This window comes from Chryseobacterium sp. c4a, assembly GCF_009900745.1.
In the GTDB taxonomy this organism is placed as follows: domain Bacteria; phylum Bacteroidota; class Bacteroidia; order Flavobacteriales; family Weeksellaceae; genus Chryseobacterium.
Genome location: NZ_WXVU01000021.1, coordinates 1 through 57,671, shown reverse-complemented (window position 1 = coordinate 57,671; position 57,671 = coordinate 1). Strand labels below are relative to the sequence as shown.

General features: G+C 35.6%; 51 protein-coding genes (1 of these 51 running past the window's edge). 14 read left to right on the top strand and 37 right to left on the bottom strand.

The window, feature by feature from the left end; genetic code table 11:
- From GTR01_RS21595 to GTR01_RS21570, 6 genes are all read right to left on the bottom strand, one after another.
- Positions 1-742 carry the 5' portion of a phospholipase effector Tle1 domain-containing protein gene (locus tag GTR01_RS21595; RefSeq protein WP_160139795.1) on the bottom strand. Its footprint begins 1,070 nt before the window's first position, so the window shows 742 of its 1,812 coding nt (coding positions 1-742); its start codon is at positions 740-742; its stop codon lies beyond the left edge, outside the window.
- Positions 743-753: 11 nt separating this feature from the next.
- Positions 754-1,836 carry a DUF2931 family protein gene (locus tag GTR01_RS21590; RefSeq protein WP_160139794.1) on the bottom strand — a complete coding sequence of 361 codons (1,083 nt, stop codon included), beginning with the start codon at positions 1,834-1,836 and terminating at the stop codon, positions 754-756.
- A gap of 56 nt (positions 1,837-1,892) precedes the next feature.
- Complete coding sequence (locus GTR01_RS21585; protein ID WP_160139793.1) at positions 1,893-3,752, bottom strand: type VI secretion system Vgr family protein; 1,860 nt, start codon at positions 3,750-3,752, stop codon at positions 1,893-1,895.
- A gap of 247 nt (positions 3,753-3,999) precedes the next feature.
- On the bottom strand, positions 4,000-4,407 hold the full coding sequence (gene tssD / locus GTR01_RS21580) for a type VI secretion system tube protein TssD (protein WP_160139792.1): 408 nt from the start codon (positions 4,405-4,407) through the stop codon (positions 4,000-4,002).
- Positions 4,408-4,607: 200 nt separating this feature from the next.
- Positions 4,608-5,303, bottom strand: a complete 696-nt coding sequence (locus tag GTR01_RS21575; protein WP_160139791.1) for a VIT family protein — start codon at positions 5,301-5,303, stop codon at positions 4,608-4,610.
- A 179-nt stretch (positions 5,304-5,482) separates the two neighbouring features.
- Positions 5,483-6,229: a polysaccharide deacetylase family protein gene (locus tag GTR01_RS21570; RefSeq protein WP_160139790.1), complete on the bottom strand. Its 747-nt coding sequence runs from the start codon at positions 6,227-6,229 to the stop codon at positions 5,483-5,485.
- A gap of 225 nt (positions 6,230-6,454) precedes the next feature.
- Here GTR01_RS21570 and lgt point away from each other — a divergent pair, with 225 nt between their 5' ends.
- Entirely contained in the window at positions 6,455-7,291 is an 837-nt protein-coding gene (gene lgt, locus GTR01_RS21565) for a prolipoprotein diacylglyceryl transferase (protein ID WP_160139789.1), read from the top strand.
- Between the two features lie 72 nt (positions 7,292-7,363).
- On the opposite strand, the gene GTR01_RS21560 is transcribed toward lgt, so the two are convergent.
- Complete coding sequence (locus GTR01_RS21560; protein ID WP_160139788.1) at positions 7,364-8,119, bottom strand: SDR family oxidoreductase; 756 nt, start codon at positions 8,117-8,119, stop codon at positions 7,364-7,366.
- Between the two features lie 711 nt (positions 8,120-8,830).
- Between GTR01_RS21560 and GTR01_RS21555 the strand changes: the two genes are divergently transcribed.
- Positions 8,831-9,259, top strand: coding sequence for a cold shock domain-containing protein (locus GTR01_RS21555; RefSeq protein ID WP_047096384.1), 429 nt, complete (start codon positions 8,831-8,833; stop codon positions 9,257-9,259).
- A 190-nt stretch (positions 9,260-9,449) separates the two neighbouring features.
- Here GTR01_RS21555 and GTR01_RS21550 read toward each other — a convergent pair whose 3' ends face one another.
- The 9 genes from GTR01_RS21550 to queG form a co-directional block, all read right to left on the bottom strand.
- A complete protein-coding gene (locus GTR01_RS21550; RefSeq protein ID WP_160139787.1) occupies positions 9,450-10,892 on the bottom strand; it encodes an efflux transporter outer membrane subunit in 1,443 nt (480 codons plus the stop codon).
- On the bottom strand, positions 10,873-13,995 hold the full coding sequence (locus tag GTR01_RS21545; RefSeq protein WP_160139786.1) for an efflux RND transporter permease subunit: 3,123 nt from the start codon (positions 13,993-13,995) through the stop codon (positions 10,873-10,875). The genes GTR01_RS21550 and GTR01_RS21545 overlap by 20 nt, the downstream gene beginning before the upstream one ends.
- Before the next feature lie 28 nt (positions 13,996-14,023).
- On the bottom strand, positions 14,024-15,112 hold the full coding sequence (locus tag GTR01_RS21540) for an efflux RND transporter periplasmic adaptor subunit (protein WP_160139785.1): 1,089 nt from the start codon (positions 15,110-15,112) through the stop codon (positions 14,024-14,026).
- Between the two features lie 59 nt (positions 15,113-15,171).
- Entirely contained in the window at positions 15,172-15,504 is a 333-nt protein-coding gene (locus tag GTR01_RS21535) for a hypothetical protein (RefSeq protein ID WP_160139784.1), read from the bottom strand.
- A gap of 251 nt (positions 15,505-15,755) precedes the next feature.
- Positions 15,756-16,682, bottom strand: coding sequence for a hypothetical protein (locus GTR01_RS21530; RefSeq protein ID WP_160139783.1), 927 nt, complete (start codon positions 16,680-16,682; stop codon positions 15,756-15,758).
- 98 nt (positions 16,683-16,780) lie between these two features.
- Positions 16,781-17,233, bottom strand: a complete 453-nt coding sequence (locus tag GTR01_RS21525) for an SRPBCC family protein (RefSeq protein ID WP_160139782.1) — start codon at positions 17,231-17,233, stop codon at positions 16,781-16,783.
- Positions 17,234-17,245: 12 nt separating this feature from the next.
- Complete coding sequence (locus tag GTR01_RS21520) at positions 17,246-17,893, bottom strand: murein L,D-transpeptidase catalytic domain-containing protein (protein WP_160139781.1); 648 nt, start codon at positions 17,891-17,893, stop codon at positions 17,246-17,248.
- Positions 17,894-17,895: 2 nt separating this feature from the next.
- Positions 17,896-18,579: a TIGR02117 family protein gene (locus GTR01_RS21515; protein WP_160139780.1), complete on the bottom strand. Its 684-nt coding sequence runs from the start codon at positions 18,577-18,579 to the stop codon at positions 17,896-17,898.
- A 361-nt stretch (positions 18,580-18,940) separates the two neighbouring features.
- Positions 18,941-19,879: a tRNA epoxyqueuosine(34) reductase QueG gene (gene queG, locus GTR01_RS21510; protein ID WP_160139843.1), complete on the bottom strand. Its 939-nt coding sequence runs from the start codon at positions 19,877-19,879 to the stop codon at positions 18,941-18,943.
- 172 nt (positions 19,880-20,051) lie between these two features.
- Between queG and GTR01_RS21505 the strand changes: the two genes are divergently transcribed.
- Entirely contained in the window at positions 20,052-20,351 is a 300-nt protein-coding gene (locus GTR01_RS21505; protein ID WP_160139779.1) for a rhodanese-like domain-containing protein, read from the top strand.
- Between the two features lie 26 nt (positions 20,352-20,377).
- On the top strand, positions 20,378-20,995 hold the full coding sequence (locus tag GTR01_RS21500) for a hypothetical protein (RefSeq protein WP_160139778.1): 618 nt from the start codon (positions 20,378-20,380) through the stop codon (positions 20,993-20,995).
- Between the two features lie 410 nt (positions 20,996-21,405).
- On the opposite strand, the gene GTR01_RS21495 is transcribed toward GTR01_RS21500, so the two are convergent.
- The 9 genes from GTR01_RS21495 to GTR01_RS21455 all read right to left on the bottom strand — a co-directional run bounded on the left by GTR01_RS21495 (position 21,406) and on the right by GTR01_RS21455 (position 30,056).
- On the bottom strand, positions 21,406-22,176 hold the full coding sequence (locus GTR01_RS21495) for an alpha/beta fold hydrolase (protein WP_228452311.1): 771 nt from the start codon (positions 22,174-22,176) through the stop codon (positions 21,406-21,408).
- Between the two features lie 32 nt (positions 22,177-22,208).
- Positions 22,209-23,153 carry an NAD(P)H-dependent flavin oxidoreductase gene (locus GTR01_RS21490; RefSeq protein WP_160139777.1) on the bottom strand — a complete coding sequence of 315 codons (945 nt, stop codon included), beginning with the start codon at positions 23,151-23,153 and terminating at the stop codon, positions 22,209-22,211.
- Between the two features lie 425 nt (positions 23,154-23,578).
- The gene (locus GTR01_RS21485; protein ID WP_160139776.1) at positions 23,579-24,946 is read right to left on the bottom strand and encodes a peptidylprolyl isomerase; all 1,368 of its coding nucleotides are present in this window, start codon (positions 24,944-24,946) and stop codon (positions 23,579-23,581) included.
- An 86-nt stretch (positions 24,947-25,032) separates the two neighbouring features.
- Positions 25,033-25,956, bottom strand: coding sequence for a PfkB family carbohydrate kinase (locus tag GTR01_RS21480; protein ID WP_160139775.1), 924 nt, complete (start codon positions 25,954-25,956; stop codon positions 25,033-25,035).
- A gap of 27 nt (positions 25,957-25,983) precedes the next feature.
- Positions 25,984-26,541 carry a gliding motility lipoprotein GldD gene (gene gldD / locus GTR01_RS21475; RefSeq protein WP_160139774.1) on the bottom strand — a complete coding sequence of 186 codons (558 nt, stop codon included), beginning with the start codon at positions 26,539-26,541 and terminating at the stop codon, positions 25,984-25,986.
- Positions 26,542-26,585: 44 nt separating this feature from the next.
- Positions 26,586-27,620 carry an A/G-specific adenine glycosylase gene (gene mutY / locus GTR01_RS21470; protein ID WP_160139773.1) on the bottom strand — a complete coding sequence of 345 codons (1,035 nt, stop codon included), beginning with the start codon at positions 27,618-27,620 and terminating at the stop codon, positions 26,586-26,588.
- 74 nt (positions 27,621-27,694) lie between these two features.
- Positions 27,695-28,150: a hypothetical protein gene (locus GTR01_RS21465; protein ID WP_228452310.1), complete on the bottom strand. Its 456-nt coding sequence runs from the start codon at positions 28,148-28,150 to the stop codon at positions 27,695-27,697.
- A gap of 77 nt (positions 28,151-28,227) precedes the next feature.
- Positions 28,228-29,589: a DUF5458 family protein gene (locus GTR01_RS21460; protein WP_160139771.1), complete on the bottom strand. Its 1,362-nt coding sequence runs from the start codon at positions 29,587-29,589 to the stop codon at positions 28,228-28,230.
- Positions 29,590-29,609: 20 nt separating this feature from the next.
- The gene (locus tag GTR01_RS21455) at positions 29,610-30,056 is read right to left on the bottom strand and encodes a type VI secretion system contractile sheath small subunit (RefSeq protein WP_185155156.1); all 447 of its coding nucleotides are present in this window, start codon (positions 30,054-30,056) and stop codon (positions 29,610-29,612) included.
- A 346-nt stretch (positions 30,057-30,402) separates the two neighbouring features.
- Here GTR01_RS21455 and GTR01_RS21450 point away from each other — a divergent pair, with 346 nt between their 5' ends.
- The gene (locus tag GTR01_RS21450; protein WP_160139770.1) at positions 30,403-31,449 is read left to right on the top strand and encodes a hypothetical protein; all 1,047 of its coding nucleotides are present in this window, start codon (positions 30,403-30,405) and stop codon (positions 31,447-31,449) included.
- A gap of 65 nt (positions 31,450-31,514) precedes the next feature.
- On the opposite strand, the gene GTR01_RS21445 is transcribed toward GTR01_RS21450, so the two are convergent.
- The 4 genes from GTR01_RS21445 to GTR01_RS21430 all read right to left on the bottom strand — a co-directional run bounded on the left by GTR01_RS21445 (position 31,515) and on the right by GTR01_RS21430 (position 41,094).
- Positions 31,515-33,611, bottom strand: a complete 2,097-nt coding sequence (locus GTR01_RS21445; RefSeq protein ID WP_160139769.1) for a M13 family metallopeptidase — start codon at positions 33,609-33,611, stop codon at positions 31,515-31,517.
- A 461-nt stretch (positions 33,612-34,072) separates the two neighbouring features.
- Positions 34,073-36,130, bottom strand: a complete 2,058-nt coding sequence (locus GTR01_RS21440) for a M13 family metallopeptidase (RefSeq protein WP_160139768.1) — start codon at positions 36,128-36,130, stop codon at positions 34,073-34,075.
- A gap of 226 nt (positions 36,131-36,356) precedes the next feature.
- Positions 36,357-39,755 carry a polysaccharide deacetylase family protein gene (locus tag GTR01_RS21435; RefSeq protein WP_160139767.1) on the bottom strand — a complete coding sequence of 1,133 codons (3,399 nt, stop codon included), beginning with the start codon at positions 39,753-39,755 and terminating at the stop codon, positions 36,357-36,359.
- Between the two features lie 88 nt (positions 39,756-39,843).
- Positions 39,844-41,094: a CinA family nicotinamide mononucleotide deamidase-related protein gene (locus GTR01_RS21430; protein WP_160139766.1), complete on the bottom strand. Its 1,251-nt coding sequence runs from the start codon at positions 41,092-41,094 to the stop codon at positions 39,844-39,846.
- A 104-nt stretch (positions 41,095-41,198) separates the two neighbouring features.
- On the opposite strand from GTR01_RS21430, the gene GTR01_RS21425 reads away from it, so the two are divergent.
- The gene (locus GTR01_RS21425) at positions 41,199-41,672 is read left to right on the top strand and encodes a hypothetical protein (RefSeq protein ID WP_160139765.1); all 474 of its coding nucleotides are present in this window, start codon (positions 41,199-41,201) and stop codon (positions 41,670-41,672) included.
- A 52-nt stretch (positions 41,673-41,724) separates the two neighbouring features.
- Here GTR01_RS21425 and GTR01_RS21420 read toward each other — a convergent pair whose 3' ends face one another.
- The 4 genes from GTR01_RS21420 to GTR01_RS21405 form a co-directional block, all read right to left on the bottom strand.
- Complete coding sequence (locus tag GTR01_RS21420) at positions 41,725-42,270, bottom strand: lipocalin family protein (RefSeq protein WP_160139764.1); 546 nt, start codon at positions 42,268-42,270, stop codon at positions 41,725-41,727.
- Positions 42,271-42,344: 74 nt separating this feature from the next.
- Positions 42,345-43,079 (bottom strand): LytR/AlgR family response regulator transcription factor, encoded by a 735-nt coding sequence (locus tag GTR01_RS21415; RefSeq protein ID WP_160139763.1) that lies wholly within the window; start codon positions 43,077-43,079, stop codon positions 42,345-42,347.
- 46 nt (positions 43,080-43,125) lie between these two features.
- On the bottom strand, positions 43,126-43,851 hold the full coding sequence (locus GTR01_RS21410; RefSeq protein ID WP_160139762.1) for a hypothetical protein: 726 nt from the start codon (positions 43,849-43,851) through the stop codon (positions 43,126-43,128).
- 10 nt (positions 43,852-43,861) lie between these two features.
- Entirely contained in the window at positions 43,862-45,643 is a 1,782-nt protein-coding gene (locus GTR01_RS21405; protein ID WP_228452309.1) for a histidine kinase, read from the bottom strand.
- A 478-nt stretch (positions 45,644-46,121) separates the two neighbouring features.
- Here GTR01_RS21405 and GTR01_RS21400 point away from each other — a divergent pair, with 478 nt between their 5' ends.
- Positions 46,122-46,796, top strand: coding sequence for an SIMPL domain-containing protein (locus GTR01_RS21400; protein WP_160139761.1), 675 nt, complete (start codon positions 46,122-46,124; stop codon positions 46,794-46,796).
- Positions 46,797-47,067: 271 nt separating this feature from the next.
- Complete coding sequence (locus GTR01_RS21395) at positions 47,068-48,666, top strand: DUF4139 domain-containing protein (protein ID WP_160139760.1); 1,599 nt, start codon at positions 47,068-47,070, stop codon at positions 48,664-48,666.
- A gap of 85 nt (positions 48,667-48,751) precedes the next feature.
- On the opposite strand, the gene GTR01_RS21390 is transcribed toward GTR01_RS21395, so the two are convergent.
- Entirely contained in the window at positions 48,752-49,957 is a 1,206-nt protein-coding gene (locus GTR01_RS21390) for an NAD(P)/FAD-dependent oxidoreductase (RefSeq protein WP_160139759.1), read from the bottom strand.
- 115 nt (positions 49,958-50,072) lie between these two features.
- On the opposite strand from GTR01_RS21390, the gene GTR01_RS21385 reads away from it, so the two are divergent.
- Both GTR01_RS21385 and GTR01_RS21380 read left to right on the top strand, forming a co-directional pair.
- The gene (locus GTR01_RS21385) at positions 50,073-50,453 is read left to right on the top strand and encodes an STAS/SEC14 domain-containing protein (RefSeq protein ID WP_160139758.1); all 381 of its coding nucleotides are present in this window, start codon (positions 50,073-50,075) and stop codon (positions 50,451-50,453) included.
- Between the two features lie 177 nt (positions 50,454-50,630).
- On the top strand, positions 50,631-50,975 hold the full coding sequence (locus tag GTR01_RS21380) for a mannan-binding lectin (RefSeq protein ID WP_160139757.1): 345 nt from the start codon (positions 50,631-50,633) through the stop codon (positions 50,973-50,975).
- Positions 50,976-51,094: 119 nt separating this feature from the next.
- Here the strand turns inward: GTR01_RS21380 and GTR01_RS21375 are convergent, their stop codons facing one another.
- Positions 51,095-52,294, bottom strand: a complete 1,200-nt coding sequence (locus tag GTR01_RS21375; RefSeq protein ID WP_185155155.1) for an MFS transporter — start codon at positions 52,292-52,294, stop codon at positions 51,095-51,097.
- Between the two features lie 177 nt (positions 52,295-52,471).
- Between GTR01_RS21375 and GTR01_RS21370 the strand changes: the two genes are divergently transcribed.
- Positions 52,472-53,377 carry an AraC family transcriptional regulator gene (locus GTR01_RS21370; RefSeq protein WP_160139756.1) on the top strand — a complete coding sequence of 302 codons (906 nt, stop codon included), beginning with the start codon at positions 52,472-52,474 and terminating at the stop codon, positions 53,375-53,377.
- Between the two features lie 57 nt (positions 53,378-53,434).
- Here GTR01_RS21370 and lipA read toward each other — a convergent pair whose 3' ends face one another.
- Positions 53,435-54,301 carry a lipoyl synthase gene (gene lipA, locus GTR01_RS21365; protein ID WP_160139755.1) on the bottom strand — a complete coding sequence of 289 codons (867 nt, stop codon included), beginning with the start codon at positions 54,299-54,301 and terminating at the stop codon, positions 53,435-53,437.
- 107 nt (positions 54,302-54,408) lie between these two features.
- Between lipA and GTR01_RS21360 the strand changes: the two genes are divergently transcribed.
- Entirely contained in the window at positions 54,409-55,038 is a 630-nt protein-coding gene (locus GTR01_RS21360) for a hypothetical protein (protein ID WP_160139754.1), read from the top strand.
- 260 nt (positions 55,039-55,298) lie between these two features.
- Here GTR01_RS21360 and GTR01_RS21355 read toward each other — a convergent pair whose 3' ends face one another.
- Positions 55,299-55,859: an RNA polymerase sigma factor gene (locus GTR01_RS21355; protein ID WP_160139753.1), complete on the bottom strand. Its 561-nt coding sequence runs from the start codon at positions 55,857-55,859 to the stop codon at positions 55,299-55,301.
- Between the two features lie 208 nt (positions 55,860-56,067).
- On the opposite strand from GTR01_RS21355, the gene tyrS reads away from it, so the two are divergent.
- Positions 56,068-57,363 carry a tyrosine--tRNA ligase gene (tyrS, locus tag GTR01_RS21350; RefSeq protein ID WP_160139752.1) on the top strand — a complete coding sequence of 432 codons (1,296 nt, stop codon included), beginning with the start codon at positions 56,068-56,070 and terminating at the stop codon, positions 57,361-57,363.
- Between the two features lie 103 nt (positions 57,364-57,466).
- Positions 57,467-57,671 (top strand): helix-turn-helix domain-containing protein (locus GTR01_RS21345; RefSeq protein WP_160138977.1); only part of this gene is annotated, 205 nt, incomplete at its 3' end.

The window sequence follows — 57,671 nt, the reverse complement described above, 5'->3', positions numbered from 1 at the left end:
AAGTATCTTCATATTCAGCAACCAAGGCATCGTTACCGTAAGACCCGCTTTCTTTATATCCAACTACTTTTCTTGATTTTTTGATCTCAACATCTTCAGTTCTTTTATTACCATTGATCTCATAGGCAAAGTTTCTTGCAGCGGCAGCACCACGGCTGAAACCAAATGTATCTATGGTAATCCTAATCATTTTTTTCTTCGAACTGCCATCAGGAAGAAGACTTTGAATTCTGGTGGCAACCATTTCACAGCCTCTTCTTACTTTACCTCTCACTCCGCTTTTTCCAGATCCGTATTGAAACCCATCATCTACATCCCTGCTGTTATCCATAGTACCTATTCCTTCTATGTAGACACCATATTTATTTTTTTCGCTGCTTTTATACATACGGGCTACATTGGTATTGTCATTACTAAAACTGTTATCTACTCCCTGACTATCCAGCCATCCCCTATGACTACCCCTCAGATATTGGGCATATTCAGAATTGTCATCATCTTTTAAATTATCAAACTGTTCTTCCTGTTGTTTTCTTGTTTCTTTTATAGCTTTTTCCTTTTCCTGAATTACAGCATTGGAATCTGTTTGCAATATTTTATTCTTACCATCTCTGTATTTCTCCCTTAGCTCGGTATTCTTCAGGTTATTTAAAGTACCATCGAAAAAGACCCCAATCTCAAGATGGATCTCATCTATAAGGGGTTTTGCATTCCCTGTGTTATATACAAAAGTCTTTCCCATAATTTTTGTGTTTAGAAAACTTCTATACTGTCAGCCTTTATGAAAGCTTCTTTACCATTTTCACCTTTTAGTTTTATGGTTAAATAGCTATTGGCTTCGTTTACTTTTACAATTATATCTGCTTTGGTTGAATTTGGATTATCTCCAAATACAGTTTTAAATGCTTCAAAGCCTGATTTTTCATTTAAAGTACATTCACCGCCATATTCTTTTCCATCTGCTCCCACAAAATCAAATACAATTCTTGTGGGTATTGCTCTCATTTCGTTTTGAGATAGCGGAGATTTAGTGGTTTCAAATTGTTCTCTCTCTCCATTAATAGTAGTGAGCTTTACGTTCGCCAAAGGATATAATTTTGCTTTTTCGGGAAGTTCGAAAACCAGCTTCCAGCTGTATCGTGTTCTATAGGTATCCCAAAGCCCCAACGGAATGGGCTTTCCTTTATTTTCTTCCCTTATTTTTGCAGGAATGATCTGTTCGCGGGTATGAACCATATCCAGATAATCTTTTCTCCAGAAACGATTCTCATGGCTGTCTAACTTTGCAATTTCAGATTCAGGGATCTTCACTTTCTCTGCCTGATATCTGCCTATTTCTTTTTGGTAGCCAATTCCTGCCACCCAAACAACTACCACTCCACCTGGAGCTAGTCCTATCCCCAATGTATTGTATGTCAAGTGTTCAATATCACCGCTTCCATTAGTTACCTTAATATCAAAACCTTTTTTAAAATACTCTCTGATCTTATTAGTATCAATAGCTGTATCAATAAGGTAAAACTGGTTTTCCATATAAGACATCCATATAAAATCTAAACGTTTAGGAAGGCTTTTAAAACTATTTGACATACCATTATTCACTGTACCCCAGGAATTGGTACCTGGAGTCATTCCATTATCCAGACTCACCCATTCTCCCCCTTCACAGTCAATTCCTCCTTTATAGACTTCCATCGGATATCCTAAGGCTGCTGAAGTCCCTTCACTCCATTCATATTTTGTCATTGCTGCAGTTGTTTTATGATCTTTTTTTTCCTGACACGAGATCTGAGTAAAGAACAAAAAGCTTAGTAAATATTTTATTATTTTATTCATCGTAAATATGGTGGTCATCAATAGCTATAACGATGATCCATCAATTATATGTATTATTATCCCTTGTTTACTTTGGCATCTATTTTACCCAGCATTTTGGCAACGCCTGAACTTTGCAGCAGGATATCTCCATTTTTTGCTTTATGGGTTGTTGTAGATGTTGTTTCTTTCAAGTCTCCCGTTACATTAACTGTTTTATTTTCATTAACGGTCTGCTTATAGTTTTTGGACATAAACTTGTGATTATTGGTAATGTTTACGGCATTATCATTTCCTACACTTGTCCTCATATTGTTTCCTACGTTGATATCAAGATTTTCACCAACATTAAAGGTCATATTTTTAGGAGATGTTACGGTAATATTCCCTTTTCCATCCATGAAATAATTGTTTCCACTAGGATCAATGATGGTAACACTTCCTTCGGCATCATTCATTAATACTCTAATTCCACTTCGGGTTTGAATTGATTTTAAGTGATTGTCTACACCGCCGCCAAGGGCAGTTCCTCCATGAAACATTCCCCCCATCACAAATGGACGATCCGGGTGATTGTGAACGAAACCAATCATTACCTGGTCTCCAACTTCAGGTATGGCAACATATCCTCTGTTTTGAGTGATTTGATCGGTTCCACCAGCATCGGGAGCCATCATTCGGATGAAATTGGTGGTATCATTCAATTGCCAGTCGAATCTGACGGTCACTCTTCCCTGCCCCAGCGGATCTGTATTGGATATCACAGTAGCAATCTGAGGTTCTGCAATTGGAACTGTAAAATCAGGAGTTGGGATATACCCTGTATCTGAGGCGATGGCTTCAAATCGTCCTTCATATCGTCCTAGGGTATCTACCTCATGAGTAACTTCAGTAACCATCAGTTTGGTAAAATAAGAAGTTTGATTGCTGTCGGTTTTTCTCATCTTAATATCGGCAACACATCCCGGATATAAAAAAGGAATAGTGGTACCTCCTGAAACGGTAAAAACATCTACAGCTCTGCTTCCGGCAGTACTGGTTTGTGAGATAACGACATCCATATCCGTAGCGGCCTTTATGGGAGCGACTTGTAATGATGGGGTTTTAAAAATTTTATCGTTATTCTGATAGGCTGTTTTCGCCAGGTTTCCTACATGTTTAATAGGTGTTTCTCCGGAAGTAAGTTTTGTATTAGAACTACTATTATATCCATAGAAACGGGGTTTGATATGAACAGCTTTCATCTCTACATTGATATCTGAAACATTGCTTCCATAAATCAGTTCCAGCGCTTTATTCTGAGGAGGCATATTTCCGAAATGAAGTATTTCTCCGTCATAATAGAATTGTTCACCATAGGCTTCTGCCATTCTGCAAAGGTAATTGTAATGAGTTTCGTTGTATTGGGAACTGTAGAGAATCTGAGCAGATGCCTTAGCATTCACTTTCACATCGAATTTGCTGTTTTCTATTCCCTGTTTGATAACATCAGTAGCAATAATTCCCATATTCACAGGTTGGTCACCGCCAAAACTTTGAGTATGAGGAGCTGCATCCAGTAGAATGGTTGGGCTGTATCCTTTCAGCACAATATTTCCCAGGCTATGATTTTCCTGACTGAATCCTACTTTTGTAATGACACCTACAAAGGTTCTTTCAGGGCTTCCTTCTACATCTTTATATTTAAAAACGATAGTCAAACGCTTTCCCAGAAACCGCTGAGCCTCTTCCAGATCATGATTTTGTACACCATCTAAAGTATCATGTGCTAATGTCAGTTCAAAGTTATGATGTTTCTTTACACTTTGCTGTAAGCGGAAATGCTTGAAATGTTTGATCATTTTACCTTCAATGACTATATCCAGCTTCACCACACGGTTGATTCCAGGAATATGATTCTCCGAAATCTTTTCGGAATTCGAGGTATTATTATTCATATTAATGTAAGGTGTTTGGAAGGCTTTTGTATTCAGAAAAAAAATTCTAAAAACAATCTCCTTTATATAAAATTATAATTTTTTACGATATAAAATCCACTTTTATCCGATTTATTTTAATAATCACAGGAAATCACTGAGTATATCCTCCTTGATTTTGACGTATTTATCAGAGCCAAAAAAACAGAACAGTATCTATTGTACCATTCTGTTTTATATGTACTTGATTTTTTAAGAGATCAAATGCTTACGCTGTAGGCCAAGCCCCATGGTAAGCAGAATTCCCTAAGTCAATTTGTTCTGCACTTACAACAAAAGTGATATACATACTGTTTTCATCTACAGCATCGAAGTCTACTTCGTGCTGGATTACGTATCCATTCTGCCACTTTAAAGTTGTTAATGTTCCTTCCTCATGAGATTTGTTGAATGTAACTTCTCCCACTGTAGGTTTGTACTTTCCGTTGAGTAAGCTTTCCAGAATGTCAGATTTTTCTGTAGCTTCTACTGTAATTTTGATAAGAGCATTAGAAGGGTCTGATGCTACACGTCCAGATACATCTGTAGATCTTGATACACTGTAGTTAAGCTTTAATAACTTTTGTCCTTCACCGTTGTTGAATTTTAAAATTCCTCTTGAATTTCTTTCTGCCATGATCGTAAATTTTAATCGTTAATATTGTGTGATTTGTTGTTTTATGTCACCAAATATAGATGTATTTACTATAACAAAATAGTCTTTATATGGAAATTTCAAAAAGTGTAGTAATTCTACGACTAACAATCGTTAGGTAAAATTAATATTGAAAATCATACAGTTACCGCTATAAATCTGCATTAAAAGCTTATTTCGTATCAAGATACATTCACTCCGAAAACATGCCCTACCAATGCTGTAATTCCCATGGCTACGGTTCCCCAAAAACAAATTCTAAGAACAGCAATTTTAATACTGGAACCTCCGGCTCTTGCCGAAATTGCTCCTAACAACATCAGAAATATAATAGAAAAACCATATTGAAAATAAACCATCTGTTTGATCGGTGCCACCAGAGAAACCGTAAAGGGTAACAATGCCCCAACTGCAAATGATCCAAATGATGCTACTGCTGCCTGTAGTGGTTTTGCCTGGGTAATTTCATTGATACCTAATTCATCGCGGGCATGAGCTTCCAATGCATTGTGTTCTGTAAGTTCAATAGCGACCTGCATGGCTGTTTCTTTTGTACAACCTCTTTTTTCGTATACTTTAGCCAGTTCCCGAAGTTCCACTTCCGGCATTTCATCCAGTTCCCGTTGTTCCCGGATCAGGTCTGCTTTTTCGGTGTCTTCCTGAGAACTTACAGAAACATATTCTCCTGCGGCCATAGACATTGCTCCAGCAATCATTCCTGCCAAAGCGGCCAAAATAATGATATGGCGCTCCGGCTCTGCTGCTGCAACACCTATAACAATACTTGTTGTAGACAGTAATCCGTCGTTAGCACCTAAAACAGCTGCCCGAAGCCAGCCTACCCTGTTTACATAATGCTTTTCTAATTGATGATGCATATTAAAATCGTTCTATATTTGGTGTTATACTAATGATAAGTCTGAAAAAAATAGATAATAAAGAATTTTATTCTTGGTATATTCGGAGGTCGATGGATATTACCTTCATTACTTTCTTTCCAAACTCAGCTTAAAGTTATAAAATGTTTATTCAAGAATGATTTTAAATTATATGACTTTTATTGTGGGTAAAACCTCATCTGCTCAAAGCTATAATTGGGATTTGTTCTCAGCAAATCTATTAATGCTTTTAATTCTGATTCTTCCCAGCTTTTTTGAAACATTTCGTCATGAATCAGCATGACAACGTTGCTTTTAGTAAATGTTTTATCCGAGGTACAAAGCTTCTGAACTGCAGTATACATATCATTGACGGTCTGAATAGGGGTACCATCAGAAGGACGATGCTGCCATTCTACATCCCAGCCTACTACTTTGTAACCCAGTGCTGCTAGTTGATCTGCAGTTTGTATTCCATTAGTAATATCATTCTTAGATCTTCCTCCTAACCGCCAAATATTTCTTCCCGGAAGGCGTACAATCTTATAAGGTAATCTCAACAGACTTTGATTATATACAATATCATGTACCGACTTATCTACATTATTATAAAATGCTTCATAATGATCATTGGCATGGGTAAAACTGTGGTTATATTCATCAATATAAGGGTTCTGATCATAATATTTAGCATAAGTATCCATCTGTTTATCTTTAATCACATGTTCCCCTACCATAAAAACACTGATCTTAATTTTTTCCTTTAAAATGATATCATTGATATTTTCGCTTCCATTCAGCGGGCCATCATCAAATGTGAGATAGATATAGCATTTATTGGGTGTTTGTGAAGTTGTTTTTTGTGAATACAAAGTAGTACTCAGCAATAAGGACATACTTGTAAAGTAAATCAATAGTTTATTCATACGAATTGGTTTATTACAAATATAATTAAGGATCATGAAATGAAAAATAATAGGTTCTTGATTCTATTTTTATCATAATTTTTATTTACTAAAATTTCATAACAGATACTACAAATAAGCCTTAAGCATTTAAAAATCAAAACATAAGACCATACAAAAGGAGTATTTTAATCAAAAAATCCTATTTTCTTATCTTTGCATCCGTAAAATCCGATAACAATATCAATGAGTTTATTATATATCAACTGGGATGTAAATCCTGAAATCGTCAATATTTTAGGTGTTTCCGTGAAATACTATGGCCTGTTATTTCTTTCAGGACTTGTTTTATGCTTTAATATTTTAAAAAGCATTTATAAAAAAGAAAATTTAAGTATACAGGCGCATGATGCTCTATTTACGTATGCACTTATCGGAATATTAGCGGGTGCCCGATTAGGACACTGTATCTTTTATGATTTTGATTATTATTCCCAACATCCTCTAGAAATCTTCTTACCGATTCAGAGAGGCCCGGATGGAGCTTATCATTTCACTGGTTTTGCAGGACTTGCAAGCCACGGAGGAGGAATTGGTCTGATGATTATGCTTCTGATCTATGCCAGAAAGTTTAAGATCCCGTTAATGACGGTTTTAGATGCCATTGCGATTGTACTTCCGCTAGGTGGTGTTTTTATCAGACTTGCCAATCTTATGAACTCTGAAATCATTGGAATTCCTACCAATGTTCCATGGGCTTTTATATTCCGTCAGGTAGACCAACTGCCCAGACATCCTGCCCAGCTTTATGAAGCGATTTCTTATTTGATTATTTTCCTTCTTATTTACTTTATTTACAAAAAAGATATCTTTAAAATTGGTAAAGGTTTTTATTTTGGAATCAGTATTCTTTTAATCTTTATTATGAGAATTCTGATCGAATTTATAAAGGTAGATCAGGTAGAATTTGAACATGGAATGAGCTTAAATATGGGACAGCTTTTAAGTATTCCTTTTGTTCTTTTAGGACTTTTCTTTATCGTTAAAAGTATAATGGAAAAGGGAAAAATGAAAACGTCATAGTTTCTGGCTTTCCTTATTCAATAAAAAAACTCACTGAAAGTTATTTTCAGTGAGTTTTTTTATAGGCTCAGATTATCTTGTAGTATAACCACCATTGGCAAAGATCGTCTGCCCTGTGATCCACCAACCATCAGTGACAAGAAACTCTACTAGCGGAGCTATATCTTTAATATCGGTAAGTCCTCCCAATGCGGATGCAGATTTATGATAGGCTACTGCATCATCTGTTTCCTGACCATAGAAAAACGGAGTATCCATAGGGCCAGGTGCCACTGCTGTTACAGAGATTCCTCTGGCTCCAAATTCTTTGGATGCTGCTCTGGTAAAATGCTCTACTGGTGCTTTTGCTCCAGCATAAGTAGAATATAATCCTGTATAAGCCGCCAATAATGAAGTAACAATCGTACAGATCTTACCGTGATCATTTATTTTTTTTCCTGCTTCCTGTAAAAAGAAGTAGGCTGATTTTGAATTGACATTGAACATGGTATCGTATTCTTCTTCTGTAGTTACTGAAAATGGTTTTTTCAGTACCATTCCTACCGTGTTAATCGCAACATCTACGCCGCCAAAACGAGAGATCGTCTCATCAAAAAACTTAGCAATATTATCTACTTTGGTAAGGTCTCCCTGAAATAGGAAAGCTTCTGCTCCCAACGCCTGAACTTCAGCCAGTGTTTTTTCACTCTCTGCCCTGGAGCTTTCACTGTTATAGTGTATGGCTAGCTTCGCTCCTTTTGCAGCAAAATCTCTGCTTAGTAATCCGCCAAGGTTCTTTCCTCCACCGGCTATTAAAACAACTTTTCCGTTTACATCTTGTGTTGACATTATTTTTATTTTTAATGGTTAATGAAGCAAAGATGGACAATAAAGTTCATCTCAACATGGTGAATTTTTCGGGAATTCATACAAAATTTGAAACAGGTTTAGTTTTGATCCGAAAAATCTTGTAAAATATTATAAATTTATATAAACATATTTTTCCCTAATATCCTATTATCTACCAGATAGATAGAGTTTGAATTCTGTTTCTCATATTAAACAGATGTTTACTTTTTCCAGATTAAGTGAGTTTTAGGCACAGCATTTGATGCTCTCCCACCCGTATTAACACACCATTTCATTCTTAATATATTTTTTTTAATCCTCAGCTTACTGGGGATTTTTTGTAAAAAAACATTCAATACGGCTTTATCCTTCTGTAAATAAGAACATCCGGGCAAGTTTTTATAAAAACCATTTCTGATAATCAATCATTTAAAAACAGCTTTATTCATTTTATTGTTGTATATTTGCATATTATTAAGCAAGTCACTACTTTGTTTTCTGTAACGACTTAGAATATATTTATTCAGTCTTTGCTTTTTGAGCAGCCATATTTTTAACTTTTATTCTTCTACCCAGAACAATACTTGTCGGAATTTTAAAGCTCTGTATGATTAGGAAACTTCACAACAGGAAACATCGTCGGGCTTTAAGGTCTAAGGCAGACCAGAGTGAACAATACAATTTATAGAAACTAAATACTAAAAATAATTTATGGCAGATTCTTTTTCTAAAAAGGAAAATTTCAAGAAAAAAATTCAAAAGCAAAAAGAAAAAGCGCTAAGACGCGAAGAACGTAAAACGAACAACAACAAAGGTAAGGACATGGAGGATGTCTTCATGTACGTAGATGAATTCGGAAGATTAACATCTACTCCGCCAGAACAAAGACAGGAAGTAAACCTTGATGACATTCAGTTAGGAGCTGCTCCTATTATTGAGGAAGATCCAAGAAAAACAGGAATTGTTACCTTCCTTAGTGAAAAAGGATATGGTTTCATCACTGAAGATAACAGTAAAGAAAATATCTTCTTCCACAATAACAACTGTGTAGAACCGGTAAAGAAAGGAAACAAAGTTTCTTTTGAAAAGGAAAAATCTCCAAAAGGATTTTCTGCAGTTGAGATTCAGATTGTAAAATAAAGATACATTATCTTATACAAATAAAAGCCACCTTTTTCAGGTGGCTTTCTTTATACATCGTAAAAATAACCGGTTTTCAAAACCGAAAAAATTTTTCTCATAGAAAAGCTCAGCCTCATAATTTTAAGCATAAGCTTTTAAAGAGAAGGCCACATTCATAATGAAGTGACCTCCATTTTATACCTCTTATTTAATCTAGTTTTCCTCCCAGCGCTTTAAATAACAGAACATTATTTCTGGTATTCTGATGCTGAAACTGCAATAGATCAAGTTCTGCAGTAAGTTTGCTTTTCTGAGAGTTGATCAGTTCAAAATAATTCGCATATCCTGTCAGATACAGATCATTGGATACCTCAACTCCGCGATCCAGAAAGCCTACTTCTTCTGACTTCAACTTTAAAACCTTTTCGTAGATTCTGGTCTGTTTCAAAATAGATTGAAGCTCATTGAATGCGGTGGTAATACTCTTTTGATAATTTAAAAAAGCAATCTCCTGTTCTTTACTAGCCACTTTAAACTCATATTTCAACTGGCCTTTATTAAAGACAGGAACCATCAATCCACCCAGCAGCTGCCCAGCCAATGAACTTGGTTTGAAAAGAGTTTCCACGGAAAAAGAATTTATGCCAATTCCGGCTCCCAGGTCAATCTTTGGATAAAAAGCGGCTCTTGCTGCTTTAGCATCTGCCTGGGAAGCTTCCAACACGTAATAATTAGCGGCAACATCCGGCCTTGAATGAATAACAGCTTCTACATTAATGGTCTTATTTAAAACATCCACATTAGTAGGCATAAGTATTTTACCACGTTTTACCTCTCCGCCATAGCTTCCTGTTAAAGTGGTAATGGCTTGTTCAACGGTGACAATCTCTACTTTAATATGTTCAATTTCTGCCAGCCAGTTATTGTTCTGTGCTTTGAACTGCTGCACGGCAAGTTCTGTAGCTTTTCCTACTTCACGCTGTGCCAGAACAATTTCAAAAGCTCTCTGCTGAAGATTATAGTTCTTCTGATAAATAGCAAGGCGGTTATCTAATGTCACTAATTGATAATACAAATTAGCAATATCGGTAAAGAGTTCTACCTGGAGTAATCGCAATCCTTCTGTAGATGCCAAATACTTCTTCTGGGCAGCGATTTTCTTATTTTTTAATTTTCCCCATGCATCAATTTCCCAGCTGCTTCTTGCTCCAACCCAATAGTTGGGTGTGAAATCACGGTTAATTTTCTGCTCTTCCGTAATATTGGGAGAAAGATTCGTGTCATAATTTCCCACTCCTTCCATGGTATACTTTCCATAGCGGTTTCCTGTGGCCTCTGCTCCCACTTCAAGAGAAGGCAAAAGATCCATTTTGGAACGTTGCAGGAAACTATTGGCGATTTCTACTCTTTGCTGAGCAATCTGGAAATCAGGATTGGCCTGTACTACTTTATCAAAAAGTTCAAGTAAATGGGCATCTGTAAAATAAGCTTTCAGATTGAGCTGCTGAAACTCTCCTGAACTGGTGATTTTAGTCGGTATTTCCGGTAATGTCTGAGCTTTTTTGATATCGGTCACTTTTGGTACAGCACATGATACTAAGCTTACAACAGCCACTCCCAATAATATATTTCTAGGATTTAATCTTTTCATCTTTCTTCTTATTTTCAAGTTTTGCAAAGAATATATACAGTCCCGGAATGACTACCAATCCGAAAATAGTTCCGATCAGCATTCCTCCTGCTGCTGCGGTACCAATGGAACGGTTACCAATAGCTCCGGCTCCTGATGCAATACACAATGGAATAAGTCCTGCCACAAAAGCAAAGGATGTCATCAGGATAGGTCTTAAACGCTGTCTTGCGCCTTCAATAGCTGCCGGAATAATATCAAATCCCTGTTTGTTTCTGGCTACCGCAAATTCTACGATCAGAATGGCATTTTTAGCCAATAACCCAATTAGCATAACCAAGGCAACCTGTGCATAAATATTATTATCCAGCCCTGCCAGTACTAAAGCGATGTAAGAACCGAAAATACCCGTCGGAAGACTTAATAACACTGGCATTGGAAGAAGGAAGCTTTCATATTGAGCTGCCAATAAAAGGTATACAAACAACAGACAGATCAGGAAAATATATACCGTTTGATTTCCTGATAAAATTTCTTCTCTTGTCATTCCCGACCATTCTATATCGAAACCTCTTGGAAGCACTTCTTTGGCCACACGTTCTACAGCAGCAATAGCATCTCCCGAGCTATACCCTTCTGCAGGTTCTCCATTAATCATAGCCGACATATACATATTATACCTTGTCAACACCTCCGGGCCATACACTTTTTCAATGGTAATAAATGTTGAAAAGGGAACCATTTCTCCTTTATCATTTTTCAGGTATAAATTCAAAATACTTTCAGGAGTATCTCTGTGTTCCGGGCTGGCTTGCACCATTACTTTATACATCTGGCTAAAACGGATAAAATTGGTAGCATAATAAGATCCCAGCATCGTTTGTAAGGTAGACATTGCATTGTCTACAGATACTCCTTTCTTCGCTGCCATATCATAATCCACATTAATCATATATTGCGGAAAAGTAGCATCAAAGCTGGTGAAGTTATTCTGAAGTTCAGGAGCTTCATTTAGTTTTTTAACAAAATCCTTGGTGATTTTGTCGGTATTTTCAATGGAACCACCTGTTCTGTCCAGCAAACGCAATTCAAAACCACTTGTATTTCCAAATCCAGGAACTGTTGGCGGAGCAAAAATCTCAATCTGAGCATCTGCAATTCCTTTTGTTTTCTCTGAAAGTTCGGTGATTAGTTCATTGACTGAAATGGATCTTTCTTTCCAGTCTTTAAGATTAATCATAGCCATTCCGTAAGATGAACCGGCAATTTCCGTTACAATACTATATCCGGCAAGAGTGGTTACATTTTCTACACCTTTTATCTTTTTGGCAATAACCGTAACTTCATCCAATACCTTTTCTGTTCTTTCTACAGTGGCACCCTGAGGAGTCGTTACACTTACATATACCATTCCCTGGTCTTCCATAGGAATAAATCCTGTTGGAAGGAATTTGCTTGTAACAAAAGTTAATCCGATAAACAGGAATAGTAAACCAAAAGTAACTGTAGTTCTAGTCGCGAATTTTGATAAAATACTTACATATCCGTTGGTTAATCTTTCAAAACCTGTGTTAAAACTTTGGAAAGCACGGTCAATGATGGTTTTCTTTTTATGATGATCATGAGGTTTTAAAATAATTGCACACAATGCCGGAGTAAGCGTCAATGCATTCACCCCTGAAATCACAATACTGATTGCCAACGTTAATGAAAACTGACGATAAAATACTCCTACAGGGCCATCCAGGAATGCTACAGGAATAAATACAGCAGACATTACAATAGTAATCGCAACTACTGCCCCTGCAATTTCTTTTGTAGCGCTGATGGTGGCATCCATCGCATTCATGCCTTCTTCCATCTTTACATGAACGGCTTCAACAACGACAATTGCATTATCTACAACAATTCCGATGGCAAGAACCAAAGCAAATAAAGTCAATAAGTTGACGGAGAAATCCAGCATATTCATAAAGGCAAAAGTTCCTATCAATGCTACCGGAACAGCCAGTACAGGAATCAAGGTAGAACGCCAGTCCTGAAGGAAGATAAACACCACAATTCCTACAAGAATAAAGGCTTCTATAAGGGTGGTTAATACGGCACTAATCGATGCATCAAGGAATCTGGAAACATCATAGGCCATGTTATACTCCATTCCTGGGGGAAATGAAGTCCCTTTTAATTCTTCCATTTTAGCTTTTACGCTTTCAATAACTTCGGACGCATTGGATCCCGGACGCTGCTTCATCATAATAGATGCTGAAGGTCTTCCGTCTGTTTTGGAAACCATTCCATAGTTCATCGCTCCGAATTCTACCTTCGCAATATCTTTAAGCTTTAGAATCGTTCCGTCTACATCTGATCTGATTGGAACTTCTTCATATTGTTTAGGTTCAAAAAATTTCCCTTTATATTTAATGACATACTGAAGCTGACTGGAAGTTTTTCCGGACGTTTCTCCTACTTTTCCAGGTGCTGCGGAAATATTTTGCTTTTGTAATGATGTAATCACTTCATCTGCTGAAATATTATAGGCAGCCATCTTCTGAGGGTCAAGCCATACTCTCATAGAATATTCTTTCTGTCCCATGATCTCAGCACGTCCTACTCCATCAATACGTTTTAATTCCTGAAGAACGTTAATATCCGTAAAGTTGTAGATGAACTGTTCATCCTGGCTTGGATCCGTACTCGTAATGTTAAGGTACATCAACATACTGTTTACCTCCTTTTCTGTAGTTACTCCGGCACGGATTACCTCTTCGGGAAGTTCATCAAGAATGGTGGTTACCCTGTTCTGAACATTTACCGCCGCTACATCAGGATCAGTTCCCACTTCAAAGAAAACCTGGATCAGGGTAAGCCCGTCATTGGAAGTTACCGTTGACATATACGTCATTCCCGGTACCCCGTTAATGGCTCGTTCTAGCGGAAGTGCAACAGCATTGGCTGATACTTCGGCATTGGCTCCTGTATATTTTGCTGTTACCGTTACTGAAGGCGGTACAATATCCGGGAACTGGGTAATCGGCATTTTCAATAATGCCATAATTCCCAGCAATACAAATAATATAGAAATAACCAACGAAAGAACCTTTCGTCTTATAAACATCTCTACCATAATAAGTTGATTTAAAGATTATGAAAGGTTAAGACTTCTTTTTGATTTTAATAATATCACCATCCTTTAGGGACTGAGTACCTTCATAAATGATTAAATCTCCTCTTTTAAGACCATTTTCTACCATATAGGAATCCCTTAATGTAGTTGCGATCTTGATATTGGTCATTTTCACTTTATTCTGTTTATCCACTACAAAAACATAGGTTTTATCCTGAATAGAGAATGTAGATTTTTGTGGAATAAGAATAGCATTATCCTGATTTTCAGAAATGATCAGTTTTCCTGAAGTACCATGCTTGATCAGATGGTCTGGATTGGGAAAAAGTGCTTTATATCGGATAGATCCTGTAGTTCTGTCAATTTCTCCTTCTGCTGTTTTTAAAGCTCCATTAAACTGATAATTAACACCGTTGGGTAGCGTTAATTCAATTTTCTGATGCTTCCCTAGTTTATCATTAGCGAGAAGTTCAAAATAAAGGTTCTCTGGAATTGAAAAGTAGGCATACACCTCATTAAGCTGAGATAGAGTTGTCAATAAAGTTCCATTTTCTACTAAACTCCCATCTTTATGAGGAATTACATCTATCACTCCATCAAAAGGAGCCGTAATTTTTGTAAAACTGATCTTCTGAAGCACTGCTTTTTTTTCAGCATCAGCAAAAGCATGTTTGGCCTGAGCAGATGAAAGCTTTGCCTTTACCAGCTCCAGTTCGTTATTCGCTACAAACTTTTTAGCATGAAGACTCTGGATCTGCTTTAATTCTACTTCAGCAATTCGAACATCTGCCTGAGTTTGTTTTAAGGCTGCATTGGCCTTTAAAAGCTCCATTTGCAGCTCCGCATCATTGATTTTGAATAAAGGCTGTCCCTGATGAACAAATTGTCCTTCATTAACATAAATATGTTGGATAATTCCCCCAATTCTGGAACGCATCTCCACATTTTTCTTAGCCTGAATATCTGTCACAAACTGATTACTGACCAGCGTATCTTTTTCCTTGATTTCCAGTACCGGAACTTCCTTTTCTTTTTGATCGTTTTTTTTCGTGTCTTTACTGCATGACACTGCGAATAATGTTGCAAGACTGCAAATTATTACATTTTTAAAATACATTTTTGAATGTTTAGGTTATAAAATTTTCGTTAAAATAAATTGAAATTCAATACCTTAAACTAGTACAACTGGAGGAGATGGAGAAAGGATTTAACTCCACAAATAGTAGAAACAGCAATATCGGGAAGTACAATTTTCGGAGCAACTTTTAAAACTGCTGAGAAATCACCGACTGCTTGATCGTCTTTACGTCCTGAGTATTTTACAATTTTAGAAGCAGCAGGCAGCGCATGCGTATTCATATCTGCTTCTTCGTAAACATCCAGAAGGTGGATATTACTTACATGGGGAAGATGAGGTATATTCTGCAATGATTTTTCTGCCCAATTCGAATTGAAAAGGGTAAAAACCAATAGTATATAGAAATAGAAAAATGACCTCAGACCTGCCATGTCAATAGAATACTTAGTTTTTCAGTAAAAACGATAGTTTTGCAAAAATAGGAATTTCGCCCGGAAAACCGGCTCTTTAACTGTTAAAAAAACTTAAACAATGAAACATATATTATAATTTGGATCATAAAAATACATTTTCAGGATCTCATTTTGTACCAACAGCTCTCTTCATCTACCCAAGCTGTCTTATAGAAGATCTATTTTATAAAAAAACCACCCGAAAATTCGGATGGTTTATATTTTTAGTATTAAAATTGATCTGCGGGCTTTATCATTAGTTTATCATCTTTCATGATAAACAATATCCAAATCCAGGCAGCTGATCCCAAAATAAAAGAAATAACCATATTCGCATAAAATACTTCTTTTACTATTTCACTGGTTTGAAACTCCTGGATGGCATTACTTAAAGTAGAGCCCTGCTTTACCAAGGAAGCAATTGTAGCTATAACGTTTGAAATAATGATACTTATAGTGGTTGTAATAACAATAATATACTTTCTCCAAATTCCATTTTTTCCTTTGAAGTAACCATATCCCAAATACCCTAAAAAAGCAATCACCAACGCAATTCCCATGGCAATTCCTTTTAAATATACAGAAAATAAAACCCAAATAGCAATTAAGGGAATTGAAAAAATAATGGCTCCTAAAAAGCCTGCCCAATAGCTCTTTTCTTCTGCCGTCTTTTTTCTTTCAATTTCATAGAAATTATTATTGGTATCACTAAAACAGGTCTCGCAAAACATAACGCCTGTTCCATTAAGGTCATAATAATTATTTTTTTGTTCTGACTCACAATTATGACAGCTGCGTTGCTCTTCTATATTAAGTTTTTTGAATAGTTCAACCAAAAAATCGAACAATGAGTAAACAGTCTTGAGCTGGGTTAAAGTTATATTTTCAACGAATTGGAAAAAGATACCATTGTCTTTGATTTCAAAGTTTGTAAATCTTAATTTCCTTTTGTTTGCTTGCAGCTCAGATTTAATGTGTAACTTTTGTTCTTCTGTCAAACTACCAGTGGTTACTGTTACAAATTTATATTGTGGAGTACTTATTAAACTTGCATCTGAAACACTGAAAAAATACCCTTTGTAAAGTCCAAATACGCTATTCTCTGTTTTATACCAACCAAGGTCTTTGGCTATTTTTTTTGCTTTAGGAAAAATCACTTGTTATTGTTAATTTATTATTGATGTGACCGAAAATCATAAACTTGTTATGAAACAGTCATTTATTTGAATTAAAAAAGGGTTATTATATGGGTATTTTAGAATAATCTGCTTAATACTCTGAACCTATAATCAAAAATATGATCGAGTTTCTTTTTTACGAATAAAGAATGGGCAATTTCGCCTAGAAATACCATAGGAAGTTCATAATCTATAGTATCTCTCATCAGGACACCTTCGTCGTTCGGAATAAACTCGTGGTGGTGCTTCCATAGTTTGTAAGGCCCTTTTCGTTGGAAATCGATGAAACTTTTCTGGAAATCGACATGAGTAATCTCAGTCTGCCATTTCATTTTAATTCCAAATAATGGAGAAACATAGTAATCGATGAGCATTCCTTCATAGATCTCATCATTTTCCATTGCTGTCAATACAGTAAAGCCCATATCCTTCGGGGTAATTTCTGAAAGGTTATTGGCTGAGGAAAAGAATTTCCAGGCTGTTTCTATATCACAATTTAATTGTTGTTCACGGAAAAGCTTATGTTTCATCTTACTTCTTTTTTAATTATAGATCCACATCAGAACAGGTTTTGCTGAGTTCTGAATCATCGGATCTATTTCCTTCATGGCATTATTTGAAATTGTGGGACAGCCCCATCCTTCCGGTGATCCTTTGGGGAACACTTCTTCATCACTCATCATTTCCCAGGAATGGAAAACAATGAATCTCTTCAAGGCATTGCTATTGGTTTCTTCAAGGCCGTGCATCAGATATTTCACATTAATTCCCCATTCGCTATATCCTCTGCCCTGTAGTTTGTATTTTCCTAATGATGAAAGATGACTTCCATCTTCATTACTGAACCTCGGATGATCTCTGGATTCATCACTGCTCCAGGCATTAAATCCACAACCATGCCCTACCAGGTATTCTTTGGCAACAGCTTGTTTTGCAAAATCCCAGACAAAAAAGCGTTTAATCCCTGAATGAAGGCTCATATCAATCAGAATACAGAAATCTGTACTCAGATTCTTTGAACGGCAGAATTTCAATGCTTCCTCGGCTTTGGTTTTTATGCGGTGAAAATCGGCTTTTGGTTTCTTTTCAACTGTTACAGAAGTCTCTTCAACAGGATATTTTCTTTCTACCTGATCTTTACCACAGGACAAAGCTAAAAGAAAAGTACAGAATAGAAAAACAGGTTTCATGTTTATTTATAATGATGGAAAATTCCAAAATCAGAAGGTGTCCAAAGCGCAGCCTTTTGTCCTGCAGCCTTCAATGCGTTATTTGTCCAGGTATTGCAGGTATAAAGGAAGCTATATGTTCCTTTTGCATCATAAAATGCATCATTATCACCATATACTGCATTGGTAGGAATCAGCATGAATTTCCCATTCTGATCTCTGTCGAATTTATCTTCTACAAATTTAACTAAACTAAGGTACTGGCTTCTGCTGATCATCATCATTTTACAGTCTTCTCCTTCTTTCATTGCATAATAATAGGTAGTATGCATTGCTGAATCACTTAACCAAAATGCTGCTTTTACTGCTGTTGAGAACTTCAGATCAGCCCAGGTTGGAGTATCCAGATAAAAACCTTTATCTCCCCATCCTATTCCAATATACTGATAATCTGTTTTTTTAGATTTTGTATCTGCAAAAGGAATCATAAGGCTCCAGTCTTTCAGATTATTTTTTACGGGCATTACAATATCTGTATGTACTCCATTGGTATAAATATAGATTGGGATGTCTTTCTTTTCACCATCATCTTTGGCAGAGACCGGAATAAAAGGGATCAGTAGCCCCAGAAGAACATATATAATTACAATTCCCAGAATAACTCCTACAATTTTCAACACGTATATTAATATGGTTTTCACAGTCATGTTTTTTGAATAAAATTTAATATATAGTTTTTCGTAAAAGTATTTGTTTTAATCGAAAAAAACACTATATTTAGTTACGAAATATTCACAAATATGCGTAAAAATACCAAGTCACAAAAAAGATTTAAAGTAAGAGTAAAAACAGCTCCAAAAAGAATACAAAAAAAACGTTGATTTTCGGTGAGATTTTAATCTCCTGAAAATCAATTTTTCTTTTTAGGAAAGGTTTTTCATACAACTTATTCAGTTAAATCTAAACCTCCTTAGCGTAGAAAACCTAGGGAATGGTCGACCATCAGCTCTTATTTGGAACTTTAAAAATTTCCAACATGGGAATTGTCACCAATTAGGTAAGCAAAAATTAGTCTGAAGATCTTTGCAGAAATTCAATATTTCTTTTCAGACCTGCAAATTTTGTTCTTTTTACGGGGGATTTTCTAAAGATCTCGGAGAAGATCTCCTGAGTAAGTTCTTTCCATTCTCCTTTTTTGAAGTTCTTCAATGCTTCATTCGGCTTGAACCGACTCTGCTGATGAGGTGCGGAAAAGCGATTCCAGGGGCATACATCCTGGCATATATCACATCCAAACATCCAGTCTTCCATTTTATTTTTAAAATGATCCGGAATTTCGTTTTTAAGTTCTATCGTAGCATAAGAAATACAACGGCTACCATCAATGATCTTTTCTGAAACAATAGCATCTGTGGGGCATGCATCAATACATTTTCTGCAGGTTCCACAATGATCTGTTGTTTCATGATCCGCTATAAGCTCCAGATCGCAGATAATTTCTGCCAGAAAGTAAAAGGATCCGTTTTGTTTGGTAATCAGATTAGCATTCTTCCCTACCCAGCCAATTCCTGATTTCCGAGCCCAGCTTCTTTCCAATACAGGTGCAGAATCTACAAAAACCCGGAATCCGAACTCTCCTATTTCTTCCTGTAATTCAGCAACCATTTCTCGGAGAATCTCTTTGATCACTTCATGGTAATCTTCAGCATAAGCATATTTTGAGATTTTAAAATTCTCCAGAATGGAAATTTTTTCTTCAGGGAAATAGTTATAAGAAAGTGAAATTACAGATTTAGAACCTTCCACCAGTAATCTTGGATCGAGTCTTTTATCGAAATGGTTTTCCATGTATTTCATTTCTCCATGGCAGTTATTTTTCAACCATTTTTCAAGGTGTGCAGCATCTTCCTCCAAAAAATCAGCTTTAGATATTCCACAACTCTGGAACCCAAAGCTTTTAGCTTTAGACTTTATCAATTCGGAATATTTTTCGGCACCAGCGTTCATTAATTTCACAGTGCAAAATTAAGATTATTTTATCAATCTTCCGATGAGTCGATTTCTTTCGTCATCAAGTTCAAATCTATTTCTTTTCTGAAAATTTATGTTTCTATTAAGATTTTTTTCAAAAAAAAATTACGTAATTTCGTCTACAATTTAATGTTTAAAACAAACAACTATGTCTTTAATAGAAGTAATACAATCTGGAAACTATGAATTAATCGACGTTCGTGAGCCAATGGAGCTTGAAATGGACGGGAATATAGATGGTGCCAAAAATATTCCACTGGGTGAAGTAGATGACAGACAGGATGAGATCCTTTCTATCGAAAAACCGGTAATTTTATTCTGCAGAAGTGGAAACAGAAGTGGGAAAGCATTGGAATATCTAAACACACAAGGATTAAAAGACGGTTATAACGGTGGCGGCTGGGCTGAGCTAAAGGCTGTTCTTGAAGCAAACAGAGGAACTTTTTAAAGTTCCTTTTTTTATACCTTTTCACCATGAATATTAAAGATCAATTTGAACAGCTTTGTTTACCTTTTACCAAGGATCAGCGTTTAATTAACAATCTATGGAAAGAGATTGATACAAAATATACTGAAAAAGGCAGGCATTATCACAATCTTCTTCATCTGGAAAATATGCTAACGGAACTAGAGCCTGTAAAAGATAAAATTTCTGATTTTACAGTTGTTTCTTTTGCTATTTTCTATCATGATATTGTTTATAATGCAACTTCTAAATCTAATGAAGAAAAAAGTGCTTTAAAGGCTAAAGAAAAACTTTCTGAACTTGGTTTTCCTCAAAGCCGTATAGAACTTATCTCTGATCAGATTCTGGCGACCCAACACCATCAGAAATCGAAAGATGAAGACACCAACTATCTTTTGGATGCAGACCTTTCTGTCCTTGGAAAAGATCTTGAAAGCTATCTTTCTTATACGAGAATGATTCGAAAAGAATATTCTATTTATCCTGATCTTCTTTATAAACCCGGAAGAAAAAAAGTGCTTAAACATTTTCTGGAACTTGAAAGTATCTTTAAGACTGAATATTTTAAAGAAAAGTATGAAGTCCAAGCCAGAGCCAATATTGCTGCTGAAATTCAATTATTATAATTAAAAACAAAAAGAGATGCAAAATTGCATCTCTTCACACATTCATACCAAAACAAACCTTTAATGATTCATACCATTACTTTTGCTAAACCTATTTCTCAAAAGTAAAGAATTACATATCTCTAACAAGTGAAATTCATTGTGGATTTATTGTAATTTCAGGCTAGAATAAAGGCTTTGTGTATAGATTAATGTCATTCATTAGTTTCAATAGATCATCTATACTTTGTTTTCCTTAATGTTATATCTTAGGAAAATAATTGACCTTCTGCTTTTTCCTACTTAAATGCTTTTTAAATTCACTGAGTGACAATTGTATACATATTGTACAAAAAACTCATGTTCAACCTAAATAGGATCATTTTATAAAAAAGCATCCTAGTTTCAAATAAGATGCTTTAATTTTTATGTTATAATTTCTTGATAAATTCTATCGCTTTTTCCAGTACTAAGTCGGGTGCTTCTTTATGTGGGGTATGTCCTATTCCCGGAATGATATATTTCTCAGCAGCGCCACTTACCTGAGTTACTGTTTTCTCTACCTGATCCAAAGTCCCGTATTCATCGGATTCTCCCTGAATAAACAAAAGCGGGCAAGTTATATCTTTCAAAAGATATTCAATGTTCCAGGTTCTGTAGTCATCGCGAGTCCAGGTTTCTGTCCAGGCTTTGAATAAGGTTTCGACTTTATCTCCATGGTATTTTTGAAGACGCTCGGGTAGATTGGTAGTTTTGTAAGCTTCCCAGGCATCATAAACGCCTTTTAAAGTTACTTCTTCAACAAAGATATGTCCGGCTTCACAAATGACCGCTTCCACCTTTTCCGGATATTTTGCAGCTGTAATCAAAGCAATTGTTCCTCCATCGCTGTGCCCGAATAAAATTGAATTGTTGATATTAAGCTCTACCAGCAGGTCGTTTAACAGATCTGCTTCTAATTCCATGTAATTTACAGGTCTTATATGAGTAGGCATTGGATAAGATTTTCCATACCCTAACCGGTCATAGACAAGGACATTACATTGGGTTGCCTCTGAAAGCTTGGCTGGCAGATCCCTCCAAAGTTGTACAGATCCCAACGAGTCATGCAAAAAAACAAGAGTGGGTTTATTTTCAAATGAATTGTAATATTCTGTATATAGTTTTTTTCCCTTTACATCAATGATACTAACTTCCATCATTCAAATTATACTATTATATTTCTCCCTATTTTTTAAAAGGAAGGCATTTTGACTTCTTCAAATTCTTTCAACAGGTGATTGAAAACCGTTTCCACCGGAAGAATATCATCAATCAAAGCTGAAACCTGTCCTATTTCAAGTTCACCATCTTCCATATCACCTTCAAACATTCCGCGCTTTGCTCTTGCTCTTCCTAATGATTCAGTCAGCGCCTCTTTATTTCTTCCTGACTGATAGATATCTTCAAGTTCATTAAAGAATTTATTTTTAACCATTCTTACGGGAGCCAATTCTTTAAGGGTTAAATGAGTATCTCCTTCCTGAAGTTCTGTAATTTTCTTTTTCCAATTCTCATGAGCGCTTGCTTCTATAGTAGCTGCAAAACGTGACCCGATTTGTACTCCGTCTGCTCCAAGAATCATTGCGGCTTTCATCTGAGAGCCTAAGGCAATTCCTCCAGCTGCAATTAATGGTTTTGAAATATGTTTTTTCACGTTGGGAATAAGACAGAATGTAGTTGTTTCATCCCTTCCGTTATGTCCTCCTGCTTCAAAGCCTTCAGCAACTATTGCGTCTACTCCTGCATCTTCACATTTCACTGCAAATTTGGTAGAAGAGACTACGTGAGCTACTTTGATTCCTTCTTTTTGTAGAACCTCTGTATACGTTTTCGGATTTCCTGCTGATGTAAACACAATCTTCACACCCTCCTCCATAATAATCTGAATGATTTCTTCTATATTGGGATACAACATAGGAACATTCACTCCAAACGGTTGATCAGTAGCTTGTTTGCATTTCTGAATGTTTTCTCTAAGAATGTCAGGATACATACTTCCTGCTCCTATTAATCCTAATCCACCACAGTTGGAAACAGCAGATGCCAATCTCCATCCTGAATGCCAGATCATCCCAGCCTGGATAATCGGATATTTGATATTAAATAATTCTGAAATTCTATTTTGATTGACCTGCATATCATGCAGTTTTTTTGCCGCGTTGAAATCTATAAAATTACCCATGCTGTAAAAATACTAAAAACAAAGATTGCCAGGCTCTTTATCCCTTAAAAAACATTACAAAGACTACGAAATACTATTATTTTTTATACTGTTCCAAAGCTATATCTATCATAAAACTGATCTTCAAAATTTTTTTAGTCAATTCTTCTGTATTTTCTATTATGTTCTAGTCTCTTCCGGAGATCTTCTGTGATCGCTGAGTGAAATTCATTCAGATAAAAATTGTAATCCATCCTAATGGTTTTTGTAAAGTTATCAAATAATTTCATCCCAATGAATATATGCTAACCATCTATTGGAAATCATCCCTAATACTCATTCTTGCTTTTCCCATAACCTTTTGACAAAAAAAACCTTCAGAAATTCTGAAGGTTTTGATTTTATTTTTTGATTGATTCTTTCTTCCAATTGGATTTGAAGTTACAGTTATCGTAACGTCCGTCTATGGAGATGAAAGTAGTTGGCAACTTAGAGTTTACAAACTTTTCAACCATTTCGTTTTTCTTTTTATTAAGAGCCATCTGCTTGATTCGGCTAAAGTCTGTTTCCAGGGTAATCTGGTGAGAAGGAATTACATCTTCCAATTTAATGATTTTTACAGCTTTTCTTCTGTTGTCTTCATCTTCAAAAGCAGTAGTAATGTCTCCTTTATTCAATCCTGCTAATTCGTAGCTGATTGTTCCCGGGATACTTTCTCTTTCAATTTTATCAGAACCATCTCCTCCAGGAATTACTCCGCCGTTGAATTTAGTTCTTTTATCATCTGAAAATTTGAAAGCTGCGTCCTTAAACGTCATTTTCCCATCCATGATTAAGCCTCTGATGCTGTCTAATTTTGCTTTTGCAGTCTTCAGTTCTTCTTCTGTAGGGGTTGCTTTTAGAAGAATGTGTCTTGCATCATATACTTTACCTGATCTCTTAACTAACTGAATAATATGGTATCCGAATTCAGATTCAATAGGATCTGAGATTTCGTTTTCCTGAAGGTTTAATGCTGCAGCTTCAAACGGCTTTACCATCTGTCCCTTGTTGATGTTCTTATATAATCCACCATTGGAAGCAGAACCTTCGTCTTCAGAGTAAATTCTTGCCTGGCTTTCAAAAGTTTCACCACCCAAAATATCCTGTTTAACCTTTTTCAATCTGTTGATAAGATCTTGCTTATGAGCTTCTGTTAAAGTAGGATACATCATAATCTGAGCTAAAGTAACTTCGTCTTTTACCTGTGGCAGCTGCATTTTATACATATTGTAAAAATCAGTTACCTCGTTAGGAGTAACGTCTGCTTTATCTGTAACTCTCTGATATTTTGCCTGTCCGTAATATTGATCCGTATCGATTTTTTCGATAGCGTTTTTCATTTCGTAGGCATTTCTGAATTTATAAGCGGCTAATAATGTCTTTTCATCCGGAAATTGAGAAAGCAACTGACGGTATTTTTGATTAGCCTGCTCTTTGATCGCTGCAGAACGGTTTTCAATTAACGTATCTTTTTTTGCTTCGTATACAAGAAGTTTGTTGCTGATAAGGCTTTCAAGGAATTCACATTTGTCTGTGTTAGCAGCTCCCTGCTGTTTCCCATAATTCATCTGCTCAGTAACATCCGATTCCAAAACAATTTCATTTCCGATCACAGCAGCAATACCATCCACTAAATCTCCTGGTTTTAGCTGGGCTTTCATCATATTAGAAGAAAATATCATGATGAAAATCCCAAGAAGATAAGTGATTTTTAGTTTATTTGTCATTTTACTATTTTAACAAGTTGCAAATTTAGAATTCTTAACGAATTTTACTCAATTTTTTATTATAAATATTTCTTAAAAAGACTTATTTACTGCAGTTCAACATCAAATGTCGTCAATTCTTTGAATTGTCTCAATCTGTTGAACATATCAGATTCCTGAACTTCCTGAATTCTTTCTGTTCCAAATTTTTCCACAGTAAATGATGCCATTGCAGATCCTACAATTAATGCAGACTTCATCGTTTCGAAATCAATTTTTCCTTTTTTAGCAAGATAAGCTGCAAAACCTCCAGCAAAAGTATCTCCTGCTCCAGTTGGATCAAAAACATCTTCTAATGGAAGTGCAGGGATGGCAAATACTTTATTATCGTGGAAAAGTAAAGCTCCGTGCTCTCCTTTTTTGATGATCACATATTCCGGCCCCATTGTGTGGATTTTTTTAGCAGCTTTTACTAAAGAATATTCTCCAGAAAGTTGTCTTGCTTCTTCATCGTTGATCGTGATAACATCTGTTTTTGCAATCATATCCATCAAGATATCCAATGCACAATCCATCCAGAAATTCATGGTATCAAGGATAACAAGTTTAGGACGGTTGTTCATTTTTTCCAATACGGATAACTGAACTCCAGGATGTAGGTTTCCAAGTAATAAAATCTCGGCATCCTGCATTGAATCAGGAATTTTTGGATCAAAATTCTCCAATACGTTTACTTCTGTAGCCAAAGTATCTCTGGTGTTCAGGTCATTATGATATTTCCCTGACCAGAAGAATGTTTTTCCTTCTTTTACGATTTCAATTCCTTCGATGTTTACTTCTCTGTTTGTAAACATATCAAGGTGTTCCTGTGGAAAGTCTCCTCCTACTACAGAAACAATACCGGATTTAACGCCTAAAATAGATGAAGTGATCCCAATATAAGTAGCAGCTCCGCCTAAAATTTTGTCCGTTTTACCAAATGGTGTTTCAATTGCATCAAATGCAACACTTCCTACAACTAAAAGTTTCATATATTTTTCAATGTATATTAAAAGTAATTATTTTTTCCATTCAAAAGAATCCAGCAGGTGCTTCATATCGTTTTTGATATAATTCACTGCAGGAGCCAGAGAGTCCGGTTTCGGTCTCGTATTAAAGTATAAGTAACCAGTCACGAAATGTTTCGTACTGTCTGTAATGTAAAATTGAAGATTAGAAGCGCTTTGCCCTTTCAATTCATAGAAATTCCCGTATACTTTCTTCTCAGGGTATTCAAAGGATTTTGTATCTATAGAACTGGCTTTAATGGTATGCTCATACACCATCTTCTCAGCTTCTTTAATATGTTCTGCAAAGTCATTCTGTATCGGATAATAGGTTAGAAAAATTTTTGCCTTCATTTTAGGATAATTCATATAATACCAGCAAGGCTTTTTAGCTGCTGTAATATTAGCAAAGTCCGAATACTCGAAAGTATAGGCGCAGTTGTTTTCAAACTTCTGGTATTTCGGTGCCGGATATTCCAGACGCAGTTCTCCGTACGGTTTCGGAACCGGGTCTTTTCCACATGAAATTAAAAGCAGTGATACAAAAATAAAAATGACTTTTTTTATCATTTTGCAAAAGTACAAATTAGATTTCAGATTTCGGAAGACAAATTTCAGTCTTTCAATGAGTTTTGAATGTAATTTTCCAAAGGCTTTGGAAAGGATTTTTCATGAGAACCTTGAAGGTCGGTAGTCTGGTATTGATTTTCAATGATAAAACGATTCCAGATGTCTTCTGAAGCCACCTCAACATTGAATATTTCAATACTTAAATTCTTGTGAGTCAGTTTATGATTAACTGTTTTTGAGCCTTTAATAAAAGTTTCCATATCAGAAGAAATAGAATCTGGAAACTCAAATAATTTTTTCCAGATAAAATCATCTTTTCGTTGACGGATCAAAAATTCTCCGTTCCTATGAACAAAATAATAAGTTAAAGCCAGATCTTCAGCCTTTACTTTTTTTGTTTTAACAGGATAATCTGATATTTTTTGAAGGGAAAAAGCCAGACAGTCTTCATTGATCGGACATTCATCACACAATGGATTTTTGGGTTTACAGATTTCTGAACCGATATCCATCATCGCCTGATTGAAATCGCCAACATTATCCGGCATTACCAAAGTTGCCAATTCTGAAAAATAAGTAAATGCTCTTGAATTTGAAATATCAAAATCATCAGCAAAAAAACGGCTGAGAACACGGTAAAAATTCCCGTCTACTGCAGGAATCTTTCCACCAAAACAAATACTTGAAACGGCTGCAGCTGTATATTTTCCAATTCCTTTTAATTTTAAAATTTCTTCGTATTGACTTGGAAATACCCCATCATAATCATTCATGATCTGCTGGGCAGCTTTATGAATATTGATGGCTCTGGAATAATACCCTAGCCCCTTCCAATACAACAAAACTTCATTTTCCTCAGCTTCTGCTAAGGTTTTTACATCCGGAAATCTTTTAATGAAATTATTATAATGATTCAACCCCTGATTGATTCTTGTCTGCTGAAATACAATTTCACAGATCCAGATTTTATAGGGATCTTTTGTCTGTCTGAAAGGCAGATCTCTTGCATTATTCCGATACCATTCCAAAAGCCTGTTTCCTACATGAAGAAATTCTGAGGCTGTATTATTCTTTTCCAAAAACCAATCAATTTAAGTCACTGAAGAGATTTTACTCCTTCACCCTGTATCATTTCAGGAACGCAAAGATAGGTTTATTTTTTCTTTACAGAATATACGGATGCTCCTCTCAACCACTGATATTTCAGGTTTCTGTCCTTTGCTATAAAACGATATCCATCCAGTTTTTTCAGGTATAGATACATAGAATCTTCTTTCAGTTTTAGTTTATAGGGAGATAGGAACATCATAGGCATTTCTAAAGTAGAGTCTCTTGCAGTTTTCAATACTTTTCCTGATCTTACTTTATAAAGGAAAAACGATTTTCCACGACCTTTGGAGCTGTCTGCCAGTTTTACATTTGAACTTGCCAGTACCAGTTCGCTGCCGTCAAAACATTCTTCTTCATCCATAATGTAAGCCTTACCTTGCTGACGTTCATCCGCAAAAAGATCTTCTTCATATTGCCCCGGGCTTTGGTATTTTTTTTCACAACTTACCAAAAGAGCCATTAATAATAATGGCAGGCCAATGGCCAGTTTACTATTCATTTTAATATTCATAGGTATTGGTAGAAAAAAACCGATGTAAAAAATGCATCGGTTTTTATTATTTAAATAAGGTGTTATTATTCCTGAGCGTATTCTGCATCCCATTCGTTACCATCATCTCCTTTGTGTCCGTCTAGTTTAATAACGAAACTTTTTGTAGGGAAATAAGGGGTCATACGGATATCAAGCCATACTCTGTCTTTGTTTACTCTATCCTGCTCGAAACGAACAATCTTGAATTTCTCGATCAACTTGTCCGGCCCTTTAATATTATCTAGGAACGTTACAATTTGTCTTCTCAAATCGTCTTCGTTTTTAGCATTCCAGTTTTCGAAAGCTCTTCTGTTTAAGAAATCTAGTAATACTTTAGTTACATAGTCGAATACACGAACTACGGAATAGGTCTGAAGACCGATGTTGTCTCCTGTAAATAATGTCTTCGCAGAGAAAGCCATAATTTTACCATATTCGTTAACCATTGGTACAAGACCCATTTTTTCCAACTGAGAAATTTCACTTTTCTTCAATTCGAATTTCACTGCGTCTACTTCGTTGATATTACCGTGTTTTTTACCAGCTGCTACCTGAGACATAAGCGTTTTGTGGATCTTTCCTGCTAATGAAGTGGAAGGTGGAAGTTCTACGTTTTCTTCTTCTCCTACTTCTTCAGCTTTTCCACGTCCTACCAGCCAGTTACATGTCATGATAACATTACTTCTGTGAAGCTCACCTCCTGTAAGGTTTGCAGAGTGGAATAAATCTACTACGTCATCCGGCTTATCAAGGTTAGCGAAATCGGTAACCATCATTACTTTATTTTCGTTACAGATTTTAGCCCATTTTTCGATCACTTTATTTGATCCTAAATATCCAGGGATTGCTAGGATTGAATAGTTATCTCTAAGGTCTAAACGGTCGTAGTAATTTTTGAATTCTTCAGAAATAGCATCAATGAATAAAGGATTGTCTAGGTCTGAAACCTGATCAAGGCTTGCATTTACAATACTTACGTTATCCACTTTATCCAATTCTGTATTTTTGTAGAATTGAGCTACAGTTCTGTAGTTGGTTTCCAACAGACGAACTGCATCTAGTGTATTTTTTAGGTTTTTCTTTAAATTTTGATCAGCCTGTTGTGCTTTAGTTTTGCACGTATCAGCCATTTTATCTGCAGATTCACTACCTTCTAAAAGGCTTACCCAAAGGTTAATCTTCTGAAGAAGTTCTTTTCTTTCTTCTGATTTATTATTATCGTTAAGGAAGATTTCTTTCCTTGCTTTTCTTGTTGGGTTCATATTGGCGATACCGTCTACAACGGATTCAACAAAGCCAAAACCTCCCATTTTATTGAGCTCTGCAAGCGGGTTACCCTTCGGTTGCCCTGAATGTTGCTGCTGCCCCTGCTGTTGGCTTTCTTGCGCCTGTAATTTGCTATCCATGATTTAATGTAAGTCTTTAATTATTTTTCAAGTTCTTGTGCTACTTCTTTCAATACTTCGATGAACGCCGATCTTGTCTGGTCGTTTTCTAGCATATTACGAAGAATTTTATTGGTTTTCAGCTGACGTACAATTTTGTTGTACTGCTCCTGCTCCATGCTCAATTGCTGAAGATAATCAGATTTCTGAGTAAGGCTTTTAGGAGTAAAGTCTCCAAGATTTTGAAAACGGAATTCCTCGTCTACTAATCCTCCATCTTCTGTCTCATGTTGTACTGAAACCGAAGGCTGAAAGTGTTTGAACACGTCTTCCACTGTTTTTAATCCTGTTACAATTTCAGGGGTATAAGATTCGTCTGTTGTAAGCTGGCTTACTATCAGTGATTTATTTTCCTGGATTTCCTGAATAGCTTCATTAGCGTCTACTTTTACCTCGTTTCCGCCAACACCATAATTAAACATTGCCATATTATTATTATTTTGAGATTTACTATTTTGGGTTGGATCTGTATTTTAACAATTTACATGTAAATTGGATTAAATACAAATCCAGAGTTTAAATTTAAAAAAAAACTGTAACATACAAAATTTTGTCAAGATTTTTCTTATTTATTTTAAATTCATATTCATTTATTTAACATAAAATCAAAGTCTTATAAGGTCACTAAGCTATGAAAAAATAAATAAAAACCAAAGAAATATAAAATCCCGATATCTTTTAGATTTATAAAAAATATCCAGCACATATTAAAACAGGAATTCTTCTGATGTGAGGAAAAAATATTCGTTATATTTAAGTAAAGTAAACAGAGTAATGAAAGATGTAAAGATTGCGTTTAGAAAACCCATATATCCTGTTTCGGAATCACTAGAACAGTATTTGGAAAAACATAACAGAACGACCAAGATTCACTTCTTATATGAAGATCTGTTAAGGTTCAGTGATAGTATAAATATTCTGGATAAAGATGGCAAAGATACTTTATGGCTCGGCGTAATGTATCCTGAATATGAGTTTAAAGAAATAGAGGCTAATTTAAATAAGATATATACCCTCCTTCACTCTGATGGAGATGAGGCTACTTTACCTTACCTGGCAGTGGATACCATAGACTTTTGTACTTTCGGAAATTCTAAACCATTTCGAATTCGGGTAAGAAATATCCTGAATGATAATTATACTAATTTTTATATTAAACAAGCGGATGCTTCCCGCATATACGGGCTGGAACTTGAAGATCTGCTTTCTCCTAACCGAATTAACTTTCTGATTTACAAAAACACTTTAATAGAGGAACATATATTAGGAATTCCTGGGGATGTATTTATTCAAAAACATATGCCCAACTGTACAGATCTGGAAAAGGCACAGATCTCTAAGGAATTTGTAAAATTCAATGAGCGTTGTCTTATCGGGCTGTTGGGTGATATGCGTTCCTATAATTATGTCATTATTCCAATACATGATTTTGACCAGGTTATTTATAGAATTCGCCCCATCGATTTTGATCAGCAAAGCTATGAAGGGAATTTAAAGGTTTATCTTCCTCAGTATTTCAAAGAAAACAATCCGATGGTTACAATGGTATTGGAACGGCTGAAACCTAATTCTATAGAACAGTATCGTAAAGAAGTACGTTCTCAAATTGTAAAAAGGGTAACCAGCAGTAAAAACAGATTCGATGAACTCATTTCTATTATGAAAAAAGAAGATCTTGCACCGGAAGCCAATGTTACAGAACTAAAAACAGCTTTACAAAAACTCACGTATGATGTGAATTTCAAATATTGCAAAACGATGGGAGATATTATAGAGACCGGAATAAAGTTTGTGATCCGGAATTATAAAAAAGCATATTAAAAAGAGAATCCATCCCACATTACGTTGAGATGGATTCTTTCTTTTCTAACAATTTTTCGGTACTGTTACCAAATTTTTATTCTGTCTTCAGGAGCTTTGTACATTTTATCTCCCGGTTTGATATCAAATGCTTTGATAAATGAATCCTGATTCACCAATGGTCCGAAAGCTCTGTACATTCCCGGAGAGTGAGGGTCTGTTTTCACCTGGTTAATCATATATTCGTTAGTAGCTTTTGTTCTCCAAACGGTAGCCCAGCTCATAAAGAATCTTTGATCCTGAGTAAATCCACTGATCTTTCCTGGGTTTCCTTTATCTTTAAGATACATCTGAAGGGCATCGTAAGCTACTGCTACTCCACCTAAGTCTCCGATGTTTTCTCCGCTTGTAAATTTACCATTCACAAAGCTTCCTTTTACGGGTTCGTAGGCGCTATATTGAGATGCCAACTGACCTACTTTTGTATCAAAGTTCTTACGATCAGCATCTGTCCACCAATTATTAAGGTTTCCATCACCATCGAAACGAGAACCGCTATCATCAAAACCGTGAGAGATCTCGTGACCGATTACCGCTCCAATTCCTCCAAAATTTACTGCAGCATCTGCATTAGGATTGTAGAAAGGAGGTTGAAGGATTGCTGCCGGAAATACAATTTCGTTATTGGATCCGCTATAGTAAGCATTTACTGTTTGTGGAGACATTCCCCATTCAGTTTTATCAACCGGTTTTCCTACTTTATCCAGATTTCTTTGATATTGCCAAGCTGATACATTTTGTAAGTTAGCATATAATGATCCTCCTTGTTTCGGGGATTCTACTTTTAACTGGCTATAATCTTTCCATTTATCCGGATATGCAATCTTCACTGTAAATTTGGATAATTTTTCCTGAGCTTTTACTTTGGTTTCAGGAGACATCCAATCGATACTTGCAATGTGAGATTTAAATGATTTTAAAAGGTAATCAATATAGGTTTCCATCTGCTGTTTTGCTTCTGGAGTAAAGTATTTGTCTACATATAATTTTCCAAATGCTTCTCCAAGAACTCCGTTCACAAGAGTTAACCCTCTTTTGTTCATAGGACGTTGTTCTTTCTGCCCCTGTAAATCTTTTGCATAGAAATCAAATCTGATTTGTTCAAGATTTTCATCAAGGTTGCTAGCATTCCCATTAATTAAATGGTATTTAAGGTAATCTTTTAATAAAGGTAAGTTTTTCTGTGTGATGAACTGATCCATATTCTGGTAGTATTTCAGTTCTCCGATAATCACTCTATCTGTATTCACCCCTGCATCTTTCAGGTATTTTGCAAGATCAACATTTTTTACTAATCCTGATAATTCTGAAACGTTTTTAGGGTTGTATCTTAAATTAGCATCTCTGTTTTGTTCTAATGTCAATAAATAATTTGCCAATTGTTTTTCAAAATCCACTACATTTTGTGCAGCCTGAGTAGGATTTTTATATCCTAAAACGCCAAATAATTTTCCAACATAAGCCTGATACTGGCCTAAAGTTTTTGTATTGGCTTCGTTAACTTTCTGATAGTAGTCTCTTCCTAAACCAAGATCCGGCCCGCCAAGATATACTGCATTCATTTTAGAATTTTTCATATCGGCTCCGGCTCTCCATCCGTAAAAGGAGTTATCACCTAGTTTTGTAGCTTCTAACAGATATTTCTGAAGGTCATTTACACTTTTAATAGCCTCTATTTTTGCCAAATCTGTTTTGATAGGATTTAATCCATCTGCATTTCTTTTAGCAGTATCCATAAAGGAAGCATAAAGACTCTGGATCTTCTGTCCTTCAGAGCCTGCAGGATATGTTTCAGTAAGAATTTTATTTAAAATATCCAATGAAGCGTCATCTACATTTTCTCTCAAAGCATTGAAAGATCCCCAATTGGCTTTATCTGAAGGAATCTGAGTAGTTTTCACCCAATTTCCGTTCACATAGCTAAAAAAGTCATCCTGCGGACGAACACTTGTATCCATATAAGATAAATTGATCCCTTCCTCTTTTGCTTCTTCTTTTGCCGGCGTTGCTACTGTTGCTTTAGCCTCTGTTTTTGTCTCTGTCCCGGCAGTCTTTGCTGCACCACACGAATTTAGCAATACTATACCCGAAAAGGCAAGTATACCAATATTTAGCTTTTTCATTGAAGATAATTTTTGATTTTACACAAACTTATCAAATATACAAACTTTAATGATAAGTGATGAAGGATAATTGAGAATTACTGATGATCGTTAAGAAATGAAAATTTAAAGTCTAAGGTTAGGGTATTGTGAGGATGTTAATCTCTCCATTAAAGGTTCTTCGAATTTTTGTCATTTTTCTACCCTATAGAAATGATGATCGTTATTCCTTATGGGTTGTGGTTTGATTAGTCATTGCATTCCATTTATACAGTATGTTTTGGCTAAAGCCAATGGAAAAATTTTAATCTATTTTAGATGGGCTAAAGCCCATCTCTATTGATCTAGCTATGTAGATATGGAAACTTTATCTACGATGTAATCTACATTCTAATCTTTCACTTTTTATCTTCTATCTGCAATCTATCATCTGTTCTTCTTAAAAAAACAAAAACCGCCCATTACTGAGCGGTTTGTATATTTTACCAGATTTTGATTCTGTCTTCCGGAGCTTTGTATAACTTGTCTCCTTTTTTCACATCGAATGCCTTGTAGAAAGCGTCAACGTTGATTAGTGGAGCAAAGCTTCTGAAGTAACCCGGAGAGTGCGGATCTGTCTTCACCTGATTGATCATGTATTTTTCACTGGATAGAGTTCTCCAAACAGTTGCCCAGCTTAAAAAGAATCTCTGATCCTGAGTAAACCCACTGATTTTCCCTGGATTTCCTTTGTCTTTCAAATACATTTGAAGAGCATCATAAGCGATGTTCACACCACCTAAGTCAGCGATGTTTTCACCGTTTGTGAAAGTACCGTTTACAAATGTTCCTTTTACAGGCTCATACTTATCATACTGAGAAGCTAGAGCTTTTGTTGCTTTTTCAAAGTTAGCTTTATCTTCCGGAGTCCACCAGTCTACCAAGTTACCTTCTGCATCAAATTGAGCTCCCGAATCATCGAATCCGTGGCTCATTTCGTGACCAATAACAGCTCCAATTCCACCGAAGTTTACAGCAGCATCAGCTTTAGGGTTGAAGAATGGCGGCTGAAGAATAGCAGCTGGGAATACGATTTCGTTATATACAGGGTTGTAATAAGCGTTTACAGTCTGTGGAGTCATTCCCCATTCTGTTTTATCAACCGGTTTTCCAATTTTAGCTAATTCTCTGTTGTATTGCCACTCACCGATATTTTGAAGGTTTTTGTATAATGTACCTCCTTTAGATTCTGGAGTAATCTCTAATTTTGAATAGTCTTTCCATTTGTCAGGATAAGCTACTTTTACAGTGAATTTATTTAACTTCTGTAATGCTTTTTCCTTAGTTGTAGCAGACATCCACGTAAGATTATTGATATGAACTACAAAGCTTTTCTTTAAATAGTCGATCAATTCAACCATTTGAGCTTTAGCTTCGGCAGGGAAATATTTCTCAACATATAATTTACCGAAAGCTTCACCGATGTTTCTGTTGATTAATTCAAATCCTCTCTTGTTTAAAGCTCTTTGCTCCTGCTGACCTCTAAGGTATTTACCGAAGAAATCAAATTTCATATCTCCTAGTTTTTCACTTAGGTAAGAAGCACTTCCGTTGATCATGTGGAACTTCAGATAATCTTTAATTACCGGAAGATTCTGAGCATTCACTAATTTATCGAAGTTTTTATAATACCCTAGTTCACCGATGATTATTTTATCAGTATTTACTCCTACTTTTTTAAGGTAAGCCGGAAGATCTACTCCTTTTACCAAAGCAGAAAGTTCAGCCATTGTCTGAGGATTGTACTGAAGAGTATTATCACGGCTTTGCTCGTTAGTCAGATATGTTTTTGCAATGCTTTTTTCATAGTCAACAATTCCTTTTGCTGCTGCATCTGCATTTTTATATCCTAATTCTTTTAGCATTGAAGCTACATATTTCTGATACTCAGCAATAGCTTCAGTATTTTTTTCATTTACTTTCTGGTAGTAGTCTCTTCCTAGTCCAAGAGAAGCTTCTCCTAAGTAAACCGCGTTCATGTTAGAGTTTTTCAGGTCAGCATATACTCCCCATCCGTAGAAGTTGTTTTCACCTTCTTTTGTTACAGCTGCCAAATAATTCTGAAGATCAGCCATGTTTTTGATTGCATCAATTTTATTCAGGTGATCCTGAATAGGCTTAATACCGTCGGCGTTTCTCTTCTGCATATTCATATAAGAAGCATATAGATCCTGGATTTTTTTCCCTTCGCTTCCATCTGCAAACTTATCTTTCAAAAGAGAGTTCAGGATCGTCATGGAATTGTTATCCGTATCCTCTGCCAATTTGTTAAAGCTTCCCCAAGTCGGTTTATCGGATGGAATTTTTGCTGTTTTCATCCAAGTCCCACTTACATAGTTATAAAAATCATCCTGTGGACGCACCGAAGTGTCCATTAAGCTAAGGTCTAAGCCTTTATCCGTATTGTTTACTGCTACTTTAGCAGCTGTACCTTGTGCACTCATCGTATTTTGAGAGCAGATCCCTGCTATTAGAAACAAAGAAAGCGTTAGTTTTTTCATTATGATAACAATTTATACAATATGTATGATTTATTTCTTATTTGTTACTTTTTTGTAAAATAATTTTAAATAAATGCTGGAAGCTGGGAAATGGAAGCTGGAGGTTATGAAAGTCATAAAGAATAACTACTCTATTTCTTTATCTCTTTTAAAGAAGTTTATTGGAACTCTCAGTAGTAATAATACGACTAAAAGTAACTTCCAACCTCCCGCTTCCAGCCTCTTTTTAAGATGTTGTTATCTCCTTTACATTTCCTGTACGTTTCAGGAATCCCCAAGACTGCATTTCGCCTTTCAATGCTTTTCTTAAACTTTTAAATAATACAATATACATCAGCCATCTATATCCAAATCTTTGCGGAATGATATAGAGCAGATTCGTTAATTTCTCCCGTTGCATAATAAATGCAATCAAAGCCAGTGAGGCATCTACCAAAAGGAAAAGCAAATAGTAATTAAATATCTTCCCTCCGTTTCCTGATAATAGTCCCAAGAACATGATTACGTCTGCCAATGGTGAAAAAAACGGGATAATATATTGGAACAATAAGATGTTCGGCATCGCCCAAAGTCCCAATCCTTTATATTTAGGGTTAAGAAATGTTTGTCTTTGTTTCCAGAACATCTGCATAATTCCATAAGTCCAGCGGAAACGTTGTTTCAGGAACTGTTTTATGGTTTCCGGAGCTTCTGTTACCGCAACAGCTCTGTTTTCATTGGCAACGGTATAGCCAGCTTTCAGGATTTTCACTGTAATATCACAATCTTCAGCCAGGGTATCTGAGGAGTACCCACCTGCTTCAAGAATTACAGATCTATTAAATGCTCCGATAGCTCCTGGAATTACAGTGATGGCATTGATGTTTGCATAAGCAAGTCTATCAAAATTCTGGCTGGTTGTATATTCTATAGCCTGCCATTTGGTCAGCCAATTTACGGTATTTCCTACTTTTACATTTCCTGCTACTGCTGCTATTTTCTCTTCGGAACCTGCATTCAGGAATCTTGCAATCAGATATTTTACAGCATCTTGCTGCAACTTGGTATCGGCATCTATACAGACTACATATTCAGCATCGGTTTGTGAAATTCCAAAGTTTAAGGCTGTTGCTTTTCCACCATTTGTTTTGGTAAATATTTTTAACGCCGGATGATCCGGAAATGCAGCCTTAGCTTTTTCATAAGTGGAATCTTTACTTCCATCATCCACCATAATGATATTAAAGTTCGGATAGGTCTGCTTTAATAAATTATTCAAAGAAGAAACGATATTAACCTCTTCATTATAGGCAGGCACAATAATGGAAACCTTTGGATAGGATTCCAACAGAGGAAACCCTCCAAGCTTCTTCTCTTTTTTTCTTTCTTTAAAAGCCCAGTACGCCATAAGGATCAATCTTATCAACCCTAACACAATGAAAATAGTAAACAGAGCAACCAAAAAATGACTTATTCCATAAATTGCAGTAGCCAATACCAAATTAAGCTGCATTACATAATAAGCTTTTGTTTTCGGTACTTCCGGCATCAGTTCATTTTTACTTTTATGCAAAATGCTGGTTAGATTGGTAAAATGATACCCTTGTTTCTGAAGAGTAGGAATTAAAATCTTCAAAGCCTTTACAGTTTCTTCTCTCGTGTCACCACCAGCATCATGAAGAAGTATAATATTCCCTCTCTGCTGCTTGATTCCGGCCATTACACGTTTTACGATCTCATCTGCTTTTATTCCCGGCTGCCAATCTTCAGGGTCAATATTTTCCCCGATATCCAGATAGTTTTGTTGTCTTGCCAACGCCACCGGAATAATCTCTTCGGAAGTTGTAGGCTCAGAGTCTGCATTATAAGGAGCACGGAAAAGAATTGTACTGTGGCCTGTTATACATTCTATCAGAAGTCTTGTCAGTTTCAATTCAAGTAAAGCTCTTTGCGGACTCACTTTCGCCACATTCTCATGCGTAAAGGTGTGATTTCCTATTTCATGGCCTTCACGATAGATTCTTTTAACCAATGGCAGATTCTTTTCTGCATTTAATCCTACCAAAAAGAAGGCTGCTGGAACGTGATATTTAGATAATACATCCAATACCTGAGGAGTGTACGTTTCATCCGGCCCATCATCAAATGTTAATACGAGTTCTTTCTGCGGAGCACTCCCGTATTTTTTCACCTCATAAGAACTTGGGTAAGTAATATAATTTTCATCCGTAATAATTTTCTCCTTCGGATCTATTTCTACTGCAATTTTACCATCATGGGGGGTATTCAGAACATCCAGAACCTCACCATCACCGATATAATCCACCATGGTCTGCCCTTTTACATTCTCAAGAGTTTTTAAATTTAACTTGGAAAGTCCTGCAAATGTAAGATCCTTGTCATAAAAATTCCAGACTCTGCTGTCTTCACTTCCTAATCTCCAAAGGGCTGTTCCTGCTAATGGATATTCGGATGAAAAACGCATGGTATTAAAAATGGACGCAGCATCATTAAAAAATACAGTGTGGGTATTATTTTTAGAATCTGTGTAAGAATAATTCAGATTAAAAGTGTTGTCATTAAAATCAATCACAGCTTTGCTGGCACTTGCTTTGGTAATCGCCTGCATATAAGTAACCGAAGTATTATCATCTTTATTGGAACTCCAATCATAACCATAAGCTCCCAATCCAAGAATAATCTTGTGAGGAGAAGTTTGTTTAACAATTTTACCTGTTTGAGCTTCAATCCATTTCTGCGAAGACACTGGCCCGGCATCACTATCCGGTGAATACTCATCATAAGCCATCAATACAAAGTAATCTACATAAGGATCTAATCTTGGAATGTTGTAATCATCATTATCCGTCATAATATCCATAGTCACCAATAACTGATTCTTTTTGAAGGTTTCTGAAAGCTCTTTCATAAAAGCAATCAAGTTATCATCAGAATTCAGATTCATATCTTCAAAGTCGATATTGATTCCTTTGAAATGATATTTTAAACATTGCTGAGTAATTTTTTGAATCAGTCCCGTTCTTTTTTTAGGATCATTAAGCACTTTTGCTAATCCCTCTGAACGGAATTCTCTATCTGAATTATTGCTCAGCATTGGCATTGCTGCGACTCCGGTTCTCTTGATCACTTTATACCCTTCAGGGTCTACATTGGTTTTCAGATCTCCTGTTTTGGGATCAATAAAAAACCATTCCGGAAATACCAAATTGACATGTCTGATATTTCGTTTCAAAGACATCAGAGACTGAGGATCCCATGCCACATAAAATGCAGATCTGATTCCGCCAGGAAACTGAGCCCAGTTTCTGTTTTGATTTTTATATCGTTCTGCTCTTGCTTTTTGAATCTTGGCAAGATTGGTATGAATTGTTTTTTCGGAAATAAAACTTCTGAATCCTTTGTATTCTTTAGAAATTTTATTCTCTTGAAGATAGGGTTTATTAGCTGTAATAACAGCTTTATAATCTTCCTTAAAAGGAATTTTTGGACTTCTGTCCAGGGTCATCATCAGCCCTAAAGCCAAAAGAAGAAGTACCGCAACAAAAATAAAGATACGGCTTCCCCATTGTACTTTTTTCCAGCGTTTTTTACTGTTGGTCTGAAAAATCTGTTTGGAATTCTCCACGATTTTAAAATTTTAATGAATGTTTTCAAAAAGTGTGAAAAAGCTCATTAAAATTAATTAAAAAAAAATTAAAAAAGAATAAGTTAAATTATAGAGTTATTAAAAGGCCTACAAGATCCTGAATCACCTTCTGGGAAACAAAATTCATAAAATCTACTCTTTCCAGATGAGGCATGTATAATTTTGAAGTTACCTCCTGATTATTGATCCGTATGGTATAAAAAACAGTTCCTATATCTTTTCCATCCTCTCCTTTTCCGGGGCCGGCAACTCCTGTAGTAGAGAGGGAAATGTTCGTTTCAAACAATTCCTGACATCCTTTTGCCATTTCCTGAGCAACCTGCTCACTGACTACGGTAAACTGATCCACCGTTTCTCTGGAAACATTAAGAATTTTTATTTTTTTCTCTGTGGCATAAGCTACCATTCCGCCTAAAAAATATCTGGAACTTCCGCCTACTGATGTAATCATTTTTGCTAATTCTCCTCCGGTACAGCTTTCTGCCGTAGAAATAGTAAGCTTTCTTTCGGTAAGAATTTCTGCCAGGATATTTTCAATTTTATCTTCAGATACAGCAATTACATTATCCTTTATCAGGGGAAGTAACTTTTGGATTTCATCTTCTGTCTGTTGTTTCAGGGTTTCTTCATGATCTCCGGAGGCTGTTATTCTTAGTTTTACTCTGGTTCCTACCGGAAGATAAGACAATGAAATATTTTCAGGAAGAGCCAGCTCCCACTCTTCAATTGTATCTGCAAGAATACTTTCAGGAATCCCAACTACAGAAACAATTCTCGAATGAATATAATTAAGATTAAATTTTTCCTGTAAATAAGGAATGATCTGATCTTTTATCAAAGGTTTTACTTCATAAGGAACACCTGGTAAGCTATAACTTAGTTTTCCATTCAGTTCCATCATCATGCATGGCGCTGTTCCGAAATGGTTTTGAAAAACGATAGATTTTGTAGGAACAAAAGCCTGTTCTTTGTTTCTTTCCAGAATATCTGCACGCCCACGTCTTTCCATATATCCTTTAAGATGATTAAACGTAACCTCATCCAGAGCAATTTCATCATTGAAAAACTCCGCAAGTGCTTTTTTTGTTTTATCATCCCTTGTTGGCCCCAGACCACCGGTGGTGATAATGAGATCCCCCAGTTCAAAGGCTTCACTCAATGTATTTTTGATGGTATCAATTTCGTCTGAAATGGTAAAGATCTGTACAACCTTTATCCCGATATTTTTAAGTTCAGAGGCAATAAAATTGGAATTGGTATCGATGGTATTTCCAGAAAGGATTTCGTCACCAATAGTGATCAGGACTGCTTTTTCCATATAGCTGATTCTTGAAAAAAATTCTCCTGCAAATGACGGAAAAATATGCGGCTGCGGCAATATAAATTGATTTTTTCTATTTTTGACGGAAATTAGTTAAAGTTATGTCTAAATATGATGATGCTTCATGGCATTATGGTGGTGATTTTCCTGAAGGACTTCCTCAAAAAAACGGAGCAACCCATACCGGTATGTTCCTGAACTGGTGTATCAATAATGATTTGATCTCCGATGAACTAAAGGAAGATAATGAAGAAGAAATACAAAAAGTAAAGCGAAGAGAAATCACAGGTGCAGAATTTATCATGGATTTCTGTGACGGGAAATTCTCTGAATATGATCTCAATGATCTTGGAAATAGTTTCGCAAAAGATTATTATGCAGACGATACCGATTTTGGAAATAGATACAGTTCATTTGCTGATGATTTTGTAAATCTTTTTGATGCCAAAGCAGAGGAAAACGACTATGAATATGAAACCTTTTACCATATTGAAGATACTTACGAGAATTATGATCTGATGAAACAGCTCATTGATTATCGTTTTGAGGAGTGGAAGGAATATATTAAAGGATAAAAATTGAATGGTAAAAGGCAATGTTACAACGTTGTGATATTGTCTTTCTACCTTACAATTGATTATGTTTCACCCAAATCAGCTCATCTGTATTATATCCTATTTTCTGTGCTTTTTCAATAAAGCGTTGTCGGATACTCTCTGGGAGGACAGTTGTTCGGGAGAGAATCCAAAGATATTTTAAGCTGCTTCCTGCAACCAGGGCATATTGATAGTCTTCATCAATATCAATAACATTATAACCAGCCCAAATGGGTTTAAAGAAGGATACTTTCAAGAGAGCTTCAGTTTTATCTTTAACAAATTTAGCTTCACCAATGGATTCATGCCAGAGCTTTTTTACATAATCATATCCTTTGTTTTTAACTTGAACCGTTCCATCCGGATTTTCTGAATATTCTGCAGTTACATTATCCATATTTTTCTCGAACCTATAATCAAATCGGGCTATTTCATACCATCTTCCAAGATATTTTTTTACATCAAAATTCTTTACAGCCACAGCTCCTCTTGGAATTCCTACAGAATATGAATGAAAAGCTATATAAGCCAAAGCTCCCAACGAAACGGGAAGGATTATTTTGTGAAAGGTTTTCATAACGATATTATTTTGTGTGGTTCTAAAGAAAACGTCAAAAATAATGCCTTTGGCTTGTTAAGGAACGATAAATTCTAAGAAAAGACCTTCAGAAAATTGTCTTTAAAACTTCCGGAAACCTCAATTTCAGTATCATCAGCTAGCATTACCGTTCCGCTTTTATGATAAGATTTCACAAAAGAAGTGTTGATAATATGGGAACGGTGAACCCTCACAAAAGGGTTTTCTAAAAGATCATCAAAATGTTTTAAAAAACGGCAGACCATTTTCTTTGAACCGTCTGTAAGATATACTTGAGTAAAGTTTCCGTCGGCTTGAAGTCTTAGAATATCTTCTGTTTTTACCACATCAAATCCTTGTAAAGTCGGAAGGATAAGCTGTTGTTTTTCAGGTTTCAATTTTAAGTTCTCCAGCAAAATCTTATTCCGATTAAGTTCTTCCTTTTTCTCAATACTTTCAACAACTTTATTCACCGCCACAATGAGCTCCTGAATGTCAATCGGTTTTAGAATATAGTAACTTGCCGACTTATTTAAAGCCTGTAAAGAATACTGTGAAAATGCAGTAATAAAAATGGTTTCATAAGAAAAGTCTTTGGTGGCTTCCAATACATCAAATGCGTTTCCGAAAGGCATTTCCACGTCTAAAAATACCAATTGAGGTTGTTTTTCTGCAATTAAAGGAACAGCTTCTTTAATATTTTCTGCTTCACCAAGAATTTCTACCTGTGGGCAGTATTTAGTAAGATAGCTTCTCAATACTTCTCTTGCGATCAGTTCATCATCTACGATTACAGCTTTAATTTTCATTGGGATTAAGTATTAGGTTTCAGTTAATAACTTGCAGATGGAAATCTTATTGATATCTTCCATTTTTAAATTTCAACGTTTTATAGGATGTTTTTGATGTTTTCTTTTGTTTACAGTCTCCTTTAACTTCTGTATTCATGGTGTTTACAGAGATTTTTTTGATTTTAAGATCCGTAAAATTATTTGTTTTGGATGTATCCATGATGATATAGGAAACATCTTCTGTAAATTCACCATTGCATCGGGTATCCCACTCCCCTGTAGTGGAATCCATTTCAAACTGATCAAGAACTTTTTTAAAAGTTTTTTCTTCCGGATAATACATTGAAATGGTACCTGAAGCATACGGGTTGGGTTTGCTGCTTCCTACAAAATCTGCTTTCACTCCAAAAGCACGAATATTCGTACTGATATTGTACAATCCGGTATCAATGGTAAAACTTCTTAGGTCTACAGCATCGGAATTTAGCTCTGTAGGATCTAGATATTTGTTCTTTATCACTCCATTTTCATCTGTAATTAAAATATAGTTCTTAACGGTAAAAACATAATCCTCTTCTTCCTGACTCACAATCATCGGAATAACCACAATATAGGAGTCTTCAGCATTAGGCATTTTCTTTTCAACACAAAGTTCTTCTCTGATCTTAGTTTTATCCAATTTCAGGTTTTTAAGAATCGTTGTCAATCTGATACTGTCCATATCCTGAGCTGATACCCTTCCGGAGAACAGACAGATCATCAGTATGAATAGGGAGATTTTTTTTTCCATTGTATCATTTTTAAACCAGATTAATTTGAATAGTGACCCAAACCCCACTATTGTTTTCTTTATCCTTTACAGAACAGGTGATATCTTTTTTATACAGATCATTCAGCAGCTGAATTCTTTCGAGTGTATTTTTCATTCCCCTCCCCTCACGGATTTTCTGATGCTGGGTCTTTTGTCTTTTACTTTCTTCTATCCCTATTCCGTTATCTTCAATGGTAATCCTTAGATGATGATTATTTTTCTCAAAACTTAATTTCAAATGTCCTTTTTCTGTTCTATAACGCAATCCATGCCAGATAGCATTTTCCAGAAACGGCTGTACAAGCATTCCGGGAATCTGTAGGCCTTGCATATTCAGGGATTCATCAACATCAATTTCGTAGTCAAATTTATCGGAAAAACGTGTTTTTTCAAGAGCGAGATAATTTTGAAGCAAATCCAATTCCTGCTGAAAAGGGATAAAATCATTGGTAGAGTTTTCCATCACACCACGCATCAGTTTTGAAAACTTGGTAAGATATTGATTCGCCTCTAATTCATTATTGGTAGCAATAAAGTGATTGACACTATTCAGACTATTAAAAATAAAGTGTGGATTCATTTCCCTTCTAAGAGACTGAAGTGCAATTTTCTTATTCTTGATCTGAACTTTTTTCAGGGTTCTGAAAATGAAAATAACAAGACCTGTCAATAAGATCAAAGCTCCTATTAATCCGTAATTGAAGATGTTTTTCTTACGAATAAGCTCATCTTTCAGCTCTTTTTCTTTTTCCAGCTGCGAAATTCTCTGTTCTGTATCTTCCAGAATTTTATTATCTACCAAGCTCCTGTCTTTAGAAACTAAATTCGGAAGTTTTCCTAGAAAATCTCTATATAGCTGAACTGAAGCATCAATATTTCCAGAAATAGCATAAAGACTGTCCAGTCTCTTTACACTTTTCTGAGCTTCCAGTGTATGGCCTTTATCCAATGCTATCCCGTAGGCGTTTTTCAACAAATCCACGGCTTCTTTCGGATCATTTTTTTTGATATAAATATCAGCGAGTTCCTGAATCTGATTAACTTTCTCTTGTGAGTTATCCTTTACGAAATCTTCTTTTAAAACCTTCTTTTTAGCTTCAATAGCTTTATCAAAGTTCTTATTTTCAACATAAAGATCAGCAAGTTTCTGATTGATTGCCAACGCTTGTTGCGGAGCTTCTTTTTTTGAAATTTTATACGCGGTATTAAGGTTTTCCTCTGCTTTATAAATATCTTTCTGTTGTATATTCATGTCTGCCAATTGGCTGTATCCTTCCGCTACATTGGCTTGTTCATTTTCTTTTTTGCTTATATTAATATTATTCTGAATCGCCGCTGCCTGAACCTCTGGTGTAGGGGCTGATAATCTTGCTACATCATTAGAGTTAACGGTTTTGCTTTTCTCACTATTGCTCATTTGTGCTGCCATACTGTAATTACTAATGGCAGGGGTTATTTTATTTTGTTTTTCCTGTGATTGGGCTAATTTCCGGGTAACAGATTCCAGGTTCTTTTTATCATTAAGTTTTTGATAAAGAGCTTTCGCTTTCACAAGATACTCTTCGCTTTTTGCATAATTTCCTTGATTATAGTAATCGGAGGCTATCCCCACATACGTATCTGCAACACCTTTATCATCATTCTTATCTACCGCTTTTTTCAGTTTTGCAGCAGACTTCACAGCTTGGGAAACTCTAGCAGTATCCTGTGCTGAGAAGTAATTTCCCACCATCAATATTGAAATAAACAGTATTTTAAAAGCTAATTTCACGGATTTCAAATCTTTATTGCAAAGTAACTAAAACTTTAGCGATCAGCTTCTATTCTTTACCAAGCCAAAACATGATTTCACCAAGTGACAACCTTTTATCTTGTATAGAGCTTTCGGTTATCCTAATAAATAAACCTGTTATTTTAAACACAAAATTCGCAAAGGCATTTATCAAGTAATAAGTTTTTACGTTCGCAGAGACATTAACACTCAGCAAATAAAAAAATACCACACCTAGCTGAATGAAATGCCCTTGCGGACGAATATATACATTATACTTCTATCTTTCTCTTTGCGATTCTTAGCGTTATAAACCTTTGTAGGATCTCCATATACAAAAAAGTAAAGCAGTAAACTGAATGATATGGATAATTTCTACTTCTCACCAAGTGAAAGTTCCATTTCACCAAGTCTTCCGATTTTCAGTTTTGGATCGAACTAATTTTACATCAGAATTTAAAAGTAAAAACAAGAAATTATGAAATTGAAACATTTTTTATTAATCGGAATTTTAACGTTGGGAAGTTTTGTAAACGCTCAGGAAGTAAAGAAAAATGCAATTGAGGTAACGGGTGTTGCCGAAATGGAAGTAGAACCGGATGAAATCATCTTTAGTATCGGAATAAAAGCAGACAACAAAAATGATCTGGCAGATAATGAAAAGAAGATGTTTGATATCTTAAAAAATGCTGGGGTAAAAAACGAGGATATCAAATTCAAGTCGATGTACCAGAACATTTACGCCAAAAACGGCAAATTCTCAAAGAACTATCAGTTTAAAGCGAATGCAAAATCTAATCTGAGTAAAATCTTTGAAGATCTGAATCAGAAATGGGTAAGCAGCCTGAATATCACAGAAGTAAAAAACACCAAAATTGCAGACTTCAGAAAAGCAGTAAAGATCAATGCTTTAAAAGCAGCAAAAGAAAAGGCTGATTATCTTTTGGAAAGTATGGGTAAAAAGGTGGGCAGTGTTCTTGAAATTGTAGAAATTGAAGACTACACCAGCGATACCGTTATGCCTGTTGCCTACAAAAGCAGAATGAGCAATGTACAAATGGAAATGGCAGATGCGCCTGTAGATTTTTCTTTTGACAATATTGAAAATATCAAGCTGAAATACAGTATCAAAACGAGATACGAAATTCTATAAAATAACAGATTTAAGAGAGGCTGCCACACTTTGGGCAGCCTTTTTGGGGTCACAAGTCTATAAATAACATCATCCTTACTAATTAATAATTCTATCTGGTTAAAAAATAAAACACATCGGCACATGTTTTTTTACTAAGCTGCTTTTAATGCATTTATGATACAAGAACGTCTTTTTTGCACTCACCAAGTGAAAACCGTTCTTCATCAAGTATCCCCATTTTCAGGATTTAATACAGGTAATTTTACTTCATAATTTAAAATAATAAACAATGAAACGTTATCTTTTAATCACAATATTTTCAGTAGCTTTTTTCAAAGCACAGGAAATCAAAAAGGAAATTGAGGTAAAGCAGGCTACTGTATTTTTACAGGGAGCAAAAGTCTTTGGAAGCACTACTGTCAATCTTCAGAAAGGAAAAAATACCATAAGAATTGTAAACCTTCCAAATGATCTGGATGAAAATACATATAAAATTAATCTTGAAAAGAACACCACGCTCCTATCCATCACTCCCCAAAATAATTTTTTGAAAGAAGATCAGCTTTCCGATGGTGAAAAAAAGCTGGATGATGAAAGAAAAAAACTTCAGAGACAGGTCAGCCTTTTGAATATTCAGGTTAAAAATCTTACAGGAGAACAAAATATCATCAATGACAATTTAAAGGTATCAACCAATGATAAATCAACACCTCAGGAACAACTGATTAAGCTTACTGAGTTTTACAGAAAAAGAATGCTGGACATTGATAATCAGATCTTTTTATTGAATGAACAGAAAAGCATGCTTGATGAAAGTATTACTAAGCTCAATAAACAGTCTGATGAAGAACAAACTCATAAAAACACAAATAGAAAAGAACTTTTGCTTGAAATTCTTGCTGATAATGATACCAGCCTAAATCTTGGGGTTAGTTATATCGTTTCGGATGCAGGATGGGTTCCTTCTTATGACCTTCGTGCCGAATCTATAAAAAGACCTCTAGAAATGGTTTACAAAGGAAAAATCTATCAAAAGACAGGACAGGACTGGAAAAATATAAAATTGTTTGTCTCCACCTACAGACCATCGTACAATCAGGATAGACCTATCCTTTCTCCACTTTATGTTGCCGAATATATGCCTCACAACGTCATGCTTGAAGTTGCTGATTATAAAGCTAAAAAAGAATCTGCATTGGTAAATGCTTATCAAATGAGACAGGATATCGCAGCAAAGCCTAGTCAGATCCCGATTGCTTCTGTTTCTGACAACCAAATGAACGTAATTTATGAACTCAACTACAACCAAACAATCCTCAGCCAAGAAAAAGAACAATATGTCATCCTGGATAAAAAACAAATTGATGCTACTTACAAATACCACACGGTTCCAAAGGTAAATAACCAGGTATTCCTGATGGCCTTTGTAAAAAACTGGCAAAACCTCAACCTCATCAACGGGGAAGCGAACATTTATTTTGAGGATAATTATATCGGGAAGACGAATATTACCAGTAATTATGTGAAGGATGAGTTCCCTATTTCTCTGGGAGTTGATGAAAGAATTACAGTGAAAAGAATTAAATTGGAGGATAAAGCTTCTCAAAAACCTATGAATTCTAATAAATGGGAAACAGAATCTTACCAGATCAGTGTGAGAAACAATACCAAAGAAAGTATTGAACTTGAAGTACTTGATCAGCTTCCCATCAGTGAAAATTCTAAAATTTCAGTGAGAGCAATAGACACTGGAAACGGAAGCCTTGATGAGAAAACGGGAAGTATTCTTTGGAATAAAAAAATAGGTTCCGGAGGTTCTGAAAAAATTAACTTCTCTTATGAAGTAAAGTATCCTAAAGAGATGCAAATCCAGTATTACAACAGATAAATTTTAAACCGATGGCTACATTTAGTCATCGGTTTTTTAATATCCTTAACCACAAAAGTTTTGAGAATCTTGGATTTCCCTCTTATTATCGTCCAAATTTAAAATAGCGAGACAATGGATGTTTTCTCCCTTTCATAAACCGGGAAGCCATTTCCATTCCAGTTACTGAAAAAGTAATTCCATTTCCGCCAAAACCCAGTACAAAGTAAGAATTTTTGAATGCTGGATGTTCACTGATGTAAGGAAGTCCATCTTTTGTTTCACCAAAAGTTCCAGCCCATACAAAATCAGGATAAAACTGATAATCGGGCTTTATCTTTTTTAAATTTTTCAGGATTTCATTTTCCTTTTTATCCAGAATGGCATCTCGTTTTTCAGCTCCATAAAAATCCTCATCACCACCGCCAATCAGGAGTCTGCCATCATCAGTTGTTCGCATATATAAGTAGGGTTCATCGGTATTCCATACCAGAGTGGTTCCTATATTTTTAAATTTGTCTTTATCCACTTCAGAAACGACGGCATAGGTGCTTTTCAAATTAACAAAATTTTCCTTCAGTAAGTTTTTGCTTTCATACCCTATGCAATAGATTATTTTCTTTGTCCGGATCTTAAAACCACTTTTTAACTGAGCTATATTGAAACCTTTATGATATTCTATTTCTATCATTTCAGTTTTATCAAATATTTTCAATCCTTTTTTTACATTATGCTTACATAATTCATGAGCAAACTGAAAAGCATCAATGCTTGCTCCTTGTTTTGAAAGGATACCACCATACGTATTCTCAAATCCGAATTTTTGTAAAATTTGGTTTGCGTTTAACCATTTAACGTCAAATCCTGCTTTTTTTCTGGCCTCATATTCTTTATTCAGCCATTCAACATCTTTCTTTTTTGATGCAAAGTACAGTGATTTTTTACGTTTGAATCCTGCATTAGAGCGTATTTTCTTTGCCAACACTTCAAGAGTATCAATCGCCTCTGAACATGCTTTATAACTCGCAACTGCTCCTTTTTCTCCTATTTTTTTTGTTAATTCATAGAGAGGAATATCTATTTCATACTGCAGCATTGAGGTAGTGGCCGAAGTACTGCCATTGCAAAGCTCACGTTTATCAATAAGAATGGTATCATACCCTTCTTTTACCATTTGATGGGCAATAAGACTTCCTGTAATTCCCGCTCCTATAATTAAAACATCACATTCCTCATCTGATTTTAAAGAAGGATAAGTAGCGATCAGTCCGTTTTTTAAAAGCCAGAAAGGCTCATTTGATTTGAGATCCATATTAATATTTTACATTAAAAATAACAATATTTATATCTATTTTAACAGTTTACAACAAATTCATGGTGTAATTATTGTTGCTTTATTAAGTTCCAACCACCATAAAATATTCACTATGATAACAATTATTCCAGAAGCTCCGGAGAATGTGGCAGCATTCAACGCAACCGGAGAAGTGACGAAAGAAGATTTTGAAAAATTGGTAATTCCGCGTGTAAAAGAGAAAGTAGACCAATTTGGTGAGCTGAATTACTTATTGTACCTGGATACTGATCTGGATAAATTTACCATGGGGGCATGGCTTGAAGACCTGCTGCTAGGAATCAAAAATCTGGCAAAATGGAATCGCGCTGCCATCGTTACAGACAAAGAAGGTGTACAGAACTTTACAGATATTTTCAGTGTTCTGATGCCCGGAGAATTTAAATCTTTCCCAAAGGAAAATTTATACAATGCACTTTACTGGTGTAAAAACGGTGATGAGGTAGAAGCTTGATTACCCTTACAATAAACAATAAAAAGACTGTCTTAAAAGACAGTCTTTTTTGTTATACACCAATCATTATCAGATAAATACGTAAAAACACCTAATCTAAAATTTGGTATATTATACTGCAAAATTTTCCCAAAACAGTGAATACATTTGTATTGTTAATCCACAAAAACTTACACCATGTCAACATTCAAAACAAACATTATTGCAGGACCACTTTGGAGCAATGACGAAGCACAAAAACTAGGGCCACGTATTGCTGCTGCACACTTAGGAAAATTTACCGGACAATGGACGACCATTGTTGAAGGACAAATGAGCATTATAGAAGTTGAATTGAATACCGAACCTACCGGTAGTACGGAATATACTTTAAACGTTTTGGCCGGTCCAATCTGGAGCGATGAAGATGCTAAAGCAATTTGTCCTGCTATCTGTGCATCCTACGGAGGTACATGGAACGGACAATGGACAACAGTTGTAGAAGGTAAAATGAGCGTTTGCAGCTGCGTCTTTAAATTCTAATCTAAAAGAAGAATGTATTAATTTAAAAAAGCTGTCTTAAAAGTCTATTTTTGACTTTGAGACAGCCTTTTTTATGCTTAATTTTAATAGTTCTGCAGACTTAACACATTTTTTTCTCTTTATTTATCACACGAAACGCATTCTGTAACCGCTTCCTCATCATTGGTTGCTCCACCATACAAATACATGTATCTTACACTGATTACAAACCCAATAAAGGTCATCCCTACTCCTACTAATGAAGGATAATTGAATGGCAATCCGTATTCTAAAGGAATTCCTCCAAAAAAGGCTCCCATAGCATTGGCAATATTAAATCCAGCCTGCATAAAAGCTGCTGCCATCATTTCACTTTTTGGGGCTGCCTTCATCATCATAATATTGATAGGCGCAGCAATAGACATTGATAAGGCTCCGCACATAAATGTTAATATGAAAGCAATATTCTGGTGTTCAGACAGTAAAAATACTCCTACCAAAGAAATCATCATTAAGAAAATCAGAAGTGCACAGGTCTTTTCCGGCCCTAACTTATCTGAAACAATCCCTCCGGCAAGGTTACCAACCACCATTCCTGCCCCGGCAAGAACCATTACATATGCCATTTGGCTGCTTTCAACTCCTGAAATACCAGTCATTAAAGGGGTGATATAACTTAACCATGTAAATAATCCTCCAAACCCAATAGCTGTAATCCCTAATACCAGCCACGATTGTTTCTTTTTCAAGAATTTAAGCTCTTCCAGGAAATGGGTATTTTGATTCGCTTCTGTTGCTGGAAGCCATAATTTTAAAAATAGTAAGGCAAAAATACCAATCAATGCTACAATACCAAAATACAGTCTCCAGTGGAAAGTATGCCCGATATAGGTTACTAAAGGAACCATCACCAAGTTGGCCACAGTGAGCCCTGTAAACATCATTGATATATAAAATGCTTCTTTACCTTTTCCTGCCATTTTTGCAGCGACTACGGTTCCCACTCCAAAGAAGGCTCCATGAGGAAGTCCGGATAAGAATCTGATGACTAGCATGGTTCCATAATTCGGAGCAATTGCAGAAAGCCCATTAAATAAGGTAAATAGGATCATAAAAGCAATCAATACTTTTTTTGGAGGATACTTCACCGAATATCCAATCAAAATGGGTGCTCCAATGACTACTCCCATCGCATAGGCTGAAATCAAGTGCCCAGCCTGTGGAATACTAATCTCCAAAGTTTTTGCAATGTCTGGCAAGAGTCCCATTACAGTAAATTCTGTAGTTCCTATTCCCAATCCGCCAATCGCCAGCGGTATTATTCGTTTATCAATCTTCATTGTATGTTCTTTTCTGAATTAATAGGTTGAATCTAAGGATGGTTGTCCATCTTTATTTTAGAAAGTGCAAAATTCGAAAGAAAGATTGAATTTCACCCCTCTTTGAATGATAAAAATTTGCTCCATATTAACCTTTTTGATTAATTTTAACTTCACAAACAATCAAATGAGAACAAAATGAAGATCCAGAAAGAAACTATAGAGTTTGAAAAGGGGAAGTCTTTTAAGATATTTGCTCCGAGTCTGAAAAATTGTTTTTTCTGGCATTATCATCCTGAAATAGAACTGGTTTATGTGGAAGCATCCAATGGAATCCGCCATGTCGGAAAAAATATTTCCGGTTTTACCGATAGTGAGTTACTTCTGATAGGAGCCAACGTTCCTCATCTGAACTTCGATTATGGGATACAGACAGAATGCAAGCAGCTGGTATTACAAATGCGGGAAAATTTTCTTCAGGATATCATTTTGCCTGTTCCTGAATTTGAGAATATAAAAAATCTTTTAGACCGTTCTTATCTCGGATTATCTTTTTCCGGAGAAACCAAAAGAATTGTTGTTGAAAAACTTCAAACCCTGAAGGATAAGAGCTCTTTTGAATCATTAATGGGACTCATTGAAGTCTTACAGATTCTAGCCAATTCCACAGAGGTCAATGAGCTGAATAAAGAAGATACAAGAATTAAGTGGTTCCTGAATGATAAGATCAGAATGGGAACAATCTACGATTACATTCATGAAAACCACGACAAAAAACCTAATGTCAACGAGATTGCTCAGATTGTCAGTTTAAGTACTCCTGCTTTTTGCCGGTATTTTAAAAAGCAGACCAATATGACATTCACTGATTTTGTGAATAATTACAGGATTAATCAGGCTAAAATTTATTTATTAAAAGATTCTTCCGTAACGGAAGTTTGTTTTCAGGTAGGTTTTGAAAGTCTTTCTTATTTTAATAAATTATTTAAGCAACATACCGGAGAAACCCCTTCTGAATTTAAGAAAAAGCACTTTAAACCTATTGAAATCAACGGGCGAATTGGGGTCATCAACAGAGAGACTGCTTGTAATAGATCTTTTTAATTAAAAGGGAATTGATATTACAAAAAAATAACCGCTCATTACTGAGCGGTCTATATTTTAATGAATATGTTTTTCTGCGTGGTAAGAACTTCTTACAAGAGGTGAACTTTCAACATGTCTGAATCCTAAACTTCTTGCAAAATCTCCAAACTCATCAAACTCTTCCGGCGTAATGAATTTTTTTACAGGAAGATGTTTTTTAGTTGGCTGTAAGTATTGTCCAAGAGTGATAACATCTACATTGGCATTTCTGATATCTTCAATCGTCTGGAATACTTCATCTTTAGTTTCACCTAGCCCAAGCATTACCCCGGTCTTAGTTCTTCTTTGTCCTGCTTCTTTCAAATATCTTAAAACCTCAAGGCTTCTTTCATATTTTGCCTGAATTCTCACTTCTCTTGTCAAACGTTTTACAGTTTCCATATTGTGAGAGATTACTTCAGGAGCAACTTCTACCAATCTGTCAAGATGTTTGGTGATTCCTTGAAAGTCAGGAATTAATGTTTCCATAGTTGTTCCCGGAGAGATTCTTCTTACAGCATTTACTGTTTCCCCCCAAAGAATAGATCCCATATCCTTCAAATCATCACGGTCTACAGAAGTAAGAACCGCATGTTTAATCTTCATTAATTTGATCGAACGGGCTACTTTTTCAGGTTCATCCCAATTTACATCAAGAGGTTTTCCTGTTTTTACTCCGCAGAATCCACAGCTTCTTGTACAGATGTTTCCTAAAATCATGAATGTTGCTGTACCTTCTCCCCAGCACTCACCCATGTTTGGGCAGCTTCCGCTTTGGCAAATTGTATTTAATTTATATTTATCAACCAAAGTTCTCAATTCTCTGTAATTCTTTCCAGTAGGAAGTTTTACACGAATCCATTTTGGCTTTTGAACGGTAGTATCTTGAACTAAATTCTCCATTTATTACTCAAATTGAGGTTCAAAGTTAGTGATTTTTTTATCGAAACAATCAAAGACAGATATTGATGAAACATATAATTTTGTAATTTCAGAACTCAAAATATTTTATGAAGACCTTATTCTGCATCTTATCCCTTATTTCTGGTACATTTTGTTGGGCTCAAAAAGAATTCCAGCCAAAAGGTTCTACTATTCTTCAAACAGTGGATGGAGATCTGGATGGAGATCAAATTCCGGAAAAAGTAATGGTCTACAACACAAATGCTGATGATGAGTCTGGTGAGATCCGTGAAATCCAAATTCTGAAAAAAGTAAACGGCCGGTGGACAATCCTTGAAAAGTCAACGAATGCTATTCTTGATAGTGAATCTGGAGGTATCATGGGAGATCCTTATTCCGGAACCAGTATAGAAAAAGGAATTTTAATCATTAGCCATTTTGGGGGCAGCAGCTGGAAATGGCAGTATACAGATAAATACAGACATCAGAATGGTCGTTTTGAATTGATAGGACATACTTCAAGTTCGGGAAGGCCGGGAGATTATATCAAAAATGTGGATTTTAATCTTTCTACAGGACAAATTAATTTCACAAACGAGGTTGATAATACTAAAGAATATGGCCCTTCCCAAAAAGAAACATTCATTAAAAAAGGAATCAAGATCAATCTTCAAAATAGAAATGATAAAAGTATAAAGATTATACTTCCTAAAACTAAGGCTGAAATTTTTATATAGTTTGTTATGAATGCAGGGAAGCGTAAAGGCGAGGGTTTTCTTTTACAGGCCATTGTTAGGGTGCAATGATTTTATCTTCGATAAAATTGTATACTGTTAAATAATTGCCACGAATGCACCAATTATCATATATGATGTATAAAATCTATGCGGTTTCATATTTTAAACCACATAGTCATTAGGTTTAAGACCAAAATAAACCATTTATTCCTGCATTCGTGGCAAAAAAAATCGTGCTTTAGAGCTTTCCGAATAAACTATTAATTATCATCGAATTCGTTGTTTTTCAAAAGTTCAGCAAGAACTTTTTTAGCACGCATCACACGAACTTTAGTGTTGGCAACAGAAATTCCTAGTTCTTCAGCAATCTCCTTTATACTTTTTTCTTCAAAAAATCTCAGCTTAATGATATCCTGATAATTGGCATCCAGAGATTCAATAGTTTTAATGATTTTCTTTTGCTCTTCTTCAGAAATCAGAAGTTCTTCAGGGGATTTTGCATATTGATTTTTTACCTCATCGAGGTTTTCAACAGCATCTTCGTTTTCCCTGCTCTTCTTTCTCCAGAAATCAATGACTGTATTCTGGGCAATGGTTAAAATCCAAGTTTTAAACTGAAAATGCGGATCGAACATATCCAATTTCGATAATACTTTAGAAAAGACATTTACTGTAATCTCATCGGCATCATTTTCATCTCTCACTTTCTTCATCACAAAAGAGAAAACATCCACCCAAAAAACATTGATGAGTTTAGTCTGGGCCTTCTGATCTTTGTCTTTGGCCTTTTGAATGAGCTGAAATAGCTGTTCGTCGTTCATTAATAACAAATATAGCTTATTTGGCTTGAAAATGCAAAGCGTATATAGCTGTCAGTCGTGAATTTTACTTCGCAGATGAATGTTCAATCAGAAAAATAATTATTTTATCACTGTTTAGTTCCTTTTTACCATTTTACCCTTCCGGGCTTTTGAATTTATACTTCTGAATTTATTATCTTTGCAACTTAAAATTTTAAAGAAACAATCAATGAATTCCTTTATAGAAGAACTGAAATGGCGTGGTCTTTTTGCTGATATGATGCCTGGAACCGATGAACAACTGAATAAAGAGGTAACTACTGCATATATTGGTTTCGATCCAACGGCCGATTCTTTACATATCGGAAGTCTTATTCAGATTAAAATTTTAGCTCACTTCCAGCAACATGGCCACAAGCCGATTGCTTTGGTAGGAGGAGCTACGGGGATGATTGGAGATCCATCCGGAAAATCAGCAGAGAGAAACCTTTTGGATGAGGAAACCCTTTTACACTATGTAGATTGTTTGAAAAATCAGCTTTCAAGATTTCTTGATTTTGCCGGGAATGAACCTAATAAAGCGGAACTGGTAAACAACTACGACTGGATGAAGAATATTTCTTTCCTTGATTTTGCTAAAAATGTTGGAAAGAACATCACCGTTAACTACATGATGGCTAAAGATTCTGTAAAGAAAAGATTTTCGGGAGAATCCGGTGCAGACGGAATGAGTTTTACTGAATTCACCTATCAGCTGATCCAAGGATATGATTTCCTTCACCTATATCAAAACAATAATGTAAAGCTTCAAATGGGAGGCTCTGACCAGTGGGGAAATATCACTACCGGAACAGAATTAATCCGTAGAAAAGCTCAGGGTGAAGCATTTGCATTAACGGTTCCTTTGATTACAAAAGCGGATGGTTCTAAATTCGGAAAATCTGAAAGCGGAGAAAACTATTGGTTAGATAAAAAGAAAACTTCTCCATACAAATTCTATCAGTTCTGGTTAAATGCTACTGACGAAGATGCAGAAAGATTCATCAAATTCTATACATTCCTTGGAAAAGAAGAAATTGAAGCCTTAATTGAAGAACATAAAACAGCAGCTCACGAAAGAAAGCTTCAGAAGAGATTAGCAGAAGAAGTTACGGTTTGGGTACACGGAAGAGAGGAATATGAAAAAGCGCTTAAAGCTTCAGAAATTCTTTTCGGACGTTCTACAGCTGAAGATCTGGTAAGTCTGGATGAAGAAACTTTCCTTGAAGTTTTTGATGGAGTTCCACAAAAGGAAGTCGCAAAAACAGATGTATTAGGAATAAATATTGTTGATCTTCTTTCTGAAAAATCAGGATTTTTAAAATCTAAGAGTGAGGCACAAAGAGAAATCAAAGGAAATTCAATTTCTGTGAACAAGCAAAAAGTAAATGATACTTTTACAGCAAATGAAACGGATCTTATTGATGGCAAATTCTTATTGCTTCAAAAAGGGAAGAAAAGTTATTTTATTGTAAAGGTTATTTAATTTTCAATACGATATAAAAAAGGCGCTGGATAGATTCCAGCGCCTTTTTTCTTTTATTCTGATGTCCCGTCCTGAAATAAGTTGACAACTAATCGACTTATTTATGAAACATCAAGGATTAACAAGAGAAAAGCGTACACAAAAGGACTATAGTATAGCCTTTAAATTAAGAATTGTTTCTCAAGTAGAAAACGGCGATTACACTTACAAGCAGGCTCAAAAAGAGTATGGTATTCAGGGAAAGAGTACCGTTTTGGTTTGGTTGCGAAGATATGGTAACTTAGAGTGGAGTAAACCCAAACTTCATA

Excerpts from the sequence above, each read along its gene's own strand:
- GTR01_RS21590 (WP_160139794.1), bottom strand. The coding sequence starts at position 1,836 with ATGAATAAAATAATAAAATATTTACTAAGCTTTTTGTTCTTTACTCAG.
- GTR01_RS21585 (WP_160139793.1), bottom strand. The coding sequence starts at position 3,752 with ATGAATAATAATACCTCGAATTCCGAAAAGATTTCGGAGAATCATATT.
- tssD (WP_160139792.1), bottom strand. The coding sequence starts at position 4,407 with ATGGCAGAAAGAAATTCAAGAGGAATTTTAAAATTCAACAACGGTGAA.
- GTR01_RS21575 (WP_160139791.1), bottom strand. The coding sequence starts at position 5,303 with ATGCATCATCAATTAGAAAAGCATTATGTAAACAGGGTAGGCTGGCTT.
- GTR01_RS21570 (WP_160139790.1), bottom strand. The coding sequence starts at position 6,229 with ATGAATAAACTATTGATTTACTTTACAAGTATGTCCTTATTGCTGAGT.
- lgt (WP_160139789.1), top strand. The coding sequence starts at position 6,455 with ATGAGTTTATTATATATCAACTGGGATGTAAATCCTGAAATCGTCAAT.
- GTR01_RS21560 (WP_160139788.1), bottom strand. The coding sequence starts at position 8,119 with ATGTCAACACAAGATGTAAACGGAAAAGTTGTTTTAATAGCCGGTGGA.
- GTR01_RS21555 (WP_047096384.1), top strand. The coding sequence starts at position 8,831 with ATGGCAGATTCTTTTTCTAAAAAGGAAAATTTCAAGAAAAAAATTCAA.
- GTR01_RS21550 (WP_160139787.1), bottom strand. The coding sequence starts at position 10,892 with ATGAAAAGATTAAATCCTAGAAATATATTATTGGGAGTGGCTGTTGTA.
- GTR01_RS21545 (WP_160139786.1), bottom strand. The coding sequence starts at position 13,995 with ATGGTAGAGATGTTTATAAGACGAAAGGTTCTTTCGTTGGTTATTTCT.
- GTR01_RS21540 (WP_160139785.1), bottom strand. The coding sequence starts at position 15,112 with ATGTATTTTAAAAATGTAATAATTTGCAGTCTTGCAACATTATTCGCA.
- GTR01_RS21535 (WP_160139784.1), bottom strand. The coding sequence starts at position 15,504 with ATGGCAGGTCTGAGGTCATTTTTCTATTTCTATATACTATTGGTTTTT.
- GTR01_RS21525 (WP_160139782.1), bottom strand. The coding sequence starts at position 17,233 with ATGAAACATAAGCTTTTCCGTGAACAACAATTAAATTGTGATATAGAA.
- GTR01_RS21520 (WP_160139781.1), bottom strand. The coding sequence starts at position 17,893 with ATGAAACCTGTTTTTCTATTCTGTACTTTTCTTTTAGCTTTGTCCTGT.
- GTR01_RS21515 (WP_160139780.1), bottom strand. The coding sequence starts at position 18,579 with ATGACTGTGAAAACCATATTAATATACGTGTTGAAAATTGTAGGAGTT.
- queG (WP_160139843.1), bottom strand. The coding sequence starts at position 19,879 with ATGAACGCTGGTGCCGAAAAATATTCCGAATTGATAAAGTCTAAAGCT.
- GTR01_RS21505 (WP_160139779.1), top strand. The coding sequence starts at position 20,052 with ATGTCTTTAATAGAAGTAATACAATCTGGAAACTATGAATTAATCGAC.
- GTR01_RS21500 (WP_160139778.1), top strand. The coding sequence starts at position 20,378 with ATGAATATTAAAGATCAATTTGAACAGCTTTGTTTACCTTTTACCAAG.
- GTR01_RS21495 (WP_228452311.1), bottom strand. The coding sequence starts at position 22,176 with ATGATGGAAGTTAGTATCATTGATGTAAAGGGAAAAAAACTATATACA.
- GTR01_RS21490 (WP_160139777.1), bottom strand. The coding sequence starts at position 23,153 with ATGCAGGTCAATCAAAATAGAATTTCAGAATTATTTAATATCAAATAT.
- GTR01_RS21485 (WP_160139776.1), bottom strand. The coding sequence starts at position 24,946 with ATGACAAATAAACTAAAAATCACTTATCTTCTTGGGATTTTCATCATG.
- GTR01_RS21480 (WP_160139775.1), bottom strand. The coding sequence starts at position 25,956 with ATGAAACTTTTAGTTGTAGGAAGTGTTGCATTTGATGCAATTGAAACA.
- gldD (WP_160139774.1), bottom strand. The coding sequence starts at position 26,541 with ATGATAAAAAAAGTCATTTTTATTTTTGTATCACTGCTTTTAATTTCA.
- GTR01_RS21465 (WP_228452310.1), bottom strand. The coding sequence starts at position 28,150 with ATGAATAGTAAACTGGCCATTGGCCTGCCATTATTATTAATGGCTCTT.
- GTR01_RS21460 (WP_160139771.1), bottom strand. The coding sequence starts at position 29,589 with ATGGATAGCAAATTACAGGCGCAAGAAAGCCAACAGCAGGGGCAGCAG.
- GTR01_RS21455 (WP_185155156.1), bottom strand. The coding sequence starts at position 30,056 with ATGGCAATGTTTAATTATGGTGTTGGCGGAAACGAGGTAAAAGTAGAC.
- GTR01_RS21450 (WP_160139770.1), top strand. The coding sequence starts at position 30,403 with ATGAAAGATGTAAAGATTGCGTTTAGAAAACCCATATATCCTGTTTCG.
- GTR01_RS21445 (WP_160139769.1), bottom strand. The coding sequence starts at position 33,611 with ATGAAAAAGCTAAATATTGGTATACTTGCCTTTTCGGGTATAGTATTG.
- GTR01_RS21440 (WP_160139768.1), bottom strand. The coding sequence starts at position 36,130 with ATGAAAAAACTAACGCTTTCTTTGTTTCTAATAGCAGGGATCTGCTCT.
- GTR01_RS21430 (WP_160139766.1), bottom strand. The coding sequence starts at position 41,094 with ATGGAAAAAGCAGTCCTGATCACTATTGGTGACGAAATCCTTTCTGGA.
- GTR01_RS21425 (WP_160139765.1), top strand. The coding sequence starts at position 41,199 with ATGTCTAAATATGATGATGCTTCATGGCATTATGGTGGTGATTTTCCT.
- GTR01_RS21420 (WP_160139764.1), bottom strand. The coding sequence starts at position 42,270 with ATGAAAACCTTTCACAAAATAATCCTTCCCGTTTCGTTGGGAGCTTTG.
- GTR01_RS21415 (WP_160139763.1), bottom strand. The coding sequence starts at position 43,079 with ATGAAAATTAAAGCTGTAATCGTAGATGATGAACTGATCGCAAGAGAA.
- GTR01_RS21410 (WP_160139762.1), bottom strand. The coding sequence starts at position 43,851 with ATGGAAAAAAAAATCTCCCTATTCATACTGATGATCTGTCTGTTCTCC.
- GTR01_RS21400 (WP_160139761.1), top strand. The coding sequence starts at position 46,122 with ATGAAATTGAAACATTTTTTATTAATCGGAATTTTAACGTTGGGAAGT.
- GTR01_RS21395 (WP_160139760.1), top strand. The coding sequence starts at position 47,068 with ATGAAACGTTATCTTTTAATCACAATATTTTCAGTAGCTTTTTTCAAA.
- GTR01_RS21390 (WP_160139759.1), bottom strand. The coding sequence starts at position 49,957 with ATGGATCTCAAATCAAATGAGCCTTTCTGGCTTTTAAAAAACGGACTG.
- GTR01_RS21385 (WP_160139758.1), top strand. The coding sequence starts at position 50,073 with ATGATAACAATTATTCCAGAAGCTCCGGAGAATGTGGCAGCATTCAAC.
- GTR01_RS21380 (WP_160139757.1), top strand. The coding sequence starts at position 50,631 with ATGTCAACATTCAAAACAAACATTATTGCAGGACCACTTTGGAGCAAT.
- GTR01_RS21375 (WP_185155155.1), bottom strand. The coding sequence starts at position 52,294 with ATGAAGATTGATAAACGAATAATACCGCTGGCGATTGGCGGATTGGGA.
- GTR01_RS21370 (WP_160139756.1), top strand. The coding sequence starts at position 52,472 with ATGAAGATCCAGAAAGAAACTATAGAGTTTGAAAAGGGGAAGTCTTTT.
- lipA (WP_160139755.1), bottom strand. The coding sequence starts at position 54,301 with ATGGAGAATTTAGTTCAAGATACTACCGTTCAAAAGCCAAAATGGATT.
- GTR01_RS21360 (WP_160139754.1), top strand. The coding sequence starts at position 54,409 with ATGAAGACCTTATTCTGCATCTTATCCCTTATTTCTGGTACATTTTGT.
- GTR01_RS21355 (WP_160139753.1), bottom strand. The coding sequence starts at position 55,859 with ATGAACGACGAACAGCTATTTCAGCTCATTCAAAAGGCCAAAGACAAA.
- tyrS (WP_160139752.1), top strand. The coding sequence starts at position 56,068 with ATGAATTCCTTTATAGAAGAACTGAAATGGCGTGGTCTTTTTGCTGAT.